Origin of the sequence: Lysobacter yananisis (assembly GCF_031199375.1) — a bacterium.
GTDB lineage: Bacteria > Pseudomonadota > Gammaproteobacteria > Xanthomonadales > Xanthomonadaceae > Lysobacter > Lysobacter yananisis.
This window is the reverse complement of the sequence record NZ_CP133568.1, coordinates 1,748,914-1,804,870: the sequence shown is the minus strand read 5'-3', so window position 1 is coordinate 1,804,870 and position 55,957 is coordinate 1,748,914. Positions and strand designations below refer to the sequence as shown.

At 70.9% G+C, this 55,957-nt stretch carries 48 protein-coding genes, 1 pseudogene and 1 riboswitch (1 of these 50 cut by a window edge); of the genes and pseudogenes, 25 read left to right on the top strand and 24 right to left on the bottom strand.

Annotated features, from left to right (window positions below):
- Positions 1–675: the 5' portion of an ankyrin repeat domain-containing protein gene (locus RDV84_RS07665; protein ID WP_309152969.1), read on the bottom strand. Its footprint begins 63 nt before the window's first position; the window shows 675 of its 738 coding nt (coding positions 1–675); the start codon lies at positions 673–675; the stop codon falls past the left edge of the window.
- 50 nt (positions 676–725) lie between these two features.
- Entirely contained in the window at positions 726–1,691 is a 966-nt protein-coding gene (locus RDV84_RS07660) for a Tle-like phospholipase domain-containing protein (protein ID WP_078998804.1), read from the bottom strand.
- Positions 1,692–1,905: 214 nt separating this feature from the next.
- Between RDV84_RS07660 and ggt the strand changes: the two genes are divergently transcribed.
- The 3 genes from ggt (at position 1,906) to RDV84_RS07645 (ending at position 5,520) form a co-directional block, all read left to right on the top strand.
- Complete coding sequence (gene ggt / locus RDV84_RS07655) at positions 1,906–3,651, top strand: gamma-glutamyltransferase (protein ID WP_309152968.1); 1,746 nt, start codon at positions 1,906–1,908, stop codon at positions 3,649–3,651.
- 304 nt (positions 3,652–3,955) lie between these two features.
- Positions 3,956–4,033: riboswitch (S-adenosyl-L-homocysteine riboswitch) on the top strand.
- Positions 4,034–4,047: 14 nt separating this feature from the next.
- Complete coding sequence (locus RDV84_RS07650; RefSeq protein ID WP_309152967.1) at positions 4,048–5,082, top strand: ATP-grasp domain-containing protein; 1,035 nt, start codon at positions 4,048–4,050, stop codon at positions 5,080–5,082.
- 90 nt (positions 5,083–5,172) lie between these two features.
- Entirely contained in the window at positions 5,173–5,520 is a 348-nt protein-coding gene (locus RDV84_RS07645) for a gamma-glutamylcyclotransferase family protein (protein ID WP_078996543.1), read from the top strand.
- Between the two features lie 37 nt (positions 5,521–5,557).
- Here RDV84_RS07645 and RDV84_RS07640 read toward each other — a convergent pair whose 3' ends face one another.
- Entirely contained in the window at positions 5,558–6,991 is a 1,434-nt protein-coding gene (locus tag RDV84_RS07640) for a TCR/Tet family MFS transporter (protein ID WP_309152966.1), read from the bottom strand.
- Between the two features lie 88 nt (positions 6,992–7,079).
- Here RDV84_RS07640 and RDV84_RS07635 point away from each other — a divergent pair, with 88 nt between their 5' ends.
- The gene (locus RDV84_RS07635; RefSeq protein ID WP_057949607.1) at positions 7,080–7,703 is read left to right on the top strand and encodes a TetR/AcrR family transcriptional regulator C-terminal domain-containing protein; all 624 of its coding nucleotides are present in this window, start codon (positions 7,080–7,082) and stop codon (positions 7,701–7,703) included.
- Between the two features lie 215 nt (positions 7,704–7,918).
- Here RDV84_RS07635 and RDV84_RS07630 read toward each other — a convergent pair whose 3' ends face one another.
- Positions 7,919–9,403: an AAA family ATPase gene (locus RDV84_RS07630; protein ID WP_057949608.1), complete on the bottom strand. Its 1,485-nt coding sequence runs from the start codon at positions 9,401–9,403 to the stop codon at positions 7,919–7,921.
- A gap of 311 nt (positions 9,404–9,714) precedes the next feature.
- Between RDV84_RS07630 and RDV84_RS07625 the strand changes: the two genes are divergently transcribed.
- Positions 9,715–10,623 (top strand): AEC family transporter, encoded by a 909-nt coding sequence (locus tag RDV84_RS07625; RefSeq protein ID WP_309152965.1) that lies wholly within the window; start codon positions 9,715–9,717, stop codon positions 10,621–10,623.
- 24 nt (positions 10,624–10,647) lie between these two features.
- Here RDV84_RS07625 and RDV84_RS07620 read toward each other — a convergent pair whose 3' ends face one another.
- Positions 10,648–12,564: a Calx-beta domain-containing protein gene (locus tag RDV84_RS07620; RefSeq protein ID WP_309152964.1), complete on the bottom strand. Its 1,917-nt coding sequence runs from the start codon at positions 12,562–12,564 to the stop codon at positions 10,648–10,650.
- Positions 12,565–12,833: 269 nt separating this feature from the next.
- Here RDV84_RS07620 and RDV84_RS07615 point away from each other — a divergent pair, with 269 nt between their 5' ends.
- The 4 genes from RDV84_RS07615 (at position 12,834) to RDV84_RS07600 (ending at position 16,915) form a co-directional block, all read left to right on the top strand.
- Positions 12,834–13,463 (top strand): ParA family protein, encoded by a 630-nt coding sequence (locus RDV84_RS07615; RefSeq protein ID WP_057949611.1) that lies wholly within the window; start codon positions 12,834–12,836, stop codon positions 13,461–13,463.
- Positions 13,464–13,633: 170 nt separating this feature from the next.
- The gene (locus RDV84_RS07610) at positions 13,634–14,110 is read left to right on the top strand and encodes a SixA phosphatase family protein (protein ID WP_057949612.1); all 477 of its coding nucleotides are present in this window, start codon (positions 13,634–13,636) and stop codon (positions 14,108–14,110) included.
- Positions 14,107–14,826, top strand: a complete 720-nt coding sequence (locus RDV84_RS07605; RefSeq protein ID WP_309152963.1) for a YceI family protein — start codon at positions 14,107–14,109, stop codon at positions 14,824–14,826. Before RDV84_RS07610 ends, RDV84_RS07605 begins: the two co-directional genes overlap by 4 nt.
- 43 nt (positions 14,827–14,869) lie before the next feature.
- Positions 14,870–16,915: a phospholipase D family protein gene (locus RDV84_RS07600; protein WP_309152962.1), complete on the top strand. Its 2,046-nt coding sequence runs from the start codon at positions 14,870–14,872 to the stop codon at positions 16,913–16,915.
- Between the two features lie 292 nt (positions 16,916–17,207).
- Here RDV84_RS07600 and RDV84_RS07595 read toward each other — a convergent pair whose 3' ends face one another.
- From RDV84_RS07595 to RDV84_RS07585, 3 genes are read right to left on the bottom strand one after another with little or no spacing between them, the layout of a single operon-like run.
- Entirely contained in the window at positions 17,208–17,777 is a 570-nt protein-coding gene (locus RDV84_RS07595) for a hypothetical protein (RefSeq protein WP_057949615.1), read from the bottom strand.
- 48 nt (positions 17,778–17,825) lie between these two features.
- Positions 17,826–19,034: a Tle-like phospholipase domain-containing protein gene (locus tag RDV84_RS07590; protein ID WP_078996548.1), complete on the bottom strand. Its 1,209-nt coding sequence runs from the start codon at positions 19,032–19,034 to the stop codon at positions 17,826–17,828.
- Positions 19,031–19,621 (bottom strand): hypothetical protein, encoded by a 591-nt coding sequence (locus RDV84_RS07585; protein WP_057949617.1) that lies wholly within the window; start codon positions 19,619–19,621, stop codon positions 19,031–19,033. The genes RDV84_RS07590 and RDV84_RS07585 overlap by 4 nt, the downstream gene beginning before the upstream one ends.
- A gap of 476 nt (positions 19,622–20,097) precedes the next feature.
- On the opposite strand from RDV84_RS07585, the gene RDV84_RS07580 reads away from it, so the two are divergent.
- The 3 genes from RDV84_RS07580 to RDV84_RS07570 all read left to right on the top strand — a co-directional run bounded on the left by RDV84_RS07580 (position 20,098) and on the right by RDV84_RS07570 (position 22,112).
- Entirely contained in the window at positions 20,098–20,277 is a 180-nt protein-coding gene (locus tag RDV84_RS07580) for a hypothetical protein (RefSeq protein ID WP_057949618.1), read from the top strand.
- A 358-nt stretch (positions 20,278–20,635) separates the two neighbouring features.
- A complete protein-coding gene (locus tag RDV84_RS07575) occupies positions 20,636–20,995 on the top strand; it encodes a hotdog fold thioesterase (protein ID WP_057950347.1) in 360 nt (119 codons plus the stop codon).
- Positions 20,996–21,065: 70 nt separating this feature from the next.
- Entirely contained in the window at positions 21,066–22,112 is a 1,047-nt protein-coding gene (locus tag RDV84_RS07570) for a LacI family DNA-binding transcriptional regulator (RefSeq protein ID WP_057949619.1), read from the top strand.
- A 270-nt stretch (positions 22,113–22,382) separates the two neighbouring features.
- On the opposite strand, the gene eda is transcribed toward RDV84_RS07570, so the two are convergent.
- From eda to zwf, 5 genes are all read right to left on the bottom strand, one after another.
- Entirely contained in the window at positions 22,383–23,018 is a 636-nt protein-coding gene (gene eda / locus RDV84_RS07565) for a bifunctional 4-hydroxy-2-oxoglutarate aldolase/2-dehydro-3-deoxy-phosphogluconate aldolase (protein ID WP_197414791.1), read from the bottom strand.
- A gap of 31 nt (positions 23,019–23,049) precedes the next feature.
- Positions 23,050–23,730 carry an HAD family hydrolase gene (locus RDV84_RS07560; RefSeq protein ID WP_057949621.1) on the bottom strand — a complete coding sequence of 227 codons (681 nt, stop codon included), beginning with the start codon at positions 23,728–23,730 and terminating at the stop codon, positions 23,050–23,052.
- Between the two features lie 240 nt (positions 23,731–23,970).
- On the bottom strand, positions 23,971–25,803 hold the full coding sequence (gene edd, locus RDV84_RS07555; protein ID WP_309152961.1) for a phosphogluconate dehydratase: 1,833 nt from the start codon (positions 25,801–25,803) through the stop codon (positions 23,971–23,973).
- 283 nt (positions 25,804–26,086) lie between these two features.
- The gene (gene pgl, locus RDV84_RS07550; RefSeq protein ID WP_250448670.1) at positions 26,087–26,842 is read right to left on the bottom strand and encodes a 6-phosphogluconolactonase; all 756 of its coding nucleotides are present in this window, start codon (positions 26,840–26,842) and stop codon (positions 26,087–26,089) included.
- The gene (zwf, locus tag RDV84_RS07545) at positions 26,826–28,343 is read right to left on the bottom strand and encodes a glucose-6-phosphate dehydrogenase (protein ID WP_309152960.1); all 1,518 of its coding nucleotides are present in this window, start codon (positions 28,341–28,343) and stop codon (positions 26,826–26,828) included. The genes pgl and zwf overlap by 17 nt, the downstream gene beginning before the upstream one ends.
- Before the next feature lie 158 nt (positions 28,344–28,501).
- Here zwf and RDV84_RS07540 point away from each other — a divergent pair, with 158 nt between their 5' ends.
- The 3 genes from RDV84_RS07540 to nagA are packed head-to-tail and all read left to right on the top strand — an operon-like array spanning position 28,502 to position 31,453.
- Positions 28,502–29,254 (top strand): GntR family transcriptional regulator, encoded by a 753-nt coding sequence (locus RDV84_RS07540; protein ID WP_309152959.1) that lies wholly within the window; start codon positions 28,502–28,504, stop codon positions 29,252–29,254.
- Between the two features lie 11 nt (positions 29,255–29,265).
- Positions 29,266–30,315 (top strand): SIS domain-containing protein, encoded by a 1,050-nt coding sequence (locus RDV84_RS07535; RefSeq protein WP_425606434.1) that lies wholly within the window; start codon positions 29,266–29,268, stop codon positions 30,313–30,315.
- A 4-nt stretch (positions 30,316–30,319) separates the two neighbouring features.
- Positions 30,320–31,453: an N-acetylglucosamine-6-phosphate deacetylase gene (nagA, locus tag RDV84_RS07530; protein WP_309152958.1), complete on the top strand. Its 1,134-nt coding sequence runs from the start codon at positions 30,320–30,322 to the stop codon at positions 31,451–31,453.
- Positions 31,454–31,553: 100 nt separating this feature from the next.
- Here nagA and RDV84_RS07525 read toward each other — a convergent pair whose 3' ends face one another.
- Complete coding sequence (locus RDV84_RS07525; protein WP_309152957.1) at positions 31,554–31,994, bottom strand: hypothetical protein; 441 nt, start codon at positions 31,992–31,994, stop codon at positions 31,554–31,556.
- A gap of 218 nt (positions 31,995–32,212) precedes the next feature.
- The gene (locus RDV84_RS07520; RefSeq protein WP_309152956.1) at positions 32,213–32,560 is read right to left on the bottom strand and encodes a hypothetical protein; all 348 of its coding nucleotides are present in this window, start codon (positions 32,558–32,560) and stop codon (positions 32,213–32,215) included.
- A 236-nt stretch (positions 32,561–32,796) separates the two neighbouring features.
- Here RDV84_RS07520 and RDV84_RS07515 point away from each other — a divergent pair, with 236 nt between their 5' ends.
- Positions 32,797–36,495, top strand: a complete 3,699-nt coding sequence (locus RDV84_RS07515) for an indolepyruvate ferredoxin oxidoreductase family protein (protein WP_309152955.1) — start codon at positions 32,797–32,799, stop codon at positions 36,493–36,495.
- Positions 36,496–36,664: 169 nt separating this feature from the next.
- Positions 36,665–36,910, top strand: a complete 246-nt coding sequence (locus RDV84_RS07510) for a hypothetical protein (RefSeq protein ID WP_309152954.1) — start codon at positions 36,665–36,667, stop codon at positions 36,908–36,910.
- Between the two features lie 128 nt (positions 36,911–37,038).
- On the opposite strand, the gene RDV84_RS07505 is transcribed toward RDV84_RS07510, so the two are convergent.
- Positions 37,039–37,794: an anti-sigma factor family protein gene (locus tag RDV84_RS07505; RefSeq protein ID WP_309152953.1), complete on the bottom strand. Its 756-nt coding sequence runs from the start codon at positions 37,792–37,794 to the stop codon at positions 37,039–37,041.
- A gap of 40 nt (positions 37,795–37,834) precedes the next feature.
- Positions 37,835–38,350, bottom strand: coding sequence for an RNA polymerase sigma factor (locus RDV84_RS07500; protein ID WP_309152952.1), 516 nt, complete (start codon positions 38,348–38,350; stop codon positions 37,835–37,837).
- 177 nt (positions 38,351–38,527) lie between these two features.
- Here RDV84_RS07500 and RDV84_RS07495 point away from each other — a divergent pair, with 177 nt between their 5' ends.
- Together RDV84_RS07495 and RDV84_RS07490 are read left to right on the top strand one after the other, a co-directional pair.
- The gene (locus tag RDV84_RS07495; RefSeq protein ID WP_250448655.1) at positions 38,528–39,604 is read left to right on the top strand and encodes a catalase family peroxidase; all 1,077 of its coding nucleotides are present in this window, start codon (positions 38,528–38,530) and stop codon (positions 39,602–39,604) included.
- On the top strand, positions 39,601–40,158 hold the full coding sequence (locus RDV84_RS07490; protein ID WP_309152951.1) for a cytochrome b: 558 nt from the start codon (positions 39,601–39,603) through the stop codon (positions 40,156–40,158). Before RDV84_RS07495 ends, RDV84_RS07490 begins: the two co-directional genes overlap by 4 nt.
- 72 nt (positions 40,159–40,230) lie before the next feature.
- Here the strand turns inward: RDV84_RS07490 and RDV84_RS26005 are convergent.
- The 4 genes and pseudogenes from RDV84_RS26005 to RDV84_RS07475 all read right to left on the bottom strand — a co-directional run.
- A pseudogene (locus tag RDV84_RS26005) lies at positions 40,231–40,335 on the bottom strand (DUF6053 domain-containing protein); the annotation flags it as partial.
- A gap of 6 nt (positions 40,336–40,341) precedes the next feature.
- Positions 40,342–40,929 (bottom strand): 3'-5' exonuclease, encoded by a 588-nt coding sequence (locus tag RDV84_RS07485; protein WP_309152950.1) that lies wholly within the window; start codon positions 40,927–40,929, stop codon positions 40,342–40,344.
- A gap of 169 nt (positions 40,930–41,098) precedes the next feature.
- Positions 41,099–42,982 (bottom strand): M61 family metallopeptidase, encoded by a 1,884-nt coding sequence (locus RDV84_RS07480; RefSeq protein WP_309152949.1) that lies wholly within the window; start codon positions 42,980–42,982, stop codon positions 41,099–41,101.
- A gap of 180 nt (positions 42,983–43,162) precedes the next feature.
- Positions 43,163–44,620, bottom strand: a complete 1,458-nt coding sequence (locus RDV84_RS07475; protein ID WP_309152948.1) for a serine hydrolase domain-containing protein — start codon at positions 44,618–44,620, stop codon at positions 43,163–43,165.
- A gap of 365 nt (positions 44,621–44,985) precedes the next feature.
- On the opposite strand from RDV84_RS07475, the gene RDV84_RS07470 reads away from it, so the two are divergent.
- Positions 44,986–46,581 (top strand): OpgD/OpgG family glucan biosynthesis protein, encoded by a 1,596-nt coding sequence (locus RDV84_RS07470; protein ID WP_309152947.1) that lies wholly within the window; start codon positions 44,986–44,988, stop codon positions 46,579–46,581.
- A gap of 346 nt (positions 46,582–46,927) precedes the next feature.
- Here RDV84_RS07470 and mnmG read toward each other — a convergent pair whose 3' ends face one another.
- The 3 genes from mnmG to RDV84_RS07455 form a co-directional block, all read right to left on the bottom strand.
- Positions 46,928–48,817, bottom strand: a complete 1,890-nt coding sequence (gene mnmG / locus RDV84_RS07465; RefSeq protein ID WP_309152946.1) for a tRNA uridine-5-carboxymethylaminomethyl(34) synthesis enzyme MnmG — start codon at positions 48,815–48,817, stop codon at positions 46,928–46,930.
- A 714-nt stretch (positions 48,818–49,531) separates the two neighbouring features.
- Positions 49,532–50,077: a hypothetical protein gene (locus tag RDV84_RS07460; RefSeq protein WP_175429344.1), complete on the bottom strand. Its 546-nt coding sequence runs from the start codon at positions 50,075–50,077 to the stop codon at positions 49,532–49,534.
- An 82-nt stretch (positions 50,078–50,159) separates the two neighbouring features.
- Positions 50,160–50,315, bottom strand: coding sequence for a hypothetical protein (locus RDV84_RS07455; RefSeq protein ID WP_157490459.1), 156 nt, complete (start codon positions 50,313–50,315; stop codon positions 50,160–50,162).
- Between the two features lie 417 nt (positions 50,316–50,732).
- Here RDV84_RS07455 and RDV84_RS07450 point away from each other — a divergent pair, with 417 nt between their 5' ends.
- The 5 genes from RDV84_RS07450 to RDV84_RS07430 are packed head-to-tail and all read left to right on the top strand — an operon-like array spanning position 50,733 to position 55,947.
- Positions 50,733–51,407 carry an ABC transporter ATP-binding protein gene (locus RDV84_RS07450; protein ID WP_057949639.1) on the top strand — a complete coding sequence of 225 codons (675 nt, stop codon included), beginning with the start codon at positions 50,733–50,735 and terminating at the stop codon, positions 51,405–51,407.
- Between the two features lie 25 nt (positions 51,408–51,432).
- The gene (locus tag RDV84_RS07445) at positions 51,433–52,395 is read left to right on the top strand and encodes an HlyD family secretion protein (RefSeq protein WP_309152945.1); all 963 of its coding nucleotides are present in this window, start codon (positions 51,433–51,435) and stop codon (positions 52,393–52,395) included.
- Positions 52,392–53,393 (top strand): HlyD family secretion protein, encoded by a 1,002-nt coding sequence (locus tag RDV84_RS07440; RefSeq protein ID WP_309152944.1) that lies wholly within the window; start codon positions 52,392–52,394, stop codon positions 53,391–53,393. The genes RDV84_RS07445 and RDV84_RS07440 overlap by 4 nt, the downstream gene beginning before the upstream one ends.
- A complete protein-coding gene (locus RDV84_RS07435; RefSeq protein ID WP_309152943.1) occupies positions 53,390–54,697 on the top strand; it encodes an efflux RND transporter periplasmic adaptor subunit in 1,308 nt (435 codons plus the stop codon). The genes RDV84_RS07440 and RDV84_RS07435 overlap by 4 nt, the downstream gene beginning before the upstream one ends.
- A complete protein-coding gene (locus tag RDV84_RS07430) occupies positions 54,694–55,947 on the top strand; it encodes an ABC transporter permease (RefSeq protein ID WP_309152942.1) in 1,254 nt (417 codons plus the stop codon). The genes RDV84_RS07435 and RDV84_RS07430 overlap by 4 nt, the downstream gene beginning before the upstream one ends.
- The last annotated feature ends 10 nt before the right edge of the window (positions 55,948–55,957 follow it).

Sequence of the window (55,957 nt, the reverse complement as noted above, 5' to 3'; positions counted from 1 at the left end):
TTCGGCGCGCGCCGGCTCGCTGAGCTTGTCGGCCGGCAGCTTGAACAGGAAGGTCTGGAAACTCGCGCCCTGGGCGTTGCGCGCGCGCGGGTCCGCGCCGGCTTCGAGCAAGGCCAGCACCTGCGAGGTGGCGTTGAGCTTGGCCGCCTGGTGCAGCGGCGTGTTGCCCATGCGGTCGGCGCGGTTGGGATCGGCGCCGGCCTTGAGCAAGGCCGCGAACTGCGCCTGGTAACGCGGGCTGGCGGCCTCCGACAACGGCGTCTGCCCGGTTTCGGCGTGGGCCACATCGGGATCGGCGCGGTGCGCCAGTAGCAACTGCAGGTACTGCGGATCGTTGGCGATGGCCGCTCCGTGCATCGCGGTGGCGCCGCCGAGCCCCGGGCGGGACGGGTCGGCGCCGCTGTCGAGCAGCGCTTCCAGGCCCTTCGGGCTCTGCTTGAGCATCGCGTACTGCAACAGGTTCACGTCGCGGTCGCCGCGCGCGTTGGGGTCGGCGCCGGCGGCGACCAGCGCGCGCACCTGCGCGGCGTCGCCCTCGGCCACCGCCTGCGCCAGCTGCGCGCTGCGCGCGTCGGGAAAAGCCTGCTTCGCATCGTCCATCGAATTCCCCCGGCAGGCCGCGGCCGCCAAGGCCAGCAACAGGCTCGACGCAACGATCGCGGCGGTACGCATCATGGCCCGATTGTGCTCAGCGTACGCGCCGCTGCCAAGCCGACCCGGTCACGTCACTGCCAGGGCGTCTGCTGCTGCAGCGCCTCGATCACCGGACCGATGGCATGCAGCTCGCCGGGACGGGTGGCCTTGTCGGCGACGTACTCGGCGGTGCGCTTGGCCATCTCGATCGGGTTCCAGGTGAAGTCCGGCGCCTTCGGCGGGTCCGGGTCCTTCAGGTTGATCTCGTGGCCGGGCGCGTCGGGGATGCCGTTGAGGATCGGCACGTCTTCCTGCGCCGCGGTCAGGATTTCACCGCTGACGTTGTAACGGCGGATCTGGCCGTCGGCGGCGTCGTTGCGGGCGGTGGACGGGTCCAGGCCCAGTCCGCGCAGGGTGTCGTCGTGCACGCCGGAGGCGTTGAAGGTCACCGCAGCGGTGTCGGTGGCCAGCGCCGCGGTCGCGGCCAGGCCGCCGCCGAGCGAGTGGCCGGTGATGACCATGTTCTCGCCGAAGGCCTGCTGCGCGTCCTGGGCCAGCTGCACGGCCTGATCGTATTGCTTGGAGTCCCAGCCGATGCCCTGGCGGGCGTTGGTGATCCAGTCCTGCACGTCGTTGGAACCGGCGTAGGCGACCACGTACTTGCCGTTGCCGTCGGTGTAGATGCCGGCGCGGAAGCCGGTGTCGCTGTTCTCCAGCGAGCCGGGGTCGATCCCGGCCTGGGTCAGCTGGGCGTCGTCGAGGCGGGTCCAGTTGCCGACGGTCTGGGTGTCGGGGTTGTAGACCGCCTGCGAGATCTGCGCCATTTCCAGGTCGATGGCCTGCGAATCCTGGCCGCGCAGTTGCTGGTCGAACGAGGTCGGGTCCGGCGCGGCGTTGGCGGCCGGGCCCTTCAGCGCGGCCAGCTGCGGGTGGTAGCTCGGGTCCAGCGCATAGGAGCCTTGCGGCACCGGCGGATTCAACGGCAGCTGCGGGGTCAGCGGCTCGAGCGGTTTTTGCCAGGTCGGCTGAAGCTGGGTCGGTTGCAGCTGCACGTTCATCGCGAAACCCCTCCCATCGGATGGAAGCCAACCTACGTGGCCGTATGCGCGCGCCACAACTGGGGCAGACCCGAGGGCCGCGCATTCATGTTCGACCGCGGTCGCGCTTGCGCCCCGCGTCGCGGCATCGGAGCCCGCGCCGCTCGACTTTCGGCCTACATCGGTCGGCCGCGCGCCTGCGCTATCGTCGCAGGCTGTCCCGGGGAGTACCGCCATGCCTGTTTCGATCTCCGCCCTGCGTCCGCGCCGCGCGGCGGCGCTGCTCGCGCCGCTGGCCCTGGCCTGCGCGTTCGCGCTGGCGCCGGCGCACGCCGCCGACCGCATCGGCGGCAAGACCTTCGCCACCCGCAGCGAGGTGTACGCGCCGCACGCGATGGCCGCGACCTCGCACCCGCTGACCACCCAGATCGCGCTGGACGCGATGAAGGCCGGCGGCAGCGCGGTCGACGCGGCGATCGCCGCCAACGCCGCGCTCGGGCTGATGGAGCCGACCGGCAACGGCGTCGGCGGCGACCTGTTCGCGATCGTGTGGGACCCGAAGACGAAAAAGCTCTACGGCTACAACGGCTCCGGCCGCTCGCCCAAGTCGCTGAGCCTGGCCGAGTTCCAGAAACGCGGGCTCAAGGAAATCCCGCCGCACGGGCCGTTGCCGGTGACCGTGCCCGGCGCGGTCGACGGCTGGTTCGCCCTGCACGAGCGCTTCGGCCGCAAGCCGATGGCCGAGAACCTCGCGCCGGCGATCCGCTACGCGCGCGAGGGCCATCCGGTGCACGAGGTGATCGCCTATTACTGGAACGCCTCGGTACCGCGGCTGTCGAAGTGGCCGGGCTTCAAGGAGCAGTTCACCATCGACGGGCGCGCGCCGCGCACCGGCGAGATGTGGAAGAACCCCAACCTCGCCCACACCCTGGAGCAGATCGCCCAGGGCGGCCGCGATGCGTTCTACAAGGGCGAGATCGCGCGCACCGTCGGCGCTTACTTCAAGGCCAACGGCGGCTATTTGAGCTACGAGGACATGGCCGCGCACCACGGCGAGTGGGTCGATCCGGTCAGCAGCAACTACCGCGGCTACGACGTATGGGAACTGCCCCCGAACGGGCAAGGCATCGCCGCGCTGCAGATCCTCAACATCCTGGAAGGCTACGACCTGAAATCGCACGGCTTCGGCAGCGTCGAGCACGTGCACCTGTTCGCCGAGGCCAAGAAACTCGCCTTCGCCGACCGCGCGCGCTGGTACGCCGACCCGGCGTTCGAGCAGTCCTCGCCGGTGGCCAAGCTGATCTCCAAGGATTACGCCGCGCAGCGGCGCAAACTGATCTCGCTCGACAAGGTGCTCAAGGAAGCGCAGCCGGCGACGCCCGCGCAGCTCGACCAGGGCGACACCATCTACATGACCGTGGCCGACGCCGACGGCATGATGGTCTCGCTGATCCAGTCCAACTACCGCGGCATGGGCAGCGGCATGGCGCCGCCGGGGCTGGGCTTCATCTTCCAGGACCGCGGCGAGCAGTTCGTGCTGAAAGAAGGCCATCCCAATTCGTTCGCGCCGGGCAAGCGGCCGTTCCACACCATCATCCCCGCGTTCGTGACCAAGGACGGCAAGCCGTGGCTGTCGTTCGGGGTGATGGGCGGAGCGATGCAGCCGCAGGGCCACGCGCAGATCCTGATCAACATGATCGACTTCGGCATGAACCTGCAGGAAGCCGGCGACGCGCCGCGCATCCAGCACGACGGCTCGACCGAACCGGCCGGGCAGATGGTAGCGATGAGCGACGGCGGCGAGTTGGATCTGGAAACCGGCTTTTCGTACGAGACCGTGCGCGAGCTGGTGCGGCGCGGCCACAGCGTGCGCTTCGCGCTGGGACCGTACGGCGGCTACCAGGCGATCATGGTCAATCCCAACGGCGGCTACGTCGGCGCCAGCGAGTCGCGCAAGGACGGGCAGGCGGCGGGGTATTGAGGTCGCGCTCGCGATGAGGGTTGCGCCGTCGCCGCATTCTCGCGGTCGCAGCTCGCGCAGCTCCTACAGGAAGCGATTGTAGGAGCTGCGCGAGCTGCGACCGCGAAAACGCAACGACGACGACCCCTGTCGCAAGCGAATGCGAAAAATTTTCGCGCCCCCACGCCCGCGCTCGCGAAGCTTTCGCTATTTTCGCCCGTCGTCGCTTCATGCGTTGACAGCCCGCCGCATCGCATCGAACACTGCGCCTGCATCGCCACGCGATGCGTCCAGTTGCGCAGCGCCATCGCGGCGCGGCGCGATCCGGCCCGAGGGGTGCTGCGACGGAGCCTGCGCTCCGCCACGCTCGGTCCGCGATGCCGAGCAAGGGCGCCCTCCCGCATGTTCGGAGGCGCCATGTCCGTCGTCGTTTCTGCTTCGCCCGATTCCACCCTGCCCGATTCTTCCTTGCACGATGCCGCCCCGCACGAGCCGCGGCACCTCGCCACCGATCCGCGCTCGCCCGACTTCATCGTCTTCGATCCGCCGCTGTCGCTCGCCTTGGTCGTCTCCGACGTGCAACCGCAGCCGCACGAGGACGACGCCGGCCTGCTCGCCGCGCTGAGCGAGCACGGCATCCACGCGCGGCCGCGCATCTGGAGCGACCCGGCCGTCGACTGGGCCGGGCACGATGCGCTGCTGGTGCGCAGCACCTGGGACTACTTCCAGCGCTACACCGAGTTCCTGCAGTGGTACCAGCGCATCGACGCGCTGCGCTGCCCCATCGCCAACCCGCTGCCGCTGCTGGTGTGGAACAGCGACAAGCGCTACCTGCTCGACCTGGCCGCGCAAGGCGTGGCGATCGTCGCCACCGCGCATGCGCGCGGCGGCGAACTCGACGCTGCGCTGGCGTCGATGCAGGGCGAGGTGGTGGTCAAGCCCAGCGTCAGCGGCGGCGCCTGGAACACGGTGCGCGGGCGCATCGGCGACGCCGCCTTCGCCGAGGCGCTGGCGGCGCTGCCGCGCGAACTCGATTACCTGATCCAACCGTTCCTGCCGCAGGTGGTCGAGGACGGCGAGTGGTCGCTGCTGTTCTTCGGCGGCGTCTACAGCCATGCGGTGTTGAAGAAGCCGGCGCAGGGCGACTATCGCGTGCAGACCTACTTCGGCGGCCGCGCCGATCTCACCGAGCCGCCGGCGCCGGTGCTGGCCGCGGCGCGGCGCGCGCTCGACGCGGTCGCCGCGCTCGGCCATCGCGACCACGCTTACGTGCGCGTGGACGGGGTGATCGTCGACGGCGCGTTGCGGATCATGGAGCTGGAGTTCATCGAACCGTTCCTGCACCTGGCCGCGCATCCGCCGGCGGCGCGCGCGTTCGCCGCGCAGTTGGCGCAACGCTGGTCGGGGTTGCGCGAATCGCGCGCGTCCGCGTCCGCGGCATCGCCGGCCTGAGCCTGCGCCGGCGGCGCGCCGCGGTTGCGCGCGTCGCCGGCGCCGCTTAGCGTCGACAGCATCCTTGCGCGTACCGGTATCCAGGCCGTCATGAGCGACTCCCACCAAGAACTGTTGTTTTCCTACGGCACCCTGCAACTGCCGGCGGTGCAGCAGGCCACCTTCGGCCGGTTGCTGCAGGGCGAGCCCGACGCGCTGGTCGGGTTCCGCCGCACGATGGTGAAGATCGACGACCCGCAGGTCGTCGCCACCAGCGGCGAAACCCATCACCCCATCGTCGCCGCCAGCGGCGACGCGGCCGATCGCGTCGCCGGCACGGTGTTCGCGATCAGCGCGGCGGAACTGGCGCACGCCGACGAGTACGAAGTCGACGACTACCGCCGGGTCGAAGCCGAGCTGGCCTCGGGCCGGCGCGCCTGGGTGTACGTGCAGGCCTGAGCCGCGCGTCGCCCAGCGCCGCCGCGGCCCGACGCGTTCAAGCGCCGGGCGCGGCTTCGATGGGCGCGGCATCGGCGGGCGCGGCCGACGCGTTCGCCGGACCGCGCAACAGCTTGCGCAGCGCCGGCACGCACGGCAGGTACAGCGCCGCGCCGACCACCCACACCCAGCCGTCCCAGTGGCCGGCGCCGGCGACGTAGATCGCGCCGAACAGCAGCGGCCCGATCACCGCGGCGAGGCTGGCGAGGCTGGCCAGCACGCCCTGCAGCGCGCCCTGGCGGGCTTCGTCGGTGCGCTCGCTCGACATCGCCAGCAGCGCCGGCCCGCCGATGCCGCCGCCGGCCGCCAGCAGCAGGCCGGGGGCGAGGGTCGCGACGCTGCGGGCGAAGGCGAACGCCAGATACCCCAGCACGTCGGAGATCACCCCGCCGAGCAGGGTGCGCGAGGGCCCGAAGCGGTCGCTGATGCGGCCGGTGGCGAAGGCCTGGAACAGCGAGTGGATGATCCCGAACGCCGCCAGCGACAGGCCGACCGCGGTCGGGTTCCAGCCGAAGCGGTCGTGGCCGTAGATCGCCCACAGCGTGCCCGGCACCTGCCCGGCCAACTGCATCGCCAGGTACAGCCACAGCAGCGGGGCCAGGTCCGGCAGCCGGCCCAGCTCGCGCAGCGAGTGCCACGGCGCCAGCTCGCGCAGCGACGGCAGCGCCCGTTGCGGCACCGGCGCGCGCGGGCGCCGCGGCTCGGGCAGGGCCAGCCAGGCCAGGGCGAAGTTCAGCGTCGCCAGCGCGGCCGCGGCCAGGAACGGCGCGCGCAGCCACACCGCGCCGAGCAGCCCGCCGATCACCGGCCCGGCGACCAGGCCCAGGCCGAAGCTCGCGCCGAGCCAGCCGTAGCGGCGCGCGCGCTGGGATTCGTCGGAGATGTCGGCGATGTAGGCGCCGGCGACCGAACCGCTGGCGCCGCTGACCCCGGCGATGGCGCGGCCCAGGTACAGCAGCGACAGCCACGGCGCGCAGGCCATCAGCAGGTAGTCCAGGGCGCTGCCGAACAGCGAGCACAGCAGCACCGGGCGGCGGCCGAAGCGGTCGCTGAGCGCGCCCAGCGCCGGCGCGCAGACGAACTGCATCAGCGCGTACAGCGCGGTCAGCGCGCCGGCGTGCAGGGCCAGGTTGGCGTGCACGCCGAACGCGTCGAGCAGTTGCGGCAGCACCGGCGCGATCAGGCCGATGCCGATGGCGTCGAGCGCGACCGTGGCGAGGATCAGGACCAGGGCGAGGTTGAGGCCGGAGGCGCCCGGCGCCGGTGCGGGCGCCGGCGCGGGCGACCGGGTCGTGGCGGTCGCCTCGGCGCCGGGCGGATCGCGCCCGGCGGCCGGGGCCGGGGTCGGTTCCGCGGGCATCGGCCCGGCGGGGCTGGCGGAGCCTGCGGGTTCGGCCGGCGCGGCGGCCGGCGATTGGATCGGGGTGCGCATGACACTTCCCTATCAGTGATAGATTCGCAGCGGATGCTAATCTATCGACGATAGGGACACAAGCCCCGTCGGCCGGAGACCGAAATCCATGAAATTGCAGCGCGAGACGGTGGTCGCCGCCGCCCTGAAACTGCTCGACGAGGTCGGCATGGACGGCCTGACCACGCGCCGTCTGGCCCAGGACCTGGGCGTGCAGCAGCCCAGCCTGTATTGGCATTTCAAGAACAAGCGCGAGCTGCTCGACGCCCTGGCCGAGGCGATGCTGGCCGGGCACCGGCCGGTGGACCGGGCCGCCTGCGCCGATTGGCGCGAGTGGATGGCGGCGCAGTCGCGCGAGTTCCGGCGTTGCCTGCTCGCCCACCGCGACGGCGCCCGGGTCCACGTCGGCACCCGCCCGCAGCCGCACGATTTCGGCGAAGTCGAGGCCGAACTGGCCTACCTGACCGCGGCCGGATTCAGCGCGTCCGACGCGATCCGCGCGCTGATCTCGCTGAGCTACTACACCGTCGGCTGGGTGCTGGAAGAACAGGCCGCGACCGAAGCCGGCCGCGGCCCCGGCCAGGCGCCGATGAGCCCGGACCCGCAGCGCTACCCGCTGCTCGCCCAGGCCCAGCCGGTGATGAGCCAGAGCGACATCGAGGCCGACTACGAGTACGGGCTGCGGGCGTTGATCGCGGGGTTCGAGGTTTCGATCGCGCGGCGCGGGGGCTGAGAGCGGCGGGCGCGGGTGGGCGATATGGCGGTCCGATCGAACGGCGTCGGGCCTGAAGGCCCTCCCACAAGAGCGGCATCGCTCCCGCGGCGACGGCGGGCTCTGGTGGGAGGGCCTTCAGGCCCGACGCCTTCCGATCCGACGCCGCGCCGCCGCGATGATCGCCTCAGTACGAACCGGCCTGGCCTCCGCGGCCCACGCGCCACGGTCCGGATTCAGTCCGCCGGCACCGTCCGCCCGCGCGCCCATTCGCGCAGCTGCGTCACCCGCTCGCCCATCACCACCGACAGCGGCCGGGTCTGCTTGAGTTCGGCGCGCACCTGGAAGTCCGACAACGCCGTGCCGGCGGCGTGCGCGGCGTACATCGCCGCGACGATGGCCTGTTCGATCTCGGCGCCGGAAAAGCCGTCGCTGGCCGCGGCCAGCGCCGCCAGGTCGAAGCCGGCCGGGTCGAGCGAGCGCCGGCGCAGGTGGATCGCGAACAGTTCCTCGCGCACGTCCGCGGCGGGCAGGTCGACGAAGAAGATCTCGTCGAAGCGGCCCTTGCGCAGCAGTTCCGGCGGCAGCGCGTCGATCTGGTTGGCGGTGGCGACCAGGAACAGTTTCGACTTGCGCTCGGCCATCCAGGTCAGCAGGTAGCCGAGCACCCGGCGCGACACGCCGCCGTCGCTGTCGCCGCTGTCGGCCAGGCCCTTCTCGATCTCGTCGATCCACAGCACCGCCGGCGCCAGCTGCTCGGCCGAGGCCAGCGCGGCGCGCAGGTTCTTTTCGGTTTCGCCGTGGAACTTGTCGTACAAGGTGCCGAAGTCCAGGCGCACCAGCGGCACGCCGAAGCCGGCGGCGACCGCCTTGGCGATCATCGACTTGCCGCAGCCCTGCACGCCGAGCAGCAGCAGGCCCTTGGGCGGGTCCAGCCCGGGCGGCGGCTGCGCGCCGGCGAACACCGCGCGGCGTTGTTCGACCCAACGCTTGAGCCGGCGCGCGCCGGCGACCTCGGTCATGCGCGCGCTGTCGTATTCGTAATGCAGGTGGCCGGAGCGGTTGAGCAGCTCGAACTTGAGCTTGGCCAGCTCGGGCAGGTCGTCGGCGTTGAGCGCGCCGTCGCGGAAGATCAGGTGGCGGGCGATGCGGCGCGCATCGACCGGGTCGATGCCCTGCAGGTTGCGCACGATCTGCTGGACCGCCTCGCCGTCGGCCTCGACCCGGCGGCCGCCGTTCTCGCGCGCGTAGTTCTCCGCTTCCTCGCGCACCAGCTTGAGCAGGGCGTTGGCGTCGGGCAGGCGCGGGGTGAAGCGCACCGCCAGCGCGTCCAGGTCCGGCGGCAGTTCCAGCTTGTGGCCGATCATCACCAGCACGTGCGGCTCGCACTCGCGGCGCTGGGCGATCTCGCGCAGTTGGCGCTGGGTGCCGGCGTAGACCAGGTAGGGATGGGCGTCGAACAGCAGGTAGATGCCGCGCTGGTCGGCGTGGCGGATCGCCTGCAGGGTGTTGGAGATGTCCGGCGCGGTCTCGGATTCGTCTTCGCGGTCCAGGTCGATCCGGCGCAGGCCCTCGGTGATCGACCAGCGGTACAGCGCGCGCCAGACGTTCATCAACGCCTGCCGGAACAGCTCGACCACGCGGGTTTCGTCGCGGGTCTCGATCACGATCAACGGGGTGTTGGCGCGGATCAGCGCGGTGAGGTCTTGCAGGTCGCTCATGGGCCAGGGTCGTCCGTGGAACGGCCATGATACGGCGCTCGGGCAGATGGAGCGGGCTGGGTGGGGCGATGCGAGCGAGCTGGGAGCCGGCCAGAAGTGAGCGCAGAGGAGTGAGGAGCGAGTAAGAGCCGGGATTTCGGCCGCTTCTACTCACTTCTCACTCCTCTGCGCTCACTTCTCCTCCCCCGCCCCTGACGGAACGCACAAACCGCGCCCGAGACGGCTCGTCGCGCCGGCCTAATCCGAAAGCCGTCTTGAGCCCGCGCGCGCCAGCCGCGACCATGGCCGTCACCGTTGCCACGCCGCGCCCCATGGCTTTCGACGCCTTCGCCCTGGTCCTGGCGATGCTGGCGCTGGGCTATCTGTTCCAGCGCCTGCGCGCCCTGCCCGACAACGCCGCCCAGGTGCTGAACCTGGTCGTGCTCTACGTCTGCCTGCCGGCGGCGGTGCTGCGCTACGCCCCGCGCCTGCACCTGGAGCCGGCGCTGCTCGGCGTAGCCGCGGTGCCATGGCTGCTGCTGGCCGCGACCGTGCTGCTGGTCGGCGCGCTGGCGCGCGCGCTGCAGCTGCGCCGCGACGAACACGCGGTGCTGCTGCTGACGGTGGCGCTGGGCAACACCAGCTTCCTCGGCTATCCGCTGACCCGCGCCCTGATCGGCGAACACGCCCTGCCCTATGCCGTGGTCTACGACCAGTTCGGCGCGTTCCTGATCCTGTCGACCTTCGGCCTGTGGGTGCTGGCGCGCTACGGCGGCGACGCCCGCCCGAGCGCGGCCGACATGCTGCGCCGGGTGCTGCGGTTCCCGCCGCTGTGGGCGCTGGTGCTGGGCTTCACGGTCATGCCGTCCGAACCGCCGAGCTGGATCGCCGGCGGCCTGCAGCGCCTGTCCGACGCGCTGCTGCCGCTGGCGATGCTGACCATCGGCCTGTCGGTGAAACTGGCCCTGCCGCGCGAAGAGCTCAAGCCGCTGGCCGCCGGTCTGGCGCTCAAGCTGGCGCTGATGCCGGCGCTGGCCTGGGCGCTGGTGCCGCTGCTGGGCCTGCACGGCGAGATGGCGCGGACCACGGTGCTGGAATCGGCGATGCCGCCGATGGTCACCGCCGGCGCGCTGGCCATCGCCCACGGCCTGGCGCCGCGGCTGGCGGCGGCGATGGTCGGCTATGGCCTGCTGCTGTCGCTGGCGACCTTGCCGCTGTGGGCGGGGGTGGCGACGGGGTGAGCCCGCCGCCCGCGTCGGGCCGCCTCAGTAATCCGCCGGATTGGCGCTGAAGTTCACCGGCACGCTCACCGCCACGCAGCCGTTGGCCGGCAGGTTCACGCCGGCGACGCTGAGGCTGTTGTCGCCGGCCACGCCGCCGCCGGCCGGGCAGGTGCCCGGCACCGCGCCGCTGCCGCCGCACGACCACCCAGCGCCCAGGCGCACGCCGTTCGGCAGGGTGTCGCTGATGGTGGCGCCGTTGGCGGCGTCGGGGCCGGCGTTGCACGCGGTCAGCACGTAAGTGGCCGAGCCGCCGGGCGTGTACGTGGTCGCGTTGTCGGACTTGCGCAGCGACAGCGCCGCACACACCGCATCGACGCTGGCGCTGGCGCTGTTGTTGGCGGTGCCGCCCGGGGCCGGGGTGTTGAAGCCGGCCTGGGCCGAAGCGCCTTCGGCCACCGGCGCGCGCGCCGAGATCGTGGCGGTGTTGGCGATCGCCGCGCACTGGCCGGCGCCCAGGGTCGCGGTGATGGTGTAGGTCAGCCGCCCGCCGGCGCTGCCGGCGGCGCCGGCCGGCAGGGTCGCGATGCCGCTGATCGCACCGGTGCCGCTGCTCGCCGGGCAGGTCGCGCCGGTGCCGACACAGGTCCAGGAGGCGAAGGTCAGCCCGGCCGGCACCGCGTCGGCGAGGTTCACCGAGGCGTCGTGGGCGGTCGTGTCCGCCACGGTCGGGCGCGAGGTGTTGTTGAGGAAGTCGACGGTGAACTGGGTGTTGGTGCCCGGCGTCGGGGCGGCATTGCCGACGGTCTTGGTCGTGGCCAGATCGACGTCGTTGTCGAGGATGGTCAGGGTCGCGCTGGCCTGCGCCGCCGCGCTGCAGGTCGAGGTGGAGGTCAGGGTGAAGGAGCCCGGCACCGGCTGCACGGTGAAGGTCACCGTCTCGTTGTCCTCGATCACGTTGTCGTCGACGACCGTGATCGGGATCGGGAAGGTCCGGTTGTCGTAGGTACCGGCCGGGATGGCCACGTCGACCTGGGTCGCGGTGCCGTTGTCGACGGTGTAGTCGCTGCCGACCGTCGCGGTGCCGCCGGTGATCTGGATCGGCACGGTGATGCCGCCGGCCGGCACGGTGCCGATCACCCGGATCTGCGGCAGGGTGCCGGCGGTGCCTTCGCGCACCGTGTAGCTGGTCGGATCGAATTCCAGATACGGGGTCAGGGTGACCTGGATCTCGTCGAGGAAGTTGCCCGAGGAGATGTTGCCCAGCGCGCTGCTGACCGCGGCGAAGCCGAGCTGCTGCACGCCGGTGGTGCCGGTGTAGGTGAAGGTGCCGCTGTAGTCGCGCCAGCCACCGGTGGTGCCGCCGATGGTCAGCGTGCCCAGGCTGGCGAAGGACGGCTGCGCGGCGCCGGCGGCGTTGATCCGGTCGGTGCCGTTGTTGGTGGTGCCGATGCGCGCCACCTGGGTGGTGATGGCCGAGCTGGTGCTGCCGGTCGCGTTGATGCCGAAGTCCATCACGTCCGGGACCGTGGCCGAATCGCGGCCGCGGTGGCTCAGGCGCCAGTTGATGACCTCGCCGTTGGTCATGCACACGTTCTGGTAGACGCGCGAGGCGGTGTAGGCATTGAGCTCGGCGTGCTGCTTGCCGGTGCGCGCGGTCACGCCCAGGGCGCCGTTGTTCCACAGCTCCAGCACCGGGCCGGTGGCCGGGTTCGCGGTGACGCCGCAGCCGCCGGCGGTGCGGTTGGTCTCGGTGGTGTTCCAGCCGGTGACCTGTTGCGGGCCGACGTAGAAGCCCACGCAGGCCGCGGTGACCATGTTCGGGGTTTCGAATCCCAGGTTGACGAAGGTGCGCTGCACCTGCGCCGGCGCGGCGAAGCTGGCGGCGGCGAGCGCCGCGGCCAGCAGCGCGCGCGCGCAGCGTCGTGGCGGCACGACCGCCGGGTCATGACACGACTGCATTCGACGCCCTCCCCCAGGAAATCGGACCTACCAGACCCAATCGTCGCGGCGGCCGGATTTAGTACACACAAAATGAAATCTTTTAGCTTTTCTTGTTCAGTAAAAATGTGCCTCAACTCCAAGTAACGTCGTAGCGGCGTCGTGTCGGCGGCACCTCGTCCGTCCGCGCTCCCGGCGCCCGCCCGGCCCGGCCGCCGCTCGCGCCGGGGCGTGATGACCGGCTGCATGAGCCCGGTGTACGCTGGGGCTCCGATCCGGAGGGAGCTCGCATGAAGACCGTGCTGGTGGCCAGTTCCAAGGGCGGTGTCGGCAAGACCACGATCGCGACCCACCTCGCCGCGCAAGCGGCACTGGAAGGCCTGCGCACGGCCTTGATCGACGCCGACCCGCAAGGCTCCTCGACCCGCTGGGCGCAGCGCCGCTCGGTCCTGGAAAGCGCGGTGCTGCCGTTGGACGGCACGCGCAAGAAGGCCTGGCGCAAGCACCTGCCCGAAGACGCCCAGCGCGCCGTGGTCGACGCCCCGGCCGGGGCCATGGCCGAGGACCTGGAGGCCTTCCTCGACGTCGCCGATGCGGTGATCGTGCCGATCCAGCCGTCCACCCTCGACATCGAAGCCACCGTGCCGTTCCTCGACACCCTCGCCCAGCACCCGCGCATCCGCCGCGGCCAGCTGCGCGTGGGCCTGGTCGGCAACAAGCTCAAGCCCTGGACCAACGCCTCGCAACAGGCGCTGGAACTGCTCAGCGAATGGCCTTACCCGGTGGTCGGGCAGATCCGCGACAGCCAGGCCTACGTGGTCATGACCGCGCTGGGCAAGAGCCTGTTCGACTACCACTCGCAGCAGATCCGCGAGCACCAGGCGGACTGGGCGCCGTTGTTGAAGTGGCTGAAGAAGTAAGAGCCAGGAGCGAGCGCAGAGGAGTGAGAAGCGAGAAAAAGCTTTTGCCCACTCCTCACTCCTCTACGCTCGCTCCTCGCATTCACCCACGCCCGCCGCCGCACCCGCTACCCTGATCCGCCCTGCGTTCGCGCAAGCACTTCCCCTCCACTCGATCCGTCCAAGGCCTCATGCGCGAACTGATCCTGCTCCGCCACGCCCACGCCGAACCCGCCGCCCAAGGCCAGGCCGACCTCGACCGCCCGCTCTCCGCCGAGGGCCTGGCCGAGGCCGAAGCCGCCGGCCGCTGGCTGGCGCAGAACAAACTGGTCCCCGACTGCGTGCTGTGCTCGCCCTCGCGGCGCACACGCGAGACCCTGGAAGCCGTGCTCGGCGCGATCGGCTATGTCGAACAGCGCATCGAGCCGTCGGTCTACGAGGCCACGCCGGGCACCCTGATCGGCCTAGCCGACACCCACGCCGAGGTCGAGCGGCTGATGCTAGTCGGCCACAACCCCGGCCTGGAACGGCTGGCCGCGCTGTTGCACAGCGGCCAGTCCGGCGACTACCGCGGCATGCCGCCGGCGGGCATCGCCGTGCTCAGCCTCGCCTCCGGCGTGGCCCTGGAACCGGGCTCGGCCCAGCTCAGCGCGTTCTGGTGGCCGTGAGCCCGGCGCGACCGCTGCGGCCGCGCCAGCGGCTGCGCGGCCGCGGCGCGGCCTGTGCCTGGTTGCTGGCCCTGGCCGGCAGCGCCGGCGCCCAGGCGTCGCTGCCGCCGGTGCCGCCGGCCGCGCCGGCGCCGGGCCCGCGGGTGGTGCGCCAGCAGGGCTTCGATCCGCTCCACACCCGTTTCAGTTTCGAGCTGCGCACCCGCTGGGGCCAGAAGGTCGAAGGCGAGTTCCCGCGCTACGACGGCGAGGTCAACGTGCTCGCCGACGGCCGCCACCAGGTGCGCATCCGCCTGGCCACCGGCGAGGTCGTGGTCGGCGGCTCCGAACGCTATACCCGCATGGCCCGCAGCGACCGCTTCTTCGCCGCGCAGCGCTATCCCTACATCGAATTCCTGTCCGAGCCGCACCCGGCCGACCTGGCCCGCACCGGCGGCGCCTTGCGCGGACGCCTGACCCTGCACGGGATCAGCCGCATGGAAACCTTCGTGCTCGGCCCGGCCGCGTGCGCGCGCCCGGGCGAGGATTGCGACGCGATCGCCCACGGCAGCGTCAGCCGCGACGACTACGCCTTGGACGGATGGCAGTTCGCGTTGGGCAACCGGGTGCGTTTCACCATGCAAGTGAGGCTTGAGTCCACGCAAAATAAGCCTCTCTCGCCGCGGCCGCCGTCGCCGCGCCCCCCACCGAGCGCGCCGGTCCCGCCGGAACGCTGACCCGTCGCCGCGGCCGCCGCCGCAGCGCCAAGGAGCCCCACCGTTGAACCCCGTGTTGCGCGGCCTCGCGGCCCTGCTCGCCCTGTCCCTGGCGGCCTGCGCCTCGCTGAGCCCGGCCCAGCGCGACCGCGCCACCGCGATCGCCGCGGCCGCGCGCTCGACCCAGATCGACTGCGCCGGCGCCGACGCCTGCGCCCAGCCCTCGGCGCTGTACGCGCTGGGCCCGCAGGCGGTGGCCGAATCCACCGAACAGCAGCCGCGCCACTACACCGTCATCCTCGACCGCGGCCCCGACGCGCTGCTGGCGCGGATCAACCTGATCCGCAGCGCCCGCCACACCCTGGACCTGCAGACCTACATCTTCGAAGAGGACGACGCCGCGCGCCTGGTCCTGGACGAACTGCTCGCCGCCGCGCGCCGCGGCGTGCGCGTGCGCCTGCTGATCGACCAGCTCGCCGCGATGCGCCACGTCGACACCCTGGCCGCGCTGGCCGGCGCCCACGTCGACTTCGAGATCAAGCTCTACAACCCGGTCCTGCACCGCGCCCGCATCACCTATCCGCAGTACGCCCTGGCCGCGGCCTGCTGCTGGCGCCGGCTCAACCAGCGCATGCACACCAAGCTGCTGCTGGCCGACGGCCGGGTCGGCATCTCCGGCGGGCGCAACTACCAGGACGACTATTACGACTGGGACGACGAGTACAACTTCCGCGACCGCGACGTGCTGGTCGCCGGCCCGGTCGCGCAGGTCATGGGCACCGACTTCCAGGTGTTCTGGAGCGACCGCCGCAGCGTCCCGGTCGAGCGCCTGGCCGACGTCGGCAAGCGCATCCTCGAACAGGGCGTGCCGGCGCTGCCGCCGAGCCACTTCGAGCGCCCGCAGCGCGCCCAGGCCATGCGCGATGCCGCCGCCGATCCGCAGCAAATACGCGAGCGGCTGCTGTCGCAGGTGATCGCGGTCGGCGCGGTGCGCTACATCTCCGACACCCCCGACAAGCACCGCGAGGACGCCGAGGCCAACGCCCTGGCCTCGGATTCGCTGCGCAACCTGATCGCCAACGCGCGCGACGAGGTGATGGTGCAAACGCCCTATCTGGTGCTGTCCAAGTCGGCGCAGGACCTGTTCCGTACCCTGCACGCGCGGCCGGACCGGCCGCGGGTGATCGTCTCGACCAACTCGCTGGCCTCCACCGACGCCTTCATCGCCTACGCGCTGTCGTACAAGTACAAGCGCCGCTACCTGCGCGAGTTCGGCTTCAACATCTACGAGTACAAGCCCTTCCCCGCCGACGCGCCGATCGACATCGCCGCCACCGGCGCGCAGTTGCCCGACCTCGGCCTGGCCGGGCTGGCCGAAGCCGACGCCGCGGCGCAGGCCGAACCCGCCGGCGCGGACGCCGCGACGCCGCGCGGCGCGATTGCCGAAGGCGCCGATCCCAACGAAATCCGCGGCGCCGGCCTGGCCGAATCGCGTCCGCGCCGCGCCGAACGCGGCGAGCCGGACCGCAGCAGCGTGCTCTACCGCCAGCGCTACCGCCAGCCGCTGACCCAGGAATACGCGGCTATGCGCTACGCGCGCCGGCGCACCAACGAACCGGTGCCGCTCAAGCGCGCCGGCGTGCGCATCGGCATGCACGCCAAGTCGATGGTGATCGACGGCCGCATCGGCGTGATCGGCACCCACAACTTCGACCCGCGCGGCGACCACTACAACACCGAGAGCACGGTGGTCATCGACGATGCGACCTTCGCCCAGGCGCTGGCGGCGAGCATCCGCCGCGACATCGCGCCGGAGAACTCGTGGGTGATCGCGCGCCGCGACAAGCCGCCGATCTTCTCCGGGCTGGAGTACTCGATCGCCAAGATCTCCGAGCACCTGCCGATCTTCGACCTGTGGCCGGTGCGCTACGCCACCAGCTACGAATTCGTGCCCGGCCCGGACTGCCCGCACCCGCTGTACCGCACCGACCCGGGCTTTCGCGCCTGCTACAAACCGGTCGGCGATTTTCCCGAGGTCAACCTCGGGGTGAAGAGCCTGACCACGCGCATGTTCACCGCCTTCGGCGCGGGCCTGGCGCCGATCCTGTAGGCATCGGCGTCGCCGCCGGCCGGCTGCGTTTCAGACTGTAGGAGCGACGCAAGTCGCGACCGCGAGACCGCAACCTGCAGCGAAACGTTCGACGCAAACGCATTGGCGCAGTCGCGGCTTGCGCCGCTCCTACAGGGGCTTCGGCCGGGTTCGTTTCAGGCTGTAGGAGCGACGCGAGTCGCGACCGCGAGACCGCAACCTGCAGCGAAACGTTCGACGTAACCGCATTGGCGCGGTCTCGGCTCGCGCCGCGCCTACAGGGGCGTCGGCCAGGTTCGCGTGCGCGTCGCCGTTACCGCGCCTGGATCGGCCGGTACTGCTTCTGGTCGCCGTAGGCCTTGCCCTTCTCGTCCACGTTCGCGCACAGGCGGCCGTCGCACAGGGTCACGTCGGCCTGGTTGTAGGCGCGCAGCAGTTCAGCGGAGATGCGGTTGTGGTCGATGTCGGCGCGGTACTGCCACAGCAGCCAGCCGCCGCCGAGCAACAGCAGCAGCACGCTGCCGAACGCGGCGCCGACCACTTTCCACACCAGGTGCTTGTGCAGCTCTTCCATCCGCTTGAGCTGCCCGGCCAGGGTCTGCGAGCCGGCGTGCAGCAAGGTGCCCGCGTCCTTGAGCCGCTTCTCGTAGGCGCCCACCGGTTCGGACAGGCCGCTCTCGAGCTTGCCCATCACCGCGCCGGGCAGGGTGCGCAGGCTGTCGTCGGCGGACTGGCGCAGCACGCCGGGCACCTGCTGGGCCAAGGCCTGCAGGTGCTCGGCGACGGTGCGCTGGTGGCGCTCGAGCTCCTCGCAGCGCCGTTCGAACTGCTCCATCAGCACCGCGGTCTTGCTGATCAGCGCCATCAACTCGTCTTGCTGCATCGCGTCCTCTTGGCGTTCGCCGCCGCTGCCGTGCCGATGCCCGCCCGGTCAGGCCATGCGCGGGCCGCGCGAGGGCGCGTCCGGCTGCTCGACCTGCGGCTTTTGCGCCTGCTGCGCCAGCGCCTGCTGTTCCTGGCGATCGACCGTGGCCACCGCCTCCTGGCGCAGGTTGCGGCCGGGATCGTTCGCGGCGGCGGCCTGGGTCGCCTGGCGGAACGCGTCGCGGTCGCCGGACTGGGCCGCGGCGAGCATGCGGTCGACCATCGAAGACGGATCGTCGGCCGACGCGCGCAGCCCCATCGCCGGCTGCAGGCGCGGCAGCGTCTCGGGCGCGTCCAGGCTGGAATGGCGCTGGCGCTCGCGCTCCTCGCGCCGCGCCGGTTCGCCGGCCGGCAGCGGGCCGCGGATGCCGTCGATCGCGTCCTCGACGGTGCCCAGCGGCGAGCGCAGCGCGCCGGTCAGGCCGCGCCGCGCCGCCATCACGTCGCCGCGGTACTTGTCGATCATCGGATCGAAGTCCTGCGCGCGCTGCTGCGCCTGCGGATCGGTCAGCACCGAGCGGTCGGGCCGGCCGTTGCCGTCGACGTTGGTGAAGTTGTGCATGCTGTGCGAGCCCATCAGCGAGCCGGCCGCGGTCAGCGGATTGCGCAGGTCCCAGCCGCTGCGGTTGTTCTCGTAGCCCTTGTCGCGCAGGGTGTCGATTTCCTGCTGGTTGGCGTACACCCGCACCTGGCCGTAGTGCTGGCTGGCGGCGCTGACCGGATCGCCGGCCATGACATGGTTGACCATGCGGTCGCCGCCTTCGGGGATGCGCCGGTTGAGGCTGACCGCGCCGTAGGCGTTGAAGGTTTCGCCGCGCAGGTCGAAATGGTGCGCGCTGACCTGGGCCAGGGTGCCGCCGAGCGAATGGCCGGTGACGGTGACCTCCGGCGAGGTGCCGCTGGCGCGCGCGATCTGCATCGCTTCGCGGGTCAGGGCGATGGCGTCGTTGGCCTGGACGTTGGCGCGGCTGGTGACCATGCCCGCGTCGGCGAGGCCGTCGCGGACCGGCTGGCGGTCGAACTCGGTGCCGCGGTGCGCGACCACAATTTCGCCGGTGTCGGCGCGCTGGTAGATCGTGCCCTGGTAGCCCGAGGGGCGGTCGACGTGGCGCAGGACGTTGTAGCGCACGCCGTCGAGCTGCACCTCTTCGCCCTGGCGGCGCGGATTGTAGGAATCCTGCGCGAGCGCGGCGTACTGCTGGCTGTTGAGGCTCATTGCGCACCTTCCTTGGCGGTCATGGTGATGGTGAACAGCTCATTGCGCAGTTCCGGCTGGAAGCGCGCCGGATCGGCGGCGCCGGCGTCGGGGAAGTCGCTGACCGTCTCGCTGCGCGGGTAATGGGCCTTGGCGTAGTACTTGGTGCGTTCCTGCTGGCCCTGCACTTCGCTGCCGAGCAGGTTGGACACGAACGAGGTCTCGGCCTGTTCGCCGCTGGCCTTGAGCTGGGCGTTGACGCTCGCCACCTGCCAGTGGCACACGCCCTTGCCGAGGTAGTCCTCGTCGAGCATCGCGTCGGCATAGACCGTGGCGGCGTAGGTGGTGTCGTCGACGCGGCTGAATTCCAGGTCCAGCGCCTTCATCGGATGGGTCGGCACGCCGGCCACCGGATCGGGGATGTAGACGCAGTCCGGCGCTTCGTATTGGGCGAAGCCGCGCACGTTGGCGAGCGGGCCGGGCGCCTGGGCGACCTTGAGCAGCACCCGGTAGGCGCGCTTGGGCGCCGGGTTGCGCTGGAACTTGGCGGCCAGGGCGGCGGGGTCGGGGCCGGCGGCGCCCGGGATCGGATCGGTCTGGGTGGTCATGGCGGTCTCGGGAGCGCTGCAGGCGGAAAGGCTCAACGCCAGCAGGAGGGCGAGGGGGCGTAACGGGCCGCGCATCGATGCCTCCATGGCGAAAGAACGGGGTGGCCGCGTCGCGGCCGGCGGCCGGGCGGCGGAACCGCCCTCGGCCGGAAACGGCGCAGGCGGCGGTCCGGCGAGCCTACGACAGGCCCCCAGCCGGAGCAAACCGTCATGCAGCGGGCGCTCCGACCAGCGACCGGGGTCACATCCGGCCCGGCGCCGCCGTCTAGGTCGTCAGTCATGGCAACCCCGGCCGCCCCCGGCTCATCCATTGCCTTGAACCCGGTCGCCACGCCCCGCCGGCCCGCCCCAAAACCGCACCGGGGCATGACCAAAGGGGGATATGACTTCCAGCACATAGCAAGCCCCGCCCAGGTGTTGTACTTTACCAACACACCGAAGCACTACACCTCCACGACAGCAGAAAGGACGACCCCATGAACGCCACCGCCACCGCCCGCACCGCCCCGACCGCCAAGACCCCGGCCACCGCCGCTCCGGTCCGCCACGTCCACCGCCAGCGCGACTTCGGCGTCGGCTACGGCAACTCCAGCGGCTACGCCAGCAACCGCAGCTACGCCAGCAACTGGGTCCAGCCGCGCTTCCGCTTCGCCTGATCGCCCACTCGGCGTCCATGGATCGCTCGTCCGCGGCCCTATCGGTTCTCCGGCCCGGATCGGCGCAGTAAGCGCTCCCATTCCCCGACTCAGCGCGCGCCGATCCGGCCTTTTTCCGGCCCACGGCACGATCCAGCCGCCGCACCCGCAGCACCGAAGCCCGTCGCACCCGCAATCCCCGGCGCAAGCCGCCATGTCCCGGCTGGTCCGGTCGCCGCCTCGCCGCTATCGTGAGCCGATGAGCGCATCCGACCCGACCAGCCCCGCGGCGCCCGCCGCCCAGCCGCCCGCGGCCAAGCCCTTGTTCCGCGGCGCCACCACCGTCGACGACCTCAACCGGCTCTCGCGCAACACCGCGATGGAGCCGCTCGGCATCGTCTTCACCGAGATCGGCCCCGACTACGTGCGCGGCACCATGCCGGTCGATCCGCGCACCCACCAGCCCTACGGCCTGCTCCACGGCGGCGCCTCGGTGTTGCTGGCCGAAACCCTCGGCAGCAGCGCCGGCAACCTGTGCTGCGCCGCCGGCAAGGTCTGCGTCGGCATCGAGATCAACGCCAACCACGTGCGCGGCGTGCGTAGCGGCACGGTCGTCGGCACGGCCCGGCCGATCCACGTCGGCGCCAGCACCCAGGTCTGGGACATCCGCATCGAGGACGAAGCCGGCCGCCTGGTCTGCGTCTCGCGCCTGACCCTGGCCGTGGTACCCAAGCCCTGAGCCGGCGGGTAGGCTAAGGCTCCGCGTGGCGCGGCCTTCGCGCCCGCACCGCGCCCACCGCCGAGGCTCCGTGCGCCGACCCACCATCAAAGATGTCGCCGAACTCGCCCAGGTCTCGCTGAAGACCGTCTCGCGGGTCATCAACGACGAGTCCGGCGTGCGCGCCCGCACCCGCGCGCGGGTGCACGAGGCGATCGCCGAACTCGACTACCGTCCCGACCCGTCCGCGCGCAGTCTGCGCAGCGCCCAGCCGTATGCGCTGGGCGTGGTCTACGACAACCCGAACCCGTACTACATCATCAGCGTGCAGAACGGCGTGCTGGCGGCCTGCCGCGAGACCGGTTACGGCCTGCAGATCCATCCCTGCGATTCGTCCTCGCCGCTGCTGGCCGCCGACCTGATCGACCTGGTCCAGGGCGCGCGCCTGGCCGGCCTGGTGCTGGCGCCGCCGATGTCCGAGCGCATGGAGCTGGTCAGCGAACTGCTCGCGCACGGGATCAAGCTGGTGCGCATCGTCTCGGCCGCCGAGGACCCGCGCGACGGCGCGCCATGCGTCTGGGTCGACGACCGCGACGCCGCCTACGACATCACCGAACACCTGATCCAGCTCGGCCACCAGCGCATCGGCTTCCTGTGGGGCGGCAAATCGCACCGTTCCAGTTGGGAGCGCTACAAGGGCTACGCCCAGGCGCTGACCGACTACGGCATCGGCGAAGACGAAAACCTGGTGCTGCCGGGCGACTACTCCTTCGACGACGGCTTCCGCGGCGCGCGCCGCCTGTTCGCCCTGCCCGACCGGCCGACCGCGATCTTCGGCAGCAACGACGAAATCGCCGCCGGCGTGCTGGCGGCGGCGAAGTCTTCCGGGATGCACGTGCCCTACGACCTGTCGATCGCCGGGTTCGAGGACAGCCCGTTCTCCAAGCAATCGTGGCCGACGCTGACCACCGCGCGGCAGGCGACCGAGGAGATCGCGCGGCATGCGGCGTATCGATTGATCGCCGAGTTGCGGCGCGAGAGCGACACCCCGGCGGAAGCGCCGGCGAACGAGGGCTTCAGCCCGATCCTGGTGGTGCGCGGGTCGACCGCGCCGCCGCGGCCCGCCGGCGGCGGTTGAGCCCGTCGCCTCCCGGCATCGTTGCGTAGGCCCATGTAGGAACGACGCGAGTCGCGGCCGTGCCATCGCAACTGCGGCGCAACCGTCGACGTAACCGCATTGGCGCGGTCGCGGCTTGCGCCGCTCCTACAGGGACTGTGGCCGGTTTCGTTTGCGACTGTAGGAGCGACGCGAGTCGCGACTGCGCCACCGCAACTGCGGCGAAACCTCCGGCGTAGCTGCATTGTCGCGGTCGCGGCTTGCGCCGCTCCTACAGGAGCTGCGGCCCGATCACTTCAACGCCGCCGCCTCGCGCGCCAACGCTTCGACCTTGGCCCAATCGCCGGCCTTCACCGCCGCCGCCGGTGCTACCCACGAGCCGCCGACGCAAGGCACGTTCGCCAGCGCCAGGTACTCGCGCGCGTTGTTCGCACCGATCCCGCCGGTCGCGCAGAAACGCAGTTCCGGCAGCGGGCCGCCGAGCGATTTCAGCGCGGTCGCGCCGCCGATCGATTCGGCCGGGAAGAACTTGAGCTGGGTGTAGCCCTGTTCCAGCAACGCCATCGCTTCCGAGGCGGTGGCCGCGCCCGGCAGCCACGGCAGGTCGATCTCGCGCGCGGCGGCGATCAACCCCGGCGAACTGCCGGGCGAGACGGCGAAAGTGGCGCCGGCCTTGAGCGCATCGACGAAATCCTGCGGCCGGCGCACGCTGCCGACGCCGACCGCGGCGCCTTCGACTTCGGCGGCGATCGCACGCACCGCCTCCAGCGCGACCGGCGTGCGCAGCGTCACTTCGATCGCCGGTAAACCACCGGCGACCAACGCGCGCGCCAACGGCACGGCGTGAGCGAGGTCGTCGATCACCAACACCGGCACCACCGGCGCCAGCGCCAGCACCGCGCCGACGCGCTTTTGCAGATCCTGCATCGCAGTCATTGTTCGATTCCCGGAAGAAGACTCAGGCGCGCGCGGCGACTTCGTCGATGTGCTTGAGCAGGTCGGCCGGGTCTTCGTAAACGCGGAAGCCGCCGGCGCGTTCGAGTTCGTCCTGACCATAGCCGCCGGACAGCAGGCCGACGCCGAGCGCGCGCGCGCGGCGCGCGGCGAGCAGGTCCCAGATGCTGTCGCCGACCACCACCGAATGCTCGATGTCGGCGCCGAGCTTGTCGGCGGCGGCGAGGAACAGGTCGGGATCGGGCTTGGCGTAGCGCACCATGTCGCGGGTGATCACCACATTGCGCTCGGGATCGACGCCGAGCGCGACCAGGTTGTGGCGCGCGGTTTCCATGCGGCCGCTGGTGGCGATGGCCCAGGGGATGCCGTTGTCGGTCAGGTACGCGAGCAGCTCGACCGCGCCCGGCAGCGGCCGGATCTGCGTCGCCTGCGCCGCATAGGCCTGCGCGTGCAGCTTATGCAAGCGCTCGACCCGCTCGGGGGTGATGTCGATTCCGGTCTCGCGCAGCAGGATGTTGGTGAACAATCCGCCGCTCATGCCGATCTTGCGGTGGATGCGCCACACCGACAGCGGAATGCCGTCGGCGTCGAGGGCTTGTTTCCAGGCCAGGACGTGCTGGTAGACGCTGTCGACCAAGGTGCCGTCGAGGTCGAATAGGAAGGTGGTGCGGATGGGGGCGGGCATGGCGCTGCCTTTTCGGAATCCGGGAGGGGTGGGCAACTTCGTTCTTACCTATCGTCATTCCCACGAAGGCGGGAATCCAGAGACTTTAGAGTCATGTCGCGATGAAGCCCTGGATTCCCGCGTTCGCGGGAATGACGGTTGTCGCCATCGCGATGAAGCCCTGGGTTCCCGCCTTCGCGGGAATGACGGTGGAGGCGGCGCGAGGCTTCGAACGAATCGACGCCCACACCACCGCCGCAATCACAACGGCACCGGCCCGAACACGCCCGCGCCCCGATCGGCCGGCGCGGCCGCATCGCGGAACGCGGCGAACAGTTCGCGGCCGAAGCCGACGTGGTGCGCGGACAGGTCGGCCGTCGCGTTCTCGCGCGCCGCCCAATCCGCCGGTTCGATCACGCTCAAGGTCCCGGCCACCGCGTCCACGCGCAGCACGTCGCCGTCGCGCAGTTTCGCCAGCGGTCCGCCGACCATTGCCTCGGGCGTGACGTGGATCGCCGCGGGCACCTGGCCCGAGGCGCCGGACATGCGGCCGTCGGTGACCAGCGCCACGCGATGCCCGCGTTTCTGCAAAACGGTCAGCGTCGGCGTCAGCTGATGCAGCTCGGGCATGCCGTTCGCGCGCGGGCCCTGGAAGCGCACCACCACGATCACGTCGCGATCCAACTCGCCGCGCTCGAACGCCTGCTTGACCTCGTATTGCTCGGTGAACACACGGCACGGCGCCTCGACCGTCCAGCGGTCTTCCGGCACCGCCGAGACCTTGATCGCCGCGGTGCCGAGGTTGCCGGTCAGCACGCGCAAACCGCCGTCGGCGCGGAACGGTTCGGCGACCGGGCGCAGCACCGCGGTGTCGCAGCTGGTCGGCGTCGACGGCACGTACTGCACTTCGCCGTCCTCGCCCAGGCGCGCTTCGACCCGGTAGCGATCCAGGCCGTTGCCGGCGACGGTTTCGACGTCGCCGTGCAGCAGGCCGTGATCGAGCAACTCACCGATCAGAAACGCCAGCCCGCCGGCGGCGTGGAAGTGGTTCACGTCGGCGCTGCCGTTGGGATAGACCCGCGCCAGCAGCGGCACCGCCGAGGACAGCGCGTCGAAGTCCTCCAGCCGCAGTTCGATGCCGGCGGCGGCGGCCATCGCCACCAGATGCAGCAGGTGGTTGGTCGAACCGCCGGTGACGTGCAGGCCGATCACGCCGTTGACGATGGCGCGTTCGTCGACGATGCGGCCGATCGGTCGGTAGTCGTCGCCGAGCGCGGTGATCTGCGCGGCGCGGCGCGCGGCCAGCGCGGTCAGCGCATCGCGCAGCGGGGTGTTGGGATGGACGAAGCTGGAGCCCGGCAGGTGCAGGCCCATCATCTCCATCAGCATCTGGTTGGAGTTGGCGGTGCCGTAGAAGGTGCAGGTGCCCGGGCCGTGATAGCTGCGCGCTTCGGCTTCGAGCAACTCGTCGCGGGTCGCTTCGCCGGTGGCGTAGCGCTGGCGCACGCGCGATTTCTCGTCGTTGGGCAGGCCCGAGGTCATCGGCCCGGCCGGCACGAAGATGCCCGGCAGGTGGCCGAAGTTCAACGCGCCGATCAGCAGGCCGGGCACGATCTTGTCGCACACGCCCAGGTACAGCGCGGCGTCGAACATGTCGTGCGACAGCGCGATCGCGGTCGACATCGCGATCACATCGCGCGAGAACAGCGACAGCTCCATGCCTTCGCGGCCCTGGGTGACGCCGTCGCACATCGCCGGAACGCAGCCCGCGACCTGCGCGGTCGCGCCGGCGTCGCGCGCGGCGGCCTTGAGCAGATCGGGATAGCGCTCCAGCGGCTGGTGCGCGGACAGCATGTCGTTGAACGAGGTGACGATGCCGAGGTTCGGCGCCGCGCCGCTGCGCAGCGCCTGCTTGTCGCCGACGTTGCAAGCGGCGAAGCCGTGGGCGAGATTGCCGCACGACAGCCGGCGCCGGTGCGGACCGCTGCCGCAAGCCGCGTCGATGCGGGCGAGGTAGGCGGTGCGGCGCGCGCGGCTGCGTTCGATGATGCGTTGCGTGACTTGCGCGACGACAGGATGCAGTTGGGTATTCACGTGGACCTTGGTCGATGCGGGGCGCCGGCATCGGCGCCTGGCCGGTGACTCGAAAAACGCGACTCCCCCGAAAAAGGGAGAGAGGGGGGATTTGCCGTTCCTACACCTTCCGCAGAAGCACCGGCAAAAGCAAATCCCCCCGCGTCCGCGGTGCGGACGCGGCCCCCGGCGAAGGGGGCGACAGCAAAAGCCTTAACTGGGAGGGGAGGGAGTCAGGGCTTGGCTGTCTGCGGAACCCAAACCAACGCGGGCCCCGAAAAATCGCGGATCTCAAAGTGCGGGGTTACGGACTCCAATACAGGGTCGGCGCGTTCGGCGCGCCCGCCAATGCAGCGCGGATCGGCAGGGTCGAACGCGGATCGCTTCGCGCGGCGTCGAGCACCGCGCGCTTGCTCTCGCCTTCGATGTGCAGGTACAGCGCCGGCGCGGTGAAGATCGCGCTCAGGGTCAGGGTCATGCGCGGCTCGGGCATCGCCGCGGTGCGCACCGACATCACCGGCGCGCGCCCGCGCGGCTGCAGGCCGATCTCGCGCAGCGCCGGGTTGTCGTGGCCCAGGTCCGGAAACAGCGACGCGGTGTGGCCGTCCTCGCCCATGCCCAGCACCGCCACGTCCAGCGGCAGGCCTTCGTTGGCGATCTTGGTCAGCACCGGCATCAGCGCCATTTCCGGCGTCTCCACCGGACGGTACAGCGGCAGGAAACGCGCGGCCGCCGCGTTGTTCTGGAACAGATGCTCGCGCAGCAGGCGTTCGTTGGATCGCGGATGTTCGGCCGGCACCCAGCGCTCGTCGATCGGCAGCACGGTGACCCGCGCCCAATCCAGCGTCTGTTGCGACAACAGCTGGAAGAAACGCTTGGGCGTGTTGCCGCCCGACAGCGCGATGCTGGCCTCGCCGTGACGGGCGAGCGCGGCGCGCAGGTCGGCGGCGACTTGCCGCGCCAAGGCCAACGCCAGCTGTTCGCCGTCGTCGAACAGTTTTTCGTGCAAGGGCAGCGGCAAGGGTTCGATCACGGTCAGTCGCTCAGCCTGCATCTTCATGCCACGTCCTCCCATCGCGTTCGATCAGCGCCACCGCGGCGCTCGGGCCCCAACTGCCGGCGGTGTACGGGCGCGGCGCCTCGGCGCTCGCGGCCCAGGCCGCGCGGATCGGGTCGATCCATTTCCACGCCGCGTCGACTTCGTCGCGGCGCATGAACAACATCGGGTTGCCGCGCACCACGTCCATCAGCAGACGTTCGTACGCGTCGGCCTGGCGCCCGCCGAACGCGGCGGCGAAGCTCATGTCCAGCGGCACGTGACGCAGGCGCAGGCCGCCGGGGCCGGGCACCTTGTTCATCAGCCACAGCTTCACGCCCTCGTCGGGCTGCAAGCGCAGCACCAGCTTGTTCGGCTGCAGGCGGCTGGACGGGTCCTGTTCGGTCAGGCCTTCGAAGATCGAATGCGGCACCTGGCGGAAAGTCACCACGATTTCCGAGACGCGCTCGGCCAGGCGCTTGCCGGTGCGCAGGTAGAACGGCACCCCGGCCCAACGCCAGTTCTTCACTTCGGCCTTCAGCGCGACGAAGGTTTCGGTCAGCGACTGCGCGCCCAGTTCCTGCGCATAGCCCGGCACCGCTCGGCCCTCGACTGCGCCGGCCTTGTACTGGCCGCGCACGGTGAACGCGGCGGCGTTGCCGTTCTCGATCGGGCGCAGCGCGCGCAGCACCTTGAGCTTCTCGTCGCGGATCGCGTCGGCGGCCAGCGACGAGGGCGGCTCCATCGCCACCAGGCACAGCAGCTGCAGCAGATGGTTCTGGACCATGTCGCGCAGCGCGCCGGACTTGTCGTAGTACGGCGCGCGCGATTCGACGCCGACGGTCTCGGCCACGGTGATCTGCACGTGGTCGATGTGCTCGGCCTTCCACAGCGGTTCGAACAGCGCGTTGCTGAAACGCAGCGCGGTCAGGTTCTGCACCGTTTCCTTGCCGAGGTAATGGTCGATGCGGAAGATCTGGGTTTCGTTGAACACCCGCGCCAGCGCGTCGTTGATCGCATCGGCGCTGATGCCGTCCTTGCCGAGCGGCTTCTCGACCACCACCCGGGTCTTGGGGTTGACCAGGCCGTGCGACTGCAGGCGGTCGGAGACCACGCCGAACAGGTCCGGGCCGACCGCGAGGTAAAACACCCGCACCCGCTCGGCATCGGTGAATTCGGCGGCGAACTCGGGCCAGCCGCTGTCCGAGCTCAGGTCCAGGCGGCGGTAGGACAGCAGCGCCAGGAAGCCGTCGAGCACCTCGGTCTGCTGCGCCTGCTCGCCGGCGAACTGGATCAACGCCTCGCGGATCTTGCCGCGGTAGGCCTCGTCGCTGCGCTCGTCGCGGGCGATGCCGACGATGCGCGCGGCGGCGACGATCTGGCCGTCGGCATAACGGTGGAACAGCGCCGGCAGCAGCTTGCGCAGGGCCAGGTCGCCGGTGCCGCCGAAGATCACCAGATCGAACGGGGCCAACGGCGCCAGATGCGGGGGTTGCGAGGTGGAAGGCACGGAATAGACGCTCATGGACGGTCCGGCGGGGTCTCGACTGGTCTCGGTGAAACCATACCAGCAAAGATACCAGTAAGATACCACCCGTGCAAAACAACCATGAATCAATGGTTTAAACAGGTTTAGCACGTCTTTGTTGCCGCCAATGGTCTGCCACTGGTATCTTTTCCCGCATGCAGGACTATCTGCAAAGCGAATTCCGCCGCCAGTCCGACGCGCGCCGCGCGCCGGCTTATCAACACCTGCGCCGCACTCTCCAGCACGCGATCGAGAACGGCGAACTGACCGCCGGCCAGGCCCTGCCCGGCGAGCGCGAGCTCGGCAAGCTGCTGGATCTGTCGCGGGTCACCGTGCGCAAGGCCATCGCCGGCCTCGTCGGCGACGGCCTGCTGGTGCAGCGCCAGGGCGCCGGCACCTTCGTCGCCGAGCGCATCGTCAAGTCGTTCTCGCGCCTGACCAGCTTCACCGACGACCTGCGCGCGCGCGGGCTCGACCCGCGCTCGACCTTCCTCGAACGCGGCCTCGGCGAGGTCACGCCGGAAGAAGCGATGGCGCTGAACCTGTCGCCGGGCGCGGCGGTGATCCGCTACTACCGCCTGCGCACCGCCGACGGCGTGGCGTTGGCACTGGAGCGCACGGTGGTGCCGGCCGCGGTCATCGGCGCCCCGGACCTCGTCGAAAACTCGCTGTACGAAGCCTTCGCCAAGCTCGGCATCCGCCCCACCCGCGCGCTGCAGCGCCTGCGCGCGATCGCCTTCGACGCCGAGCAGGCGCGCCTGATGAACCTGCCCGAAGGCGCGCCCGGACTGTTCATCGAACGCCGTACCTTCCTCGACGACGGTCGCGTCGTCGAGTTCACCCGATCCTTCTACCGCGGCGACGCCTACGACTTCGTCGCCGAACTCCAGAGCGAACCCACCCCGTGAGCGCCGACACCCTGCCCGCCCCCACCCCGCTCGACCCCAGCAGCACCCGCATGTACGCCGAAGCGCAGGAAGCCGGCGACGCGGTCGCCCGCCAGTTCCAGGCCAACGCCGACATCGTCGACGAACTGGCCCAGCGCCTGCGCGCGCAACCGCCGCGCTTCATCGTGACGTGCGCGCGCGGCAGCTCCGACCACGCCGCGACCTACGGCAAATATCTGTTCGAGACCCAGCTCGGCTTGGTCACCGCCTCGGCCTCGCCGTCGGTGGGCTCGGTCTACGCGATCAAGCCGCAGTTGCAGGACGCGCTGTTCGTGGCGGTGTCGCAGTCGGGCAAGAGCCCCGACCTGGTGCGCAACGCCGAGATCGCCAAGAGCGCCGGCGCGCACGTGCTGGCCCTGGTCAACGTCGCCGACTCGCCGCTGGCGCAGATCGCCGACACCGTGCTGCCGCTGCACGCCGGCCCGGAGAAGAGCGTCGCCGCGACCAAGAGCTACCTGTGCTCGCTCGCCGCGATGCTGCAGCTGACCGCGCGCTGGAGCAGCGACGCCAAGCTGTTCGACGCCGTGCACGCGCTGCCCGAGGCCTTGCGCCAGGCGTTCGCGCAGGATTGGTCGCCGTTGGTCGAAGGCCTGCGCGACGCGCACAACCTGTTCGTGATCGGCCGCGGCCTCGGCCTCGGCGCGGCCCAGGAAGCGGCGCTGAAGTTCAAGGAAACCTGCGCCCTGCACGCCGAGGCCTTCAGCAGCGCGGAAGTGAAGCACGGCCCGATGGCGATCGTCGGCCCGGGGTTCCCGGTGCTGGCCTTCGCCCAGGACGACGGCACCGGCGACGGCACCGTGGCGGTCGCGCGCGAGTTCCGCCAGCGCGGCGCGCCGGTGTGGCTGGCCGCGCCGGGCATCCACGGCGGCGACGCGCTGCCGCTGGCGCGCTCGCTGCATCCGGCGATGACGCCGCTGCTGACCGTGGCCAGCTTCTACAAGGCGGCCAATGCGCTGTCGGTCGCGCGCGGGCTGAATCCGGACGTGCCGCCGCATCTCAACAAAGTCACCGAGACCGTCTGAGGCCATGACCGCGACCGCCTTCGTCAACGGCCGCGTGCTCAGCGAGCGCGGCTTCGAGTCCGACCTCAGCGTGATCGTCGAGGACGGCTGGATCGTCGCCGTGCTGCCCGGCCCGGCGCCGGCCGGCGCGCAGGCGGTGGACCTGCAAGGCCGCTATCTGGCGCCGGGCTTCATCGACACCCAGGTCAACGGCGGCGGCGACGTGCTGTTCAACGACGCGCCCACCGTCGAAGGCCTGCGCACGATCGCCCGGGCGCACCGCCGCTTCGGCACCACCGGGATGATGCCGACGCTGATCAGCGACGACGTCGCGGTGATGCTGCGCGCGATCGGCGCGGTGCGCGAGGCCATCGCCGCGGGCGTGCCCGGCATCCTCGGCATCCATCTGGAAGGTCCGTACCTGGCGCCGGCGCGCAAGGGCGTGCACAACCCGGACAAGTTCCACACCCCGGGCGAGGACGAGCTCGACCGCATCGCCTCGCTCGACAACGGCAAGACCCTCCTGACCCTGGCGCCGGAGCGATTCGACGACGCCACCCTGCGCGCGCTGGCCGCGCGCGGCGTGCTGCTCAGCGCCGGCCACACCGCCGCCGACTACGATCGGTTGCGCGCGGCCTTCGCCAACGGCGTCAGCGGCGTCACCCACTTGTTCAACGCGATGACCCCGCTCGGCAGCCGCGAACCCGGCGGCGTCGGCGCCTGCCTCGACGATCCCAACGCCTGGTGCGGGGTGATCGTCGACGGCGAACACGTGCACGACGCGTCGCTGCGCATCGCCATCGCGGCCAAGCCGCGCGGCAAGATCATGCTGGTCACCGACGCGATGCCGCCGGTCGGCGGCGTCAACGAAGACTTCGTCCTGTACGGCGAAACCATGACCTGCCGCGACGGCAAGTGCACCACCGCCAGCGGCACCCTGGCCGGCTCGGCGCTCGACATGGCCAGCGCGGTGCGCAACACCGTCCAACGCCTGGGCCTGCCGCTGGACGAAGCCTGCCGCATGGCCTCGACCTACCCGGCGCAGTTCCTCGGCCTGGGCGACCGGCTCGGCAAGATCCTGCCCGGCTACCGCGCCGACCTGGTCGCGCTGGACGATGCGCTGGCGGTGCGAGACAGCTGGATCGGCGGCGCGCGCTGAGGCAGCGTGCGCCAGCCGCCGATGCGCCGCGGCGCATCGGAAGCGTCGTCGGCAACGCGGCGGCGATGCATCGCGACAACGCGGATCGCCGGTCGCGACCTCAGTCGCCGAAACTGACGCCGCGGCAGTCGCGGCGCGCGCGGCCCTCGCGCTTGCCGCGCTCATCGCTACCGGCTTCTCGCATCTGCTTGATCGAATGCGCGCAGCGCGTGCGTTGGTTCTCGCTGTCCTGGCGGGTGCGCTGCGGGTCGCCCTCGCCCCAGCGCACCAGCGGCTGCGGCGATTGCAGGTCGAAGCCGGGTTCGCCCGGCTCGGCCAGGCGCGCGGCGGCCGGGCTTTGTCGGTAGAGCTCGTCCTGCGGCCGTTCCGCACCCGGCGGCGCGTGCGTTTGCTGCGCCTGCGGCTTCAACGCCGGCGGCGCGAGCTTGGGCGCGGGAATGGCGGCGGACTTGGTCGCGATCGGCTTGGCGGCAGGCGCCTGGGCGAAGGCCGGCGCCGACAACAACAGCGCGAGCGCTGCGGCGAGGGGGAGACGGAGCATGTGCGCAGTCCTGGTGTCGCCGGATCGTCGCCGGCCTTGCGACTGTAGCGGCATCGGCGGCGCGCGTGCAGACCTGCGGGCGCTGCGAGCGCCGCATCGCGACGAAGACGGTTTGCGCGATCTGCTCGCACGCCGAACGACTGCGCCGCACACGCTCGCCCGTATCGCGCGCGACCGCGCCGCCTCCCGTCATGAGCGCGCAAGCGCGCCGTTGCGCTTCACCCCGGCGCCAGCGCGCGCGGATGGCCGCAGGCCGCGCACAGCTTCGCCTGCGGCGTGCGCAGCGGCTTGCCGCAAAGCGCGCAAGGCGGTCCGTAGCGCGATGCCTGGTGATGCCAGATCGCCTCGAAGCTGGTTTCGCGATAGCCGGTCAGGCGCTCGTAGAAATCGAAGGCGTCGCGCCCCGCCACCTGCATCGCCTCGTACGGGCCGACGCGGTGCTGGCGGCAATGGCGCTTGATCCGCGACCAGGCCTGGCTCAGCACCGGTCCCATGCGCGCCCATTCGTCGTCGTCGAGCATCGGCAGCACCTTGTCGCAGCGCCAGCAATACAGCTCCCTGGCCATGCCGTCCCTCCCCGCCGGGTCGCGCCCGCTTCCTGAATGCGATAACCGTATACGCATTCAGTGCAATCACCAGCAGACGCACAAACGGCACACCCCGCCCGTCTGGCGGCCCGATTGCGCACACAGGCTATAATTCCGAGTCTTTGCTCGGCTCCCGGCCCGCCACACCGGACCGCACGGACGCCCACCGCACCGCCCCGCCAGCCCACCCGCGGCATCGCCGCGAGAGCCCGCCCATGACCAGCACCGCAGAACTCAGCTCGCCCTCGTCGGCGAACACCGCCTTGACCAACTCCGTGCTCGATCCGGACTACACCCTGGAGCACAAGTACACCCGTCAGGAAGGCCGCATCTATCTGTCCGGCGTGCAGGCGCTGGTGCGCCTGCCGCTGATGCAGCGCCTGCGCGACCAGGCCGCGGGGCTCAACACCGCCGGCTTCATCTCCGGCTACCGCGGCTCGCCGCTGGGCGGGTTCGACCTGGAGCTGTGGCGCGCGCGCAAGCACCTGGAAGCGGCCGGCGTGAAGTTCACCCCGGGCCTCAACGAAGACCTCGGCGCGACCATGGTCTGGGGCACCCAGCAGACCAACCTGTTCCCCGGCGCCAAGGTCGAGGGCGTGTACGGCATGTGGTACGGCAAGGGCCCGGGCGTGGACCGCACCGGCGACGTGTTCAAGCACGCGAATGCCGCCGGCACCAGCAAGCTCGGCGGCGTGCTGGCGCTGGCCGCCGACGACCACGCCTGCCGCTCCTCGACCCTGCCGCACGGCTCGGAAGGCGAGTTCACCAGCGCGATGATGCCGATCCTCAACCCGGCCGGCGTGCAGGACATCCTCGACATGGGCCTGATCGGCTGGGCGATGTCGCGCTACACCGGCCGCTGGGTCGGCTTCAAGACCATCGCCGAAACGGTCGAATCGTCGGCGTCGGTGGACGTCAATCCGCTGGCGCTGCAGATCGTGACGCCGGACGACTTCGTCATGCCGCCGGGCGGGCTCAACATCCGCTGGCCCGACCCGCCGATGGACCAGGAGATGCGCCTGCACCAGTACGCGGTCAAGGCCGCGCAGGCGTTCGCGCGCGCCAACCGCATCGACCGCATCGTGGTCGATTCGCCGAATCCGCGCCTGGGCATCATCACCACCGGCAAGAGCTACCTCGACGTCCTGCAGGCGCTGGAATACCTAGGCCTGGACGCGCGCGCCTGCGCCGACCTCGGCATCCGCGTGTACAAGGTCGGCATGACCTGGCCGCTGGAGCCGGTCGGCCTGCGCGCGTTCGCGCGCGGCCTAGACGACATCCTGGTGGTCGAGGAGAAGCACGCCTTCATCGAAAGCCAGATGAAGGAATCGATGTACAACTGGGACGGCGGCAAGCGTCCGTCGATCGTCGGCAAGTACGACGAGAACGGCGAGTGGATCCTGCCGTCGACCGGCGAGCTGACCCCGGCGCGCATCGCCGGCGTGATCGCGCGCCGCATCCAGCGCTTCCACGATTCCGAGCAGATGCGCAACGTGCTGCGCTGGATGGAAGAGAAGGAAAGCGAGCTGGCGCTGCCGCGCGCCGCGTTCCCGCGCGTGCCGCACTACTGCTCGGGCTGCCCGCACAACACCTCGACCGTGGTGCCGGAAGGCTCGCGCGCGCTCGGCGGCATCGGTTGCCATTACATGGTCACCTGGATGGACCGCGACACCAACACCTTCACCCAGATGGGCGGCGAAGGCGTGACCTGGTGCGGGCAGTCGGCGTTCACCGAGACCGAGCACGTGTTCCAGAACCTCGGCGACGGCACCTATTTCCACAGCGGCTCGCTGGCGATCCGCCAGTCGGTCGCCGCCGGCGTCAACATCACCTACAAGATCCTCTACAACGACGCGGTCGCGATGACCGGCGGCCAGCCGGTCGACGGCACCCTGTCGGTGCCGCAGATCGCGCACCAGGTGCGCTCCGAGGGCGTGCACACGATCGTGCTGCTGTCCGACGACATCGCCAAGTGGAACAAGCGCGAGCTGTTCCCGAGCGACGTCGAGTTCCACGACCGCAAGGAGCTCGACGCGGTGCAGAAGCGCCTGCGCGAGACCAAGGGCGTCAGCGTGCTGATCTTCGACCAGACCTGCGCGACCGAGAAGCGCCGCCGGCGCAAGCGCGGCAAGATGGTCGATCCGCAGAAGCGCGTCATGGTCAACACCCTGGTCTGCGAAGGCTGCGGCGATTGCGGCAAGAAGTCGTTCTGCGTGTCGGTGCTGCCGAAGGAAACCGAGTTCGGGCGCAAGCGCGAGATCGACCAGTCGAACTGCAACAAGGACTATTCCTGCGTCAATGGCTTCTGCCCGAGCTTCGTCACCGTCGAAGGCGGCGGGCTGAAGAAGAAGAAAGGCTCGTCGGCCAAGGATCGCTTGAACGATCTGCCGCTGCCGACGCTGCCGTCGCTCGACCAGCCCTGGAACATCCTCATCACCGGCGTCGGCGGCACCGGCGTGGTCACCATCGGCGCGCTGCTCGGCATGGCCGGGCACCTGGAAGGCAAGGGCGCGAGCGTGCTCGACCAGACCGGCCTGGCGCAGAAGGGCGGCGCGGTGACCACCCACATCCGCATCGCCAAGGCCCCCGACGACATCCACGCCGTGCGCATCGCCGCCGGCGAGGCCGATCTGGTGCTGGGCTGCGACATGGTCGTGGTCAACGACTACTGGGCGCTGTCGAAGATCCGCGCCGGCCGCAGCCAGGTCGTGCTCAACAGCTACGAAGCGATGCCGGGCACCTTCACCACGCGTCCGGACATGCAGTTCCCGGCCACCGACATCGTCGCCGCGATCAAGCTCGCGCTCGGCGAGCAGGACCCGCATCTGGTCGATGCGACCCAGCTCGCCACCGCCCTGCTCGGCGACGCCATCGCCGCCAACCTGTTCATCCTCGGCTACGCCTGGCAGCGCGCGCTGGTGCCGATCAGCTTCGATGCGCTGATGCGCGCGATCGAGCTCAACGGCGCGGCGATCGAGATGAACAAGACCGCGTTCGCCTGGGGCCGCCTCGCCGCGATCGACCCGCGCGCGGTGGCCGAGGCCGCCGGCGTGACCCGCAAGGTGCCGACCGCGGCCGAAGCGACTCCGCACGACCTGCCGCACCTCAAGCCCGGCGAGTGGGAAGGCAACGAGTGGGGCGCGACCTCGGCGCCGCGCGCGACCCGCAACGAAGACGAACTGCGCCACCTGCCGGCCGGCGCCAAGGCCGACGGCGACAACGTCGCCTTCCTGCCGCTGGACGACCTGCGCCTGTCGCGCTCGCTCGACGAACTGGTCGCGCGCCGCGTCGCCTTCCTGACCGACTACCAGGACGCCGCCTACGCCAAGCGCTATTCCGACTTCGTCGCCAAGGTGCGCGAGGCGGAGCAGAAGCGGGCGCCGGGCTCGACCGACCTGGCCGAGGCCGTGGCGCGCTATTTCTTCAAGCTCATGGCCTACAAGGACGAGTACGAAGTCGCGCGCCTGTACACCAGCGGCGAGTTCAAGCGCCGCCTGGAGCAGCAGTTCGACGGCGACTACAAACTCAAGTTCCACCTCGCCCCGCCGCTGCTGGCGAAGAAGGACGCGCAGGGCCGGCTGATCAAGCAGGAATTCGGTCCCTGGGTGTTCACCGCGTTCAAGTGGATGGCCAAGCTGCGCGGCCTGCGCGGCGGCACCTTCGACATCTTCGGCTACACCGAGGAGCGCAAGATGGAGCGGCGCCTGATCGGCGAGTACGAGCAGACCGTCGGCGGCCTGCTCGACCGGCTCGACGGCGGCAACGTCGACCTGGCCGCGGAGATCGCCAGCATTCCCGAACACATCCGCGGCTACGGCCACGTCAAGGAAGACCACCTGCACAAGGCCAAGGCGCGCGAGGCGGAGCTGTTGAAGGAATTCGCCAATCCGCTGCGGATCGTGCAGGCGGCGTAAGCGGCCTGCGGCGATTTCGGCGGCAGGGCGCCGTGCCCGACGCCCTTTCCCCGACCGCGATTCGCGAAACGAGAAGGACGCCCCGCACTCGCGGGGCGTTTTTTTGCGCGCTTGTCGCGATACCGCAGCCCGTTGGACACTGCACGGGGCTCCCCATCGCGACGACACCATGAAACCGCCGATCTGCCACCTGTGCGGCCGCGACATGCTCGGCCATCTCGACGGCGGCGACCTGGTCGCGTTCGCCGATTACCAAGCGCTGCCCGTGGGCATGGCCGGGCATCCGCACGGCGCGGAATGGTTCTGCGGCGAGCACCTCGCCGCGGCGCGGGAATCGAAGGAGATGGACTGCGCCGAAGCGATGCGGCGTCTGCGCGAGCGCTACGGCATCGCGGCGGCGCGTTCGCACGATTGAGGAAGGGCCTGTGTGGGAGGGACTTCAGTCCCGACGCTTTCCGCTCAGATAGCCGGAATCTGCCTGCCTGAAACAAAAACATCGGGACTGAAGTCCCTCCCACAACAGCAGGCCATCGCTCAATCGGCTCAAATCGCCTGCAACGCCTGCCGCACCACCTGCGCGCTGGCATCGTCGCCGGCGCTGACCATCGCGTAGTTGTAGCCGCCGCGCGACCAGTACTGCGCCAGCAAGCCGCCGTCGCGACGGTCGCCGCGCGGCAGCAGGTGGTGGCGCGGGCCGGGCGGGCGGATGTAGAAGCTGATCGCCTCGCCGCCGGCGTGCTGATACACCACCAGCGCCGCGGCGCCCTGGTCGGTGGCGAGCAGGCGCGCGCCGACCGGGCGGTAGCCGGCGGCGCTGAGGTCGGGCAGGCGCATGGGCTCGCGGAAGTTCGCGTCGAGCCACGGCTGCACGTCGTTGGCGACGGTGTCGGCGCGCAGTTCGCCGCGCGCGGCGAACAGGCGATGCGCGGCGATCGCGTCGGCCATCGGCGCGGCCGCCAGCGTCGCCGACGGCGCCGGGCGGCTCCATTCGCGCGCCTGCCAGCCGCCGATGCCGCCCACGCCCAGGCTCAGCAGCAGCGCCGCGGCGAGCGCGTAGCGCGCGCCGCGGCGACGGGCGAGGCCGGCGCGCAGGCGCGCGGGGTCCAGCGCCGGTTCCGGCGCCGGGGCGGCGCCGGCGAGCGCGGCGCGCAGTTGCTGCGCGTCGCGCTGCCAGGCCTGCAGCTCGGCCAGCCGCTCGGGCTGACGCGCCAGCCAAGCCTCGACTTCGGCGCGGCGCGCGGGGTCCAGGCGGCCGTCGATGTAGGCGTGCAGGTCGTGTTCGTCGGGGACGTGGGTCATACGGAACTCGCAAGCGGAAGCGAAGGACGGAACGCGCGGATCATTTCAACAATCTCAGCGGCGCGGTCGCGGTCTCGCCGTCGCTGAGCCGGCGCAGCGCCTGGCGCGCGCGCGACAGCCGCGACATCACCGTGCCGATGGGGACCTCGAGGATGTCGGCCACTTCCTGATAGCTCAGGCCTTCCACCGACACCCACAGCAACAGGCTGCGCTGCTCCACCGGCAGCCGTTGCAGCGCTTCCAGGGTCGAGCGCGCGAGCGTTTCGCGCTCGGCCGAGGGCTGGCTGTCGGCCGAGCCCAGGCCGATGCGCGCGAGCAGGCCGGCGTAGCGCTGGGCGCGGCGCTGGCCGTCGAGGAACTGGCGGTAGAGGATCGAGAACAGCCACGGCCGCAGCGCGGCCTCGTCGCGGCGCTGGCTCCAGCCGACGATGGCGCGCTCCAGCGCGCTCTGCACCAGATCGTCGGCGGCGTGGGGATCGCGCGCCAGCCAGCGCGCGAAGCGCCGCAACGAGGGCAGTTGTTCGCGCAGGGCCTGGTCGAGTTCGTGCGGGGACATGGGCGCGGGGCCGGGTCGGATTCCGAGTGGGTTCGGGGAGGGTTCGGGGAGGGTTCGTCGGTAGGACGCCGCCGCGCGCAGTTTATTCCCTGCGCGTGTTCGCCCCGCGCAGGGAATAAGCCGCGGCGGCGCGCGTCGTACCCCTATCGACCCACTGACGCAGCCACGCCCAAGGCCATGAACGAGCCCACCGCCCCGCCCCGACCGCCCTTCCCGCTCGCCCGCTGGACCCTGATCGCGCTCGCGGTCGGCGGCCTCGCCGGCGCCTTCGCCTATGTCGCCGGCTACCTCGACCCGCAACGGCTGACGCCGGCGCGCGTGGTCGATCAACTGCAGGCCAACGGCGGCGTCCACCCCGGCTACCGCCGCAACCACGCCAAGGGCGTGTGCGTGATTGGCCGCTTCGACAGCAGCGGCAAGGCGGCGCCCTACTCGCGCGCGGCCTTGTTCGCCGCCGGCGCGCGCACGCCGCTGGTCGGGCGCTTCGCCCTGCCCGGCGGCAATCCCTACGCGCCCGACGGCGGCGTGCCGATCCGCAGCCTGGCGTTGCGCCTGACCCAGGCCGATGGCCAGCAGTGGCGCACCGGCATGAACAACATGCCGGTGTTCCCGGTCGCTACGCCGCAGGCCTTTTACGAACAACTGCGTGCGACCGCGCCCGACCCGGCCACCGGCAAGCCCGACCCGGCCAGGCAGAAGGCGTTCTTCGAAGCGCACCCGGAGACCGCCGCGTTCCGCGCCTGGATCAAGGACCAGAAGCCTTCGGCCAGCTACGCCACCGATGCCTACTACGGCCTCAACGCGTTCTACTTCGTCGGCGCCGACGGCGCGCGCCACGCGGTGCGCTGGCAGGTCGAACCCGACAACGGCGCGGCCGCCGCGCCGCTGGGCGCGCAGGACGTGAACACGCTCGCCGCCGAACTCGAACGCCGCCTCAATCAGGCACCGCTGCGCTGGCGGCTGTGGGCGACGCTGGCCGCGCCCGGCGATCCGGTCGACGATGCGACCCAATCCTGGCCCGCGCAGCGCCCGCGGATCGACGCCGGCACGGTGATCCTCGAACGCGCGCAGGACCAGGACAGCGGCGAATGCCGCGACATCAACTACGACCCGCTGGTGTTGCCCGACGGCATCGTCGCCTCGGCCGATCCGCTGCTGCCGGCGCGCTCGGCCGCCTACGCCGAGTCCTACCGTCGTCGCACTTATGAGGAAGCGCGCGCCGGCGGCCGTCCGCCGCGGGAGGCCGCGCGATGAACCGCGAAACCGCAACGACGATATTCTGGTGGCCGGCGCGGGTGCTGCACTGGCTGATGGCGGCGATGATCCTGGCGATGCTGTTCGTCGGCGCCGGCCTGGTCGCGAGCGTGTCCGAGCGCCACGCCTGGCTGCTGGCGCTGCACAAGCCGCTCGGCATCGCGATCCTGCTGCTGGCGGTGCTGCGGCTGGCGCTGCGGTTGCGGCATCGGCCGCCGCCGCTGCCGCGCGACCTCGCCCCGGCCGTGCGCCTGGCCGCGCACGCCTCGCACTGGCTGCTGTACGCGCTGATGCTGGCGATGCCGCTGATCGGCTGGGCGATGCTGTCGGCCGGCGGTTATCCGGTCGAGCTCGGCGCGGGCGTGCGGCTGCCGCCGATCGCGCCGTTCGACCCGAGTTGGTTCGCGGCCTTGCGCTGGCTGCATCGGGCCCTGGCGCACGCCCTGTTCGCGCTGGTGCTGGCGCACCTGGGCGCGGCGCTGTACCACGGCCTGATCCGGCGCGACGGGGTGCTGCGCAGCATGCTGTGGCGGCAACGCAGCGCGCCGGACTGAATCGTCGCGTCCGCAGCCCCTGTAGGAGCGGCGCGAGCCGCGACCGCGACACCGCGCTTACGGCGCGAGCGGCTACCCCGCGGTCGCGACTCGCGTCGCTCCTACAGGGGGCAGGCCGTTTGTCGCGGACGGCGTGGGAGGGACTTCAGTCCCGATGCTGTTCGCTCGGATCGCCGCGCGCGTTCAACGCTGCGCGCGCGGAAACTCGGCCCGTCCCAACGCATACGGCAACAAGCGCGCGATGTTGCGCGCATCGTCGATGCCGCGATGGTGGGTGCCGGCGAAGTCCAGCCGCACCCGCTTCACCCCGCCGTCGAGGCCGAACTTGCGTCCGGAACCCTCGCGCTGCGCGAACAGGCGCTTGATGTTGTGGTGCGGCGCGCCGACCGGGTTGGGCACGCGGTGGAAATCGCAGTCCTGTTGCAGTTGGTTGCGGTCGTAGTCGCCCCACGAGCCCCAGACCAGGTCGGCGTAGCCGCCGCGCCAGGCCTTGAGCGCGGCGGCGGCTTCGGCGAAACCCGGCGCGGCGTCGACGTCGGCCTGGGCGATGCTGGTGAGCCGGGTGCAGAACGCGGTCAGGCGAGGATGCCGCACCGGCCGCACGAAGCTTTGGAATTCGCCGATCACCGCCAGCGATGCGGTGTCGACCATCACCGCGCCGATCTCGATGATCTCCATCTGATGGCGCGGGACGGCGCCGTCGTCGGCGCAGGTGGCTTCGAAGTCGATCAGCAGGTAATGCGTGGGTTGTCGTTCTATGGTTTCGTTCATGGCGCGGCAGTGTCTCGCGACCGCTGTGCGGGTGTAAGGCCGTCGGTCGGCCGCCGGGCGGTTGCGCAGCGGCTGGTGCAAGAGCATCGGGCCTGAAGGCCCTCCCACAACGCCCGCTCGGTCGAGCCGCGCCGGCTCCCGCAACACCGGCGCGCTCGAGCCGCGCAGATCACTTGGGCGCGAATATCTTCGACAGGCGATCCGGCGTGCCTTCGATGCGTTCCAGGCGCGGATAGCGCAGGCCGCCGCGGTAGTCGATGCGCAGCGTGCGCACGACGTCGCCGTTGCGCACGATCAATTCGATCGGCTTGCCGTCCTTGGCCGCGGTCACCGCGTCCTTGAGCCGCTCGCCGTTGGCGGCGTAGCCGTTGATCGCCATCAGGTTGCTGCCCGGGGCGATGCCGGCGTCGAACGCCGGGCCGTCCCAGCGCACCGCGCCGACCGTGTTGTCGTTGGACAGGGTCAGGCCCAGCGAGTAAGTCAGGTCGGTGAGCTTGCGGTCGCTCTCCACCAGTTTGCCGGTCTCGGTCGGAGTGTCGGCGAAGGCGAGCTTCCAGCCGCTCGCGGCCAAGCCGTCGATCGGCGCGGCGCGCGCGTCCAGGCGTTCGCGCAGGAACCCGGCCCAGTCGAACGCGACCACGCCGTTCAAGGCCGCGACCACGTCCTCGAATTCGTACGGCTTGACCTCGTAGTCGCCGTCGGCGCCGTGGAAGAAGGCGCGGGCGAAATCGTCGAGCGAACGCTTGTCGCCGCTGAGCGCGCGCAGCTTGGCGTCCACCGCCAGCCAGATCAGTTGCCCGCCGCTGTAGTAGTCCTCGCTGAGCTGGTAGCTCGGATAGGCCTTGGGCCGGCGCATCGCGATCACCGGGTCCAGGGTGGTGTCCTGGATCGCGCGCCAGCCCAGGCCCGGGCGGTCCTCGGCGTAGCGCGCGGCGACCAGCGCCAGCGTGTCGCGCGCGAACTGCGGCTTCCACAGGCCCGAACGCGCCGCCAGCACATAACCCCAATACTGGGTCTGGCCTTCGTACACCCACAGCAGGCTGTCGCGCAGCGGCTGGTTGAAGTTGCCGGCGACCAGCCCGGCCGGGCGCCGGAACTTGCCGTTCCAGGCGTGCACGTACTCGTGCGCGAGCAGGTCGCGACCGGTCGCGGCGGTGCCGTCCCAGCCGGTGAAGTAGTCCACGTCCACGCCGTTCTCGCTGGAGCGGTGGTGCTCCAGGCCGATGCCGCTCATCTGGCCCGACAGCGACAGCAGGAACTCGTAGCGGTCGTAAGGCTGCGAGCCGAACAGCTTGACCGCCTGGGTCACCAGCTCGCGATGCGGCTTGAGCTGCTCGGGTTTGGCGTCCAGGTACTTGGCCGCGTCGGCGACCAGGTTGAGTCGCACCGGAATCTTCGCGCCCGGCGCCAGATCGATCTGCTTGTAGTGGCGGCCGGCGAACACCGGCGAGTCCAGCAAGGTGTTGAGCGGGACCTCGCGATAGCGCAGCACGTCGCCCTGGCGCGACTCCAGTTCCAGCGCGGTGCCGGCCTGCCAGCCCGCCGGCAGCTTCAGGCTCGGCGCGACCTGGATGCCGCGCGCGTAATAGCCGGCCGGATACAAGGCGACCTGGTTCCACTGCACGTTGAGCGTATCGGCGGTCATCACCACCCGGCCCTGGTTGCCCGCAGTCGGGGTGAGCATGTCGAACTCGACGTCCAGTTCGCCCACGCCCTGCGGCACGTCGAGCTTGAACGCGTACACGTCGAGCGGATCGCGGGTCCAGGCCAGCGCCTGGCCGTTGCCGCGGATGCGCAGGCCGGCGAGCTTGTCGATCGGCCCGGTCGGCGAGTGGTTGCCCTGGATCCACTGCGGGAACAGCAGGGTCAGCGGCCCGGCCTGGACCGGAATGCGCTGGCGCGCGTGCAGCACGCGACGGGCGATGTCGCTGGCGTCGACCTCCAGTTGCAGCTTGCCCGGATACGGCCGGTCCTGCGGCGGCGCGGTCTGCGCGTGCAGCGGCAGCGCGGCGGCGATCAGCAGGGGCAGCAGGGCGAGCGGGGATCGGCGCATGGACGGACTCCGGCGGTACGGGAAAGACGATCCCGCATCCTAACCAGCCCGGCGCGGCCGGCCCCTGCCATTGGGCATGCACGCGCGTCGCCGGGCCCGCCGCGGCGGCGTGGCGACCGATTGCGCACAAACGCGCGCCCGCGGCGGAACAACGGGCGCTGCCCGCCGCCGTCGCCGCGCTCAGCGCGCCGGCAGGGCTTCCTCGCTGCGCGCGCTGCGTTCGGACTCGCCCTCGCCGTCGGCGAAGTAACGCATCGCCGCGACCTTGCCCGTGCCGTCGCGTTCCAGCCGCAGCCGGGCGATGCCGTCGGGGTAGACGAAGGTTTCGGCCGCGACCGGGGTCAGCCGCTGCGGCGCGCCGCCGCCGATGCGCTGCACCGCCAGGCTGCCGGCATCGGCGCGCAGCGCCCAGGCCCGTTGCGGATCGAGCCGGTACACGCCCTCGGCCGAGGCCAGCGCGGCGGCATCGACCGGCACCGCGCGCGCCGGCGGATACGGCGCGCCCATCGCCATCGCGCCCAGCTGGCGCGCGATCGCCTCCAGGCCGATCCCGCCCGGCGCGCCGCTTTCGTCGTTGCTCAGCACCGCCACCGTGGTCGCGCTGGTCGGTTCGTACAGCAGATACGACGCGAAGCCGAAGATCCCGCCGCCGTGCGCATAGGTCAGGCGCCCATGCATCGGCATCCGGCCGATGCCGTAGCCATAGCCGTACTCGCCGTGGCGGGCCTTGCCGTGGGCGCTGATCATCTCGCGGTAGTGCTGCGCGCTGAGCACCCGGCCGCCGTGCAGCGCGCGGTTCCAGCGCCACAGATCGTCGAGCGTGGACACCAGGGCGCCGGCCGCGTGCGGCTGGCTCATATCCAGGAACGCCATCGGCAGCACCGCGCCGTCGCGCCGCGCATAGCCGGCGACCATGCCCGGAATCAGCGTGCGCACGTCGCCGTAGCGGGTATGCGCCAGGCCCAGCGGCTGCAGCAGCGTCTCGCGCAGGTATTCGTGCCAGGGCCGGCCGCTCGCCGCCTCGATCACCGCGCCGAGCAGCACGTAGCCCGAATTGTTGTAGCGATAGTCCTGGCCCGGCGCGAAGTCCGCCGGCAGGTCCTTGAACACCGCGATCAACTCCCCGGTGTTCAACTCGCGCTTGATCGACTCGTGCATGTAGCCGTCGATGCCGGTGTAGCTCTTCACCCCGGAGGTATGGTCGAGCAGTTGCCGGACCTGGATCGCATCGCCGTTGGGGTAGTCCTTCACGTATTTCGACAGCGGATCGTCGAGCCCGACCTTGCCGGCCTCGACCAGCTTGAGCAGGCCGGCGGCGGCGAACTGCTTGGTCACCGAGCCGATCCGGAACACCTGATCCGGGCTCAGCGGCACGCCGAGTTCGACCTCGGCCAAGCCGCGCGCGCCGCGGTAAAGCACGCGGTCGCCGCGCGCGACCAGCACCGCGATGCCGGGCGCGCCCTCGGGCGCGTTCTGCGCCAGCAGGCGATCGGCCAGCGCGCGCAGTTCGGCGTCTTCGGCGGCCTGCGTAGCGGCGGGCGCGGGTGCCGCGGCCGACGCCGGCACGGGCGCGAGCGCCAGCCCGGACAGCAACGCCGCGCAGGCGGCCGACAGCAGCAGGGATCGGGCGGGCGGCATGACGACTCCATTCGCAGGTGCGCAGCGCCGGACGTTAACGGCGGCGCCGCGACGGTCGCTACCGCCGGAAGTCCCGACGACTTTCGTCCAGGGGTTTCTGGTCAGGGGTTTCGGTCAGGAGTTCCGTTCGGGAATTTCGCCAACGACTTCGACCAGGGCCAGGATCTTCGGCCGCACCTGCCAAGCGCGACATCGCCCCCGCCGCGTTCGGTCGAAGCCCGAAGCCGACGCCCGGCCGCGACCACGGGCCAGCATCCGCGCCCTTACTGAACGACCGGTTTTGCATTTCCACAAACGCCTAACCCGGCGCCCGCGGCGATTGGCTAGCATGCGGCGTTTCCGTCGTCCCCTGCCCGACCGCCCCGATGATCCGACGCCAGTTCCTTAAATCCGCGGCCGCCGCCCTGGCCTCCTTCGGCCTGCCCCTGCCCGCGCTGGCCCTGGCCGGCGCGACCGCGCCGAAGAAGCTCGGCGCGCCGCAGCCGTTCGACTACGCCACGCTTAAAGGCCAGGCGCGCGCGCTGGCGCAACAGGCCTACGCGCCGCGCAGCACCACCCTGCCGCCGGCGCTGGCCGGGCTCAACTGGGACCAGTACCAGTCGATCCGCTTCCGCCGCGACCACGCGCTGTGGGGCGACGGCGACGGCAAGTTCCTGGCCCAGTTCTTCCACCTCGGCCTGTTCTTCAAATCGCCGGTGCGCATGTTCGAACTGGCCGACGGCCAGGCGCGCGAACTGGCCTACGACCCGGAAATGTTCGACCGCGCCGCCAGCGGCCTCAAGCCCGGCGCGCCGCTGCCGCCGGACCTGGGCTTCGCCGGCTTCCGCCTCAACACCCGCAAGGACCCCGAACGCGACTTCGCCGCGTTCCTCGGCGCCAGCTACTTCCGCGCGGTCGGCGCGGAAGGCCAGTACGGCCAGTCCGCGCGCGGTCTCGCCATCGACACCGGCAGCGGCCGCCCCGAGGAGTTCCCCGACTTCGTCGCCTATTGGCTGGAGCGCCCGTCCAACGACTCCGACACGGTCGTGGTCTACGGCCTGCTCGACTCGCCCAGCATCGCCGGCGCCTACCGCTTCGCCATCACCCCGGGCGAGGTGCTGCTGATGGACATCGACTGCGCGCTGTACCCGCGCAAGACCATCGAACGCCTCGGCCTGGGCCCGTGCACCAGCATGTACCAGGTCGGCGAGAACGACCGCCGCATGGACTGGGACTGGCGCCCGGAGATCCACGACACCGACGGCCTGGCGATGTGGACCGGCAGCGGCGAGTGGATCTGGCGTCCGCTGTGCAATCCCGAACAGCTGCGCTTCAACATGTTCGCCGACGACAACCCGCGCGGCTTCGGCCTGCTGCAGCGCGACCGCAACTTCGACCACTACCAGGACGACGGCGTGTTCTACGAGAAGCGCCCGTGCCTGTGGATCGAACCCAAGCGCGGCTGGGGCGCGGGCTCGGTGCAACTGGTCGAGATCCCGACGCTCGACGAGACCTTCGACAACATCGTCGCGTTCTGGAACCCGCGCGAAAAACCGCAGGCCGGGCAGGAACTGCTGTACGGCTACCGCCTGTACTGGGGCGCGCGACCGCCGGCGGCGCCCAAGCTCGCCCACTGCGTGGCCACCCGCACCGGCCTGGGCGGCCGCATCGGCTTCAAGCGCGAGACCTTCTCCTGGCGGTTCGCGGTCGACTTCGTCGGCGGCGACCTGGCCGCGCTGGCCAAACGCGACGCCACCGTCGAACCGGCGCTGCAGATTTCCAAGGGCAAACTGGAAACCGTCTCCTGCCGCCCGCTGCACGAAATCGACGGCTACCGGGTCATGTTCGACGTCGTGCCGCCGGGCGACGGCACCGACCAACTCGACTTGCGCCTGTTCCTGCGCGACGCCAGCGGCGCGCTCAGCGAAACCTGGCTGTACCAGTGGTCGCCGCCGCCGAAGAGCGAACGCAAGCTCTACTGACGCCATCGCAGGCCCCGACCGCTGCGACGACGGCTCCTTGTAGGAGCGTCGCAAGCCGCGACCGCGACAACGCGGCTACGGCGAAACCCACGGCGTAGTTGTATTGCCGCGGTCGCGACTCGCGTCGCTCCTACAGTCGGAATCGCCGCATCGATCCGTCTCGAACCCGGCCTGTCGCGCTCTTCCAAGCAACGCCAATGTCGCAACGCCTCCTGTAGGAGCGACGCGAGTCGCGACCGCGATAACGCAGCCACGACGAAACCGACGACGCAGTCGCGTCGCCGCAGCAATCAGAATCGCGACACCGCCCCGCGCGGCACCACCGCCGGCCGCCGCCCTGCCCCGCTTACGCCACCCGCGAACGCCGCGCGCGGGTCAGGTGCACCAGCAGCAGCGAGATCGCCGCCGGGGTCATCCCGGGAATCCGCTGCGCCTGCCCGATCGTCTGCGGCCGCACCCGTTCGAGTTTTTGTTGCGCCTCGGCCGACAGCCCGCGCACCGCGGCGTAGTCGAAGCCATCGGGAATCGGCGTGTTCTCGTTGCGCTGCTGGCGCTCGATCTCTTCGCGCTGGCGATCCAGGTAACCGGCGTACTTCACCCCGATCTCGACCTGCTCGGCCACTTCGGGCGCGCTCACGCCCGGGCCCAGCGAGGCCACCCGCATCAGCGTGGCGTAGTCCAGTTCCGGCCGCTTGAGCAGATCGCGCGCGCTGCTCTCGCGGCTGACCTCGATGCCCAGCGTCTGCGCGATCTCGCGTCCGAGCGCGTTGTTCGGCGCCGCCCACACCGCGCCCAGGCGCGCGGTCTCGCGCTCCACCGCTTCGCGCTTGCGCGCGAACGCGTCCCAGCGCGCCGCGTCGACCAGACCCAGTTCGCGCCCGACCGGGGTCAGGCGCAGGTCGGCGTTGTCCTCGCGCAACTGCAGCCGGTACTCGGCGCGCGAGGTGAACATGCGGTACGGCTCGCTGGTGCCGTGGGTGATCAGGTCGTCGACCAGCACGCCGAGGTAGGCCTCGTCGCGGCGCGGGCTCCAGCCGTCGGCGCCGCGCACGAAGCGCGCGGCGTTGACGCCGGCCAGCAGGCCCTGCGCGGCGGCTTCCTCGTAACCGGTGGTGCCGTTGATCTGGCCGGCGAAGAACAGGCCGGCCACGGCCTTGGTCTCCAGCGTGGTCTTGAGCCCGCGCGGATCGAAGAAGTCGTACTCGATCGCGTAGCCGGGCCGGGTGATGTGGGCGTGCTCGAAGCCGCGGATCGAACGCACCAGGTCCAGCTGCACGTCGAACGGCAGCGAGGTCGAGATGCCGTTGGGGTAGATCTCGGTTACCTCCAGCCCCTCGGGCTCGACGAAGATCTGGTGGCTGGCCTTCTCGGCGAAGCGCACCACCTTGTCCTCGATCGAGGGGCAGTAACGCGGGCCGATGCCCTCGATCTGGCCGGTGTACAGCGGCGAGCGGTCGAGCGCGCCGCGGATGATCTCGTGGGTGCGTTCGCTGGTGTGGGTGATCCAGCACGAGACCTGACGCGGATGGTCGGCCGGCGTGCCCAGGAACGACATCACCGGACGCGGGTCGTCGCCCGGCTGCTCCTCCATCACCGCGTAGTCGAGGCTGCGCCCGTCGATGCGCGGCGGCGTGCCGGTCTTGAGCCGGTCGACCACGAACGGCCCCTCGCGCAGGCGCGCGGCCAGCGCGGTCGCGGGCGGGTCGCCGGCGCGGCCGGCGGCGTAGGTGGTCTGGCCGACGTGGACCTTGCCGGCGAGGAAGGTGCCGGCGGTCAACACCACCGCCGGCGCGCGGAAGCGCAGGCCGGTCTGGGTCAGCACGCCGGCGACGCGGCCGGCGTCGAACTCGATGTCGTCGACCGCGGCCTGGAACAAGGTCAGGCCCGGCTGCGCCTCGACCGCGCGGCGGATGAAGGCGCGGTACAGCGAGCGGTCGGCCTGGCAGCGGGTCGCGCGCACTGCCGGCCCCTTGCTGGCGTTGAGCCGGCGCCACTGGATGCCGGCGGCGTCGGCAGCGCGCGCCATGATCCCGCCGAACGCATCGATCTCCTTGACCAGATGGCCCTTGCCGATGCCGCCGATGGCCGGGTTGCAGCTCATCGCCCCGACCGTCTCCACCGAGTGAGTCAGCAGCAGCGTGCGCGCACCCGCGCGTGCGGCCGCCAGCGCGGCCTCGGTCCCGGCGTGGCCGCCGCCGACCACGATGACGTCGTATTGGTAGAAGGAGTCGGACACGGGATCGGAGCTTAGGAATTCGGAAAACCGGGCTGCCCGGCGAGGGCGAGGGCGAGGGCGAGGGCGCCATTTTCGCACGCTCGAGCCGAGCCGGCCTTCAGTTCGGAGCGCGACCCACGGCTACGAATGCCGACACCCGGATCGCATTCCGAACTTGGCACAGTTCATGCTTGAGTTATCCATGCACCTTGCGGGGCAGGCGCTAGACGCCGGCTGGAATTGGAACAGGGGCTGGCCAAGCGCTCGCGGGGGAAGCCGGGGGCCGAATGTCGGGGGACATTCGGCCCCTTTTTATTGCCTGTCGTTTGGGCCCGACCCGCTCGGGCCGCCGCCTGCGGGGCTGCCACCCCGGCCGCATCGCCCCACCGGGGCCTTCGATGCAACCCATTGATTCCAAAAGAAAAGCGCGCGTAGATACGCGCGCTTTCCGGTCGCGCCCGCGATGCGGGGCGGAATGGGCGCCGACGCCTGACGGGGACGGAACAGGGGGGATCCGTGATTCCTCGCCAGGCGCCGACATAGAAACCTGTCCTTACCGAAAACGTCCAAATGCGACGTAAGCGGTCAGTAGCGGTAGATTGCTGTCACTTCGTCAGGAACGCAAGTGCGCGCGGTTCCAGTTCCAAGCAAAAAGGGGCCCGCAGGCCCCTTTAGGTGTTACGAACGGTCGTAATCGGCCGACAACCGGTGTCCGCCTGTTCAGCGGACGCCGGATCAGCGCTCCACGTCGCGCCAGGCGCGGCCGCCATCGCGACGCACGGACGGCGCGGCCGGAGCGCGCGGCGCCATTTGCGGCCGCGCCATCTGCATCTGCGGACGCACCTGCGGCGTCGCACCCGGGTTGTTGTTGCGCGGGCCCCAGGCGCCGCCGCCGACCGGGCGGGTGTCGCGCCACGGCAGGCCGCCGTCGCCGCGGCTGGGCGGGTTGCCGCTCGTGGGCGGATTCGGCCGGTTGGGCCGGTGCGGGCGGTTGGGGTAGTAGTAGCGCGGATAGCCGTAGTAGTACGGGTTGCCGTAATACCCGTAGTACGGATTGCCGTAGTAGCCGCCGTTGCGGAAACGGTAGGACTCGCCGTACGGGTAATAGCCGTAGCCCGGCCCGTAATAGCCGCCGCCGTAGCCGCCGTAATAGTTGTAGTCCACGCTCGGCCGGCCGTAGTAATACGTGCCCGGACCGCCGCCGCCGCGGGCGGTGTAGTCGGTGACGCAGCCGGCCAGCAGGCCGGCTGCAAGAAGTGGAATCATCAGTTTGCGGATCATGGCAGACCCCCCGGTTAGGGTTTCAGATTCTGCCTGAAGCTTTGAACTCGGGCTTAACTCTCCCGACCCGCAAATGTCAGGTTCAGGCCGCTTCGGCCGGGGCCGCGTCGTCGCTCAGGTCGACGTGGGGCGCCTGCTGCGGATGATCCGCGGTGGGGTTCATCACCGGCGGCGGGTAGCAGCCGGTGAGCAAGGCCGAGAGCAGGCTGGCAGCCAGGCAGAGCGAAAGTTTGCGCATGGAACATCCCCTGTGTTGGGCGCCGACGCGGGGCGTCGCGGGTCGTGGTGGTCCGGAGGCGCGGGCGCGTCCGGGATGGCGAGGAACCAACATGGCCGTCGGATCCGCGGATGGCCAGCCGGCGCAACCGACGACCGGCCGCCCGGCACGCGTCCGATGCGCCATCGCCCATTGCGCGACCGGCACTCCTGCGGGTCTTCCTTAAACTATCGGCGAAGAACGGCGCGATTGCGGTACGGGTTCACAAATCGTTGCGTATCGATACAGGCGGACCTGCACCGCGCCTGACTTTAGGGGATTGCGCCGGACCGCGCCGTCGCGGGAACCTTCACCGATGCGTCCGGTCGCACCTGTACCGGCCGCGACCGTCCGTGCTGCGGCCGCGACGGCGTCTTTCTACTTCCCGGCCGGTACTCGATGATCGAATTGGATGCGGTCCATCGTCGCTACGAAATGAATGGACAAGCGGTGAATGCGTTGGCCGGGGTGGACCTGAAGATCGGCGCGGGCGAGTTCGTCGCGATCACCGGCGCGTCCGGCTCGGGCAAGTCGAGCCTGCTCAACATCCTGGGCTGCCTGGACCGGCCCACCCGCGGCCGCTACCTGATCGAAGGTCGCGACGTGGCCGAGTTCGACGACGAGGCCGCCAGCGACATCCGCAACCGCCGCATCGGCTTCGTGTTCCAGAGCTTCCACCTGCTGCCGCGGCTGACGGTGCTGGAAAACGTGCTGCTGCCGCTGCGCTTCCACCGCCAGCCGCCGGCCGACGCGCCCGAGCGCGCGCAGCGGCTGCTGGCGCGGGTCGGCCTGGGCGAGCGCAGCGCGCACCGGCCGAGCGAGCTGTCCGGCGGCCAGCAGCAGCGCGCCGCGATCGCCCGCGCGCTGCTGCTGCAGCCGGCGCTGCTGCTCGCCGACGAACCCACCGGCAACCTGGATTCCAAGAGCGCGGCCGACGTGCTCGACCTGATCGGCGAAGTCCACGCCGGCGGCCAGACCGTGGTGCTGGTGACCCACGACCGCGATCTGGCCGCGCGCGCGCCGCGCGAGGTGCGCCTGCACGACGGCAAGGTCGACCATGACTCGGCGGCCTGAGCGCATGGCTGCGCGCGCATGCGCCATGGTTCTCGTGCTGGCGGCGCCGGCCGCGGGCGCGGTGGTGCTGACCGGCGAGGTGCGCTCGGCCGGCGCGCAGCAGATCTATACGCCGCAGGCCAACACCGCGCCGGTGTCGATCCGCTACTTCGTGCCCGAGGGCCAGGCGGTCAAGGCCGGCGAGGTGGTGCTGCGCATCGATCCGGGCCAGGCCGGCACCCAGATTCCCGAGCTCGATGCCAAGATCGAACAGGCGCGGGCCAAGTCGGCCAAGGAATTGGCCGAGCTCGAGGTCAAGGCGGTCGACGCCGAAGTCGCGCTCGCCGACGCCGACGCCGCGCTGGCCACGGCCAAGGTCGAGGCGGCGATCCCGCGCGGGCTGATCTCGCAACTGGACTACGACCGCCACCAGGGCGACCTGGACAAGGCCGTGCGCGAACAACGGCTCAAGCGCGAACAGCTCGACGCCGCGCGCGCCGCGGTCGCGCGCCGGCGCCAGGACGGCGAGCTGGAAACGCGCAAGCTCAGCGTGCAGCGCGATTACTACGCCGCGCTGCTGCGCCAGTCGGAAGTGCGCGCCGAGCGCGACGGCATCGTCCTGCACGGGTTCAACAACAACTGGATCGGCGGGCGCATCGACGAAGGCAGCTCGACCATGCCCGGCAGCAAGGCCGGCGAGGTGGTCGGCAGCGGCGGCGCGATGCAGGTGCGGGCCTGGGCGCTGGAGCCCGACCGTCCCGGCCTGCGCGTCGGCCAGGACGTGCGGCTGAGTTTCGATGCGTTGCCGCGGCGCGAACTGCGCGGACGCATCACCGCCATCGCCGGCGCGCCGGACCGCAAGTCCGAGTGGGGCGAGGGCCGCTACTTCGCCATCGACATCGACCTGCCGGCCGGCCACGGCCTGGCGCTGCTGCCGGGCATGAGCGTGCGGGTGACCGCGCCGGCGGCTAGCGGCGCGGGAGCGGGCGGCGCGGGAGCGGGACGATGAGCCGGTTCCTGCGCAGCGCCGCCGCGCTCGTCCTCGCCGCCGCGGCCTTCGCAGCGGCCGCCGCGCCGCCGCTGCGCGTGGACGGCGAGGTCTACGCGCGCCGCTCCTCGCCGCTGATGCCGCCGAACGTGGAGCGGATGTGGCAGTTCGCGATCACCCAGCTCGCGCCCGACGGCGCGCCGGTCAAACGCGGGCAGACCGTGATCAGCTTCGACAGCAGCGACGTAATCAAGCAGCTCACCGAGAAGCGCAGCCAGCTCAAGGAAAAACAGAGCGAGCTGGAAAAGCTCGACCTGGAACTGGCCGAACGCGAACGCACCGAACGGCTGGCCACGGCCGAGGCACTGGCGGCGCTGGAGAAGGCCAAGCGCAAGACCGAGCAGCCGGCCGAGCTGATCGCCGGCATCGAGTACCGCAAGCTGGTGGTCGCGCGCCAGCAGGCCGAGCGCAAGATGGAACTGGCGCGCAAGCGCGAGGGGCTGTCGGCCGAACAGCGCCGGCAGGAGCGGCGCCTGCTGGCCGCCGAGCGCGACCAACTGCAGGCCGACGTGGATCGCCTGCAGCGTTCGCTCACGGCGCTCGACGTGGTCGCGCCGCGCGACGGATTGATGATGCACCGGAGCAATTTCGAGGGCGAGAAGTTCGACGTCGGCTCGCAGGTCTGGGTCGGCCAGACCGTGGCCGAGATTCCCGACATGGCCACGCTGGCGGTGCGCGCGGAACTGGCCGAGCGCGAGTTGTCGCAGGTCAAGGTCGGCGCGCCGGTGCGGATCGTGGTCGAGGGCGGCGCCGGACGCGCGTTGCGCGGCAAGGTCGCCTCGGTCGGGCGCGCGGTGCGCAGCAAGTCGCAGGTGCAACCGGTGCCGGTGCTGGACCTGGACGTGCAACTCGACGACGCGCACGCGCCGTTGCGGCCGGGACAGGCGGTGCGGGTGGAGATTTCGGCGGCTGCGAGCGCGCGCGCGGCCCGAACGGCGAGCGCGGGAGCCGGACGATGACGCTGCGCACGGAGCTCGCGGCCGCCGCGCTGGCGGCCTGCGCATTGACGCTCGCCGCGTGCTCGGACGAGATCGCCCCGGCGGCGACCGAGACCGTCGCCGCCGCGCCGTTGCGCCTGAGCGTGCGCGGCGAAGGCGAGCTGAAGTCGGCCAAGGCGACCCCGCTGAACGTGCCCGGCCGCAACTGGGCCGCGCGCCAGGTCGAGTGGATGCTGGCGGAAGGCAGCGCGGTCAAGAAGGGCGATCTGATCGCGCGCTTCTCCGCCGACCAAGGCAAGCAGGAACTGGCACAGACCCTGATCGACCTGCAGCGCAATCAGCTCGCGCGCGCGGCCAAGCAGGGCGATCTGGACACCGCGCAAAGCAAGGTCGGCGTCGACCTGGCCCAGGTCGCGGTGCAGCTGGCGATCGCCGAGCGCTACGCCAGCGCGGACCTGAGCACGATGGCGCGCAACGAGGTGCTCGACGCAGTCCAGGACCGCAGCTTCCTGACCGAGAAGCAGGACATCCTGCAATGGCAGCGCAGCCAGTCCGGCGTGCGCGGCAACGCCGAACTGGCGGTGCTCGACGCCCAGCGCGCCACCTACGACATCGCCGCCAAGGCCCGCCAGTCCGACCTGGACGCGCTGGAACTGCGCGCGCCCAACGACGGCGTGCTGATGCTGGCGAGCAACTGGCAGGGCGACAAGCCCGCGATCGGCGCGACCCTGCGCGCCGGCTTCGACTACGGCAGCCTGCCCGACGCCTCGGCGATGGAATTGGAATTGAACCTGCCGCAGATCGAGACCCAGGGCATCCAGGTCGGCAACGCCGTGGAGATGTTCCCGGTCGGCCGGCCCGAGCAGAAGATCCTCAGCAAGCTGTCCTGGGTCGCCAGCGCGGCCAAGGTGCGCAACCAGCAGAGTCCGGTGAAGTACCTGAGCATGAAGGCGCCGATCCCGGCCGAGGCGATCGCGCGCTACAAGCTGGTGCCGGGCCAGCAGTTGGAGGCCAGGGTGCTGTTGCTGGATGCGCCGAAGGCGATCAGCGTGGCCAACGTCGCCATCGACAGCGACGAAGGCCGCGACTATGTGCGCGTGAGCGACGGCGGCCAGTTCCGCCGCCGCGAGATCGAGCTCGGCGTGCGCGGGCCGGCGCGCTCGCAGGTGCTGTCGGGCCTGCGCGAGGGCGATCGGGTGCTGCTGGCCGAGGCTGGCGCGATCGACGCGCCCACCGCCAAGGCCGAGGACGCGGCCAAGCAAGCCGCGGCCGAACAGGAAAAGGCGCAAGACAAGCCGCAGCCGGCCAAGGCGGTGCGCCCGTGAGCCGGTTGCTGGCGTGGCTGCCGCCGATCTGGCGCGAAGCGGTCGAGGAACTGTGGCGGCGGCGCCTGCGCACGCTGCTGACCTTGCTCGGCCTGATCTTCGGCGTCGGCGCGATCGTGGCGATGCAGGCGGTGGGCGAGGGCAGCCGGCGCGAGGCGTTGCGCCTGGTCGAGAGCCTGGGCCTCAACAACCTGATCGTCGAGGCCAAGGCGCAGCAGGACGAGAACAGCCTGCGCGAAATCCGCGCGCGCAGCCTCGGCCTGAGCCTGGCCGACGCCGACGCGGCGCTGGCCGTGGTCCCCGGCGCGCAGCGCTACGCCGCCGAGAAACCCATCCGCACCCACTCGGTGTTCAGCGACGACGGCCGCAGCGACGCCCAGGCCAGCGGCGTGAGCCCGGATTATTTCCAGCTCTCGTCGCTGCGCGTGGCCAAGGGCCGAGCGCTGACCGCGCAGGACGACCGCGCGCTGGCGGCGGTGGCGGTGCTCGGCCACCAGGCCGCCGCCGACCTGTTCCCCGGCGCCGATCCGCTCGGCCGCTATCTCAAGGTCAACCACGTGTGGCTGCAGGTGGTCGGCGTGCTCGCCGACCGCGACCTCAGCAAGGACCAGTTCGAAGGCGTGCAGCTGGGCCTGGAAAGCAACCGCGTGTACGTGCCGCTGGCCAGCGCGCGGGCGCGGTTCAAGTTCAATCCGCAGGAAGACGAGGTCGACCGCGTCCTGCTGCGCCTCGGCGATCCCTCGCAGCTGGCGCAGGGCGCGCGGGTGCTGTCGACCGTGCTCGGCCAGCGCCACGCCGGCAGCGCCGACTTCCGCCTGGTGGTGCCGCAGCAGCTGTTCCAGCAGCACCAGAAGACCCAGCGCATCTTCCGCGTGGTGATGGGCGCGATCGCCGGCGTGAGCCTGCTGGTCGGCGGCATCGGCATCATGAACATCATGCTCGCCAACGTGCTCGAACGCCGCCGCGAAATCGGCCTGCTGCGCGCGCTCGGCGCGCGCAGGCGCGACGTGGTCGCGCAGTTCCTGCGCGAGGCCACGGTGATCTGCGTCAGCGGCGCGACGCTGGGGCTGTTGTTCGGGGTGCTGCTGGCCTATCTGATCGCCGCGTTCGCCGGCTGGCAGGTGGCGTGGGCGCCGATCCCGGTGCTGCTGTCGGCGACGTTCTGCGCGGCGGTCGGGCTGGCGTTCGGGGTGTATCCGGCGCGGCAGGCGGCGCGGCTGGATCCGATCGCGGCGTTGCGCCACGACTGATTCGGGATTC

Excerpts from the sequence above, each read along its gene's own strand:
- RDV84_RS07515 (WP_309152955.1), top strand. The coding sequence starts at position 32,797 with ATGACCAGCACCGCAGAACTCAGCTCGCCCTCGTCGGCGAACACCGCC.
- RDV84_RS07615 (WP_057949611.1), top strand. The coding sequence starts at position 12,834 with ATGAAGACCGTGCTGGTGGCCAGTTCCAAGGGCGGTGTCGGCAAGACC.
- RDV84_RS07575 (WP_057950347.1), top strand. The coding sequence starts at position 20,636 with ATGGAGCCGCTCGGCATCGTCTTCACCGAGATCGGCCCCGACTACGTG.
- RDV84_RS07440 (WP_309152944.1), top strand. The coding sequence starts at position 52,392 with ATGAGCCGGTTCCTGCGCAGCGCCGCCGCGCTCGTCCTCGCCGCCGCG.
- RDV84_RS07645 (WP_078996543.1), top strand. The coding sequence starts at position 5,173 with ATGAGCGACTCCCACCAAGAACTGTTGTTTTCCTACGGCACCCTGCAA.
- RDV84_RS07590 (WP_078996548.1), bottom strand. The coding sequence starts at position 19,034 with ATGAGCCTCAACAGCCAGCAGTACGCCGCGCTCGCGCAGGATTCCTAC.
- RDV84_RS07580 (WP_057949618.1), top strand. The coding sequence starts at position 20,098 with ATGAACGCCACCGCCACCGCCCGCACCGCCCCGACCGCCAAGACCCCG.
- RDV84_RS07460 (WP_175429344.1), bottom strand. The coding sequence starts at position 50,077 with ATGATCCGCAAACTGATGATTCCACTTCTTGCAGCCGGCCTGCTGGCC.
- RDV84_RS07485 (WP_309152950.1), bottom strand. The coding sequence starts at position 40,929 with ATGAACGAAACCATAGAACGACAACCCACGCATTACCTGCTGATCGAC.
- RDV84_RS07640 (WP_309152966.1), bottom strand. The coding sequence starts at position 6,991 with ATGCGCACCCCGATCCAATCGCCGGCCGCCGCGCCGGCCGAACCCGCA.
- RDV84_RS07620 (WP_309152964.1), bottom strand. The coding sequence starts at position 12,564 with ATGCAGTCGTGTCATGACCCGGCGGTCGTGCCGCCACGACGCTGCGCG.
- RDV84_RS07660 (WP_078998804.1), bottom strand. The coding sequence starts at position 1,691 with ATGAACGTGCAGCTGCAACCGACCCAGCTTCAGCCGACCTGGCAAAAA.
- RDV84_RS07650 (WP_309152967.1), top strand. The coding sequence starts at position 4,048 with ATGTCCGTCGTCGTTTCTGCTTCGCCCGATTCCACCCTGCCCGATTCT.
- RDV84_RS07585 (WP_057949617.1), bottom strand. The coding sequence starts at position 19,621 with ATGACCACCCAGACCGATCCGATCCCGGGCGCCGCCGGCCCCGACCCC.
- RDV84_RS07445 (WP_309152945.1), top strand. The coding sequence starts at position 51,433 with ATGGTTCTCGTGCTGGCGGCGCCGGCCGCGGGCGCGGTGGTGCTGACC.
- pgl (WP_250448670.1), bottom strand. The coding sequence starts at position 26,842 with ATGAAGATGCAGGCTGAGCGACTGACCGTGATCGAACCCTTGCCGCTG.
- RDV84_RS07520 (WP_309152956.1), bottom strand. The coding sequence starts at position 32,560 with ATGGCCAGGGAGCTGTATTGCTGGCGCTGCGACAAGGTGCTGCCGATG.
- RDV84_RS07490 (WP_309152951.1), top strand. The coding sequence starts at position 39,601 with ATGAACCGCGAAACCGCAACGACGATATTCTGGTGGCCGGCGCGGGTG.
- RDV84_RS07525 (WP_309152957.1), bottom strand. The coding sequence starts at position 31,994 with ATGCTCCGTCTCCCCCTCGCCGCAGCGCTCGCGCTGTTGTTGTCGGCG.
- RDV84_RS07510 (WP_309152954.1), top strand. The coding sequence starts at position 36,665 with ATGAAACCGCCGATCTGCCACCTGTGCGGCCGCGACATGCTCGGCCAT.
- RDV84_RS07560 (WP_057949621.1), bottom strand. The coding sequence starts at position 23,730 with ATGCCCGCCCCCATCCGCACCACCTTCCTATTCGACCTCGACGGCACC.
- RDV84_RS07495 (WP_250448655.1), top strand. The coding sequence starts at position 38,528 with ATGAACGAGCCCACCGCCCCGCCCCGACCGCCCTTCCCGCTCGCCCGC.
- RDV84_RS07630 (WP_057949608.1), bottom strand. The coding sequence starts at position 9,403 with ATGAGCGACCTGCAAGACCTCACCGCGCTGATCCGCGCCAACACCCCG.
- RDV84_RS07595 (WP_057949615.1), bottom strand. The coding sequence starts at position 17,777 with ATGCAGCAAGACGAGTTGATGGCGCTGATCAGCAAGACCGCGGTGCTG.
- RDV84_RS07435 (WP_309152943.1), top strand. The coding sequence starts at position 53,390 with ATGACGCTGCGCACGGAGCTCGCGGCCGCCGCGCTGGCGGCCTGCGCA.
- RDV84_RS07480 (WP_309152949.1), bottom strand. The coding sequence starts at position 42,982 with ATGCGCCGATCCCCGCTCGCCCTGCTGCCCCTGCTGATCGCCGCCGCG.
- RDV84_RS07455 (WP_157490459.1), bottom strand. The coding sequence starts at position 50,315 with ATGCGCAAACTTTCGCTCTGCCTGGCTGCCAGCCTGCTCTCGGCCTTG.
- RDV84_RS07470 (WP_309152947.1), top strand. The coding sequence starts at position 44,986 with ATGATCCGACGCCAGTTCCTTAAATCCGCGGCCGCCGCCCTGGCCTCC.
- zwf (WP_309152960.1), bottom strand. The coding sequence starts at position 28,343 with ATGAGCGTCTATTCCGTGCCTTCCACCTCGCAACCCCCGCATCTGGCG.
- ggt (WP_309152968.1), top strand. The coding sequence starts at position 1,906 with ATGCCTGTTTCGATCTCCGCCCTGCGTCCGCGCCGCGCGGCGGCGCTG.
- RDV84_RS07625 (WP_309152965.1), top strand. The coding sequence starts at position 9,715 with ATGGCTTTCGACGCCTTCGCCCTGGTCCTGGCGATGCTGGCGCTGGGC.
- RDV84_RS07475 (WP_309152948.1), bottom strand. The coding sequence starts at position 44,620 with ATGCCGCCCGCCCGATCCCTGCTGCTGTCGGCCGCCTGCGCGGCGTTG.
- RDV84_RS07610 (WP_057949612.1), top strand. The coding sequence starts at position 13,634 with ATGCGCGAACTGATCCTGCTCCGCCACGCCCACGCCGAACCCGCCGCC.
- RDV84_RS07450 (WP_057949639.1), top strand. The coding sequence starts at position 50,733 with ATGATCGAATTGGATGCGGTCCATCGTCGCTACGAAATGAATGGACAA.
- RDV84_RS07635 (WP_057949607.1), top strand. The coding sequence starts at position 7,080 with ATGAAATTGCAGCGCGAGACGGTGGTCGCCGCCGCCCTGAAACTGCTC.
- RDV84_RS07540 (WP_309152959.1), top strand. The coding sequence starts at position 28,502 with ATGCAGGACTATCTGCAAAGCGAATTCCGCCGCCAGTCCGACGCGCGC.
- eda (WP_197414791.1), bottom strand. The coding sequence starts at position 23,018 with ATGCAGGATCTGCAAAAGCGCGTCGGCGCGGTGCTGGCGCTGGCGCCG.
- RDV84_RS07505 (WP_309152953.1), bottom strand. The coding sequence starts at position 37,794 with ATGACCCACGTCCCCGACGAACACGACCTGCACGCCTACATCGACGGC.
- RDV84_RS07500 (WP_309152952.1), bottom strand. The coding sequence starts at position 38,350 with ATGTCCCCGCACGAACTCGACCAGGCCCTGCGCGAACAACTGCCCTCG.
- nagA (WP_309152958.1), top strand. The coding sequence starts at position 30,320 with ATGACCGCGACCGCCTTCGTCAACGGCCGCGTGCTCAGCGAGCGCGGC.